At 62.0% G+C, this 56455-nt stretch carries 50 protein-coding genes, 2 tRNA genes and 1 pseudogene (1 of these 53 cut by a window edge); 37 read left to right on the top strand and 16 right to left on the bottom strand.

The genetic code is table 11. The annotated features are described in order from the left end of the window. The 4 genes in view from BGI27_RS06895 to BGI27_RS06880 are tightly spaced (at most 40 nt apart) and all read left to right on the top strand, a layout consistent with a single transcriptional unit that may run on beyond the window. Positions 1-395, top strand: partial view of an adenine nucleotide alpha hydrolase family protein gene (locus BGI27_RS06895; RefSeq protein WP_095524152.1) — the 3' portion only. 352 nt of this gene lie to the left of the window's left edge; 395 of the gene's 747 nt are visible here — the last part of the coding sequence; the start codon falls outside the window, past its left edge; it ends in the stop codon at positions 393-395. Continuing rightward, positions 392-1330 carry an electron transfer flavoprotein subunit alpha/FixB family protein gene (locus BGI27_RS06890; protein ID WP_095524151.1) on the top strand — a complete coding sequence of 313 codons (939 nt, stop codon included), beginning with the start codon at positions 392-394 and terminating at the stop codon, positions 1328-1330. The genes BGI27_RS06895 and BGI27_RS06890 overlap by 4 nt, the downstream gene beginning before the upstream one ends. Then, on the top strand, positions 1327-1611 hold the full coding sequence (locus BGI27_RS06885; RefSeq protein WP_095524150.1) for a hypothetical protein: 285 nt from the start codon (positions 1327-1329) through the stop codon (positions 1609-1611). Before BGI27_RS06890 ends, BGI27_RS06885 begins: the two co-directional genes overlap by 4 nt. Before the next feature lie 40 nt (positions 1612-1651). Further along, positions 1652-2500, top strand: coding sequence for an HD-GYP domain-containing protein (locus BGI27_RS06880; RefSeq protein ID WP_095524149.1), 849 nt, complete (start codon positions 1652-1654; stop codon positions 2498-2500). 182 nt (positions 2501-2682) lie between these two features. Here BGI27_RS06880 and BGI27_RS06875 read toward each other — a convergent pair whose 3' ends face one another. The 3 genes from BGI27_RS06875 to mfd all read right to left on the bottom strand — a co-directional run bounded on the left by BGI27_RS06875 (position 2683) and on the right by mfd (position 8879). Then, positions 2683-4758 carry a DEAD/DEAH box helicase gene (locus BGI27_RS06875; protein ID WP_095524148.1) on the bottom strand — a complete coding sequence of 692 codons (2076 nt, stop codon included), beginning with the start codon at positions 4756-4758 and terminating at the stop codon, positions 2683-2685. 108 nt (positions 4759-4866) lie between these two features. Then, on the bottom strand, positions 4867-5394 hold the full coding sequence (locus tag BGI27_RS06870; protein ID WP_095524147.1) for a hypothetical protein: 528 nt from the start codon (positions 5392-5394) through the stop codon (positions 4867-4869). A gap of 11 nt (positions 5395-5405) precedes the next feature. Continuing rightward, positions 5406-8879 carry a transcription-repair coupling factor gene (mfd, locus tag BGI27_RS06865; RefSeq protein WP_095524161.1) on the bottom strand — a complete coding sequence of 1158 codons (3474 nt, stop codon included), beginning with the start codon at positions 8877-8879 and terminating at the stop codon, positions 5406-5408. Positions 8880-9024: 145 nt separating this feature from the next. On the opposite strand from mfd, the gene mltG reads away from it, so the two are divergent. The 13 genes from mltG to BGI27_RS06800 all read left to right on the top strand — a co-directional run bounded on the left by mltG (position 9025) and on the right by BGI27_RS06800 (position 21948). Further along, positions 9025-10026, top strand: a complete 1002-nt coding sequence (gene mltG / locus BGI27_RS06860) for an endolytic transglycosylase MltG (RefSeq protein ID WP_095524160.1) — start codon at positions 9025-9027, stop codon at positions 10024-10026. Between the two features lie 2 nt (positions 10027-10028). Further along, positions 10029-10643, top strand: a complete 615-nt coding sequence (tmk, locus tag BGI27_RS06855; RefSeq protein ID WP_095524146.1) for a dTMP kinase — start codon at positions 10029-10031, stop codon at positions 10641-10643. Then, on the top strand, positions 10640-11689 hold the full coding sequence (holB, locus tag BGI27_RS06850) for a DNA polymerase III subunit delta' (RefSeq protein WP_223871648.1): 1050 nt from the start codon (positions 10640-10642) through the stop codon (positions 11687-11689). Before tmk ends, holB begins: the two co-directional genes overlap by 4 nt. Positions 11690-11850: 161 nt before the next feature. Further along, positions 11851-12123 (top strand): HU family DNA-binding protein, encoded by a 273-nt coding sequence (locus BGI27_RS06845; RefSeq protein ID WP_095524158.1) that lies wholly within the window; start codon positions 11851-11853, stop codon positions 12121-12123. A gap of 25 nt (positions 12124-12148) precedes the next feature. After that, positions 12149-12224, top strand: a tRNA-Val gene (locus tag BGI27_RS06840). Positions 12225-12244: 20 nt separating this feature from the next. Further along, positions 12245-12321 (top strand) — tRNA-Asp (locus BGI27_RS06835). An 86-nt stretch (positions 12322-12407) separates the two neighbouring features. Continuing rightward, entirely contained in the window at positions 12408-14300 is a 1893-nt protein-coding gene (locus BGI27_RS06830) for a SurA N-terminal domain-containing protein (protein WP_170942978.1), read from the top strand. Positions 14301-14457: 157 nt separating this feature from the next. Then, positions 14458-15615, top strand: coding sequence for a flagellar biosynthesis protein FlhB (flhB, locus tag BGI27_RS06825; RefSeq protein WP_095524144.1), 1158 nt, complete (start codon positions 14458-14460; stop codon positions 15613-15615). Between the two features lie 6 nt (positions 15616-15621). Beyond that, positions 15622-17721 (top strand): flagellar biosynthesis protein FlhA, encoded by a 2100-nt coding sequence (flhA, locus tag BGI27_RS06820; protein ID WP_095524143.1) that lies wholly within the window; start codon positions 15622-15624, stop codon positions 17719-17721. Positions 17722-17950: 229 nt separating this feature from the next. Beyond that, positions 17951-19459 (top strand): flagellar biosynthesis GTPase FlhF, encoded by a 1509-nt coding sequence (gene flhF, locus BGI27_RS06815; protein ID WP_095524142.1) that lies wholly within the window; start codon positions 17951-17953, stop codon positions 19457-19459. Next, positions 19459-20226, top strand: coding sequence for a MinD/ParA family ATP-binding protein (locus BGI27_RS06810; protein ID WP_095524141.1), 768 nt, complete (start codon positions 19459-19461; stop codon positions 20224-20226). The genes flhF and BGI27_RS06810 overlap by 1 nt, the downstream gene beginning before the upstream one ends. Before the next feature lie 208 nt (positions 20227-20434). Then, the gene (locus BGI27_RS06805) at positions 20435-21190 is read left to right on the top strand and encodes an RNA polymerase sigma factor FliA (protein WP_095524140.1); all 756 of its coding nucleotides are present in this window, start codon (positions 20435-20437) and stop codon (positions 21188-21190) included. Positions 21191-21207: 17 nt separating this feature from the next. Further along, a complete protein-coding gene (locus BGI27_RS06800; RefSeq protein WP_095524139.1) occupies positions 21208-21948 on the top strand; it encodes a flagellar motor protein in 741 nt (246 codons plus the stop codon). Between the two features lie 16 nt (positions 21949-21964). Here BGI27_RS06800 and BGI27_RS06795 read toward each other — a convergent pair whose 3' ends face one another. After that, positions 21965-24430 carry an ATP-binding protein gene (locus tag BGI27_RS06795; protein WP_095524138.1) on the bottom strand — a complete coding sequence of 822 codons (2466 nt, stop codon included), beginning with the start codon at positions 24428-24430 and terminating at the stop codon, positions 21965-21967. Between the two features lie 170 nt (positions 24431-24600). On the opposite strand from BGI27_RS06795, the gene BGI27_RS06790 reads away from it, so the two are divergent. From BGI27_RS06790 to ilvN, 8 genes are all read left to right on the top strand, one after another. Then, complete coding sequence (locus BGI27_RS06790) at positions 24601-26235, top strand: CTP synthase (RefSeq protein WP_095524137.1); 1635 nt, start codon at positions 24601-24603, stop codon at positions 26233-26235. Continuing rightward, positions 26232-27071: a 3-deoxy-8-phosphooctulonate synthase gene (gene kdsA / locus BGI27_RS06785; protein WP_095524136.1), complete on the top strand. Its 840-nt coding sequence runs from the start codon at positions 26232-26234 to the stop codon at positions 27069-27071. The genes BGI27_RS06790 and kdsA overlap by 4 nt, the downstream gene beginning before the upstream one ends. Before the next feature lie 259 nt (positions 27072-27330). Further along, entirely contained in the window at positions 27331-28620 is a 1290-nt protein-coding gene (gene eno, locus BGI27_RS06780) for a phosphopyruvate hydratase (protein WP_095524135.1), read from the top strand. Positions 28621-28691: 71 nt separating this feature from the next. After that, on the top strand, positions 28692-28976 hold the full coding sequence (ftsB, locus tag BGI27_RS06775) for a cell division protein FtsB (protein WP_095524134.1): 285 nt from the start codon (positions 28692-28694) through the stop codon (positions 28974-28976). 71 nt (positions 28977-29047) lie between these two features. Then, positions 29048-30865, top strand: coding sequence for a phosphogluconate dehydratase (edd, locus tag BGI27_RS06770; protein ID WP_095524133.1), 1818 nt, complete (start codon positions 29048-29050; stop codon positions 30863-30865). After that, positions 30858-34112 carry a UvrD-helicase domain-containing protein gene (locus BGI27_RS06765; protein WP_170942979.1) on the top strand — a complete coding sequence of 1085 codons (3255 nt, stop codon included), beginning with the start codon at positions 30858-30860 and terminating at the stop codon, positions 34110-34112. Before edd ends, BGI27_RS06765 begins: the two co-directional genes overlap by 8 nt. A gap of 426 nt (positions 34113-34538) precedes the next feature. Continuing rightward, positions 34539-36203 (top strand): acetolactate synthase large subunit, encoded by a 1665-nt coding sequence (gene ilvB, locus BGI27_RS06760; protein ID WP_095524131.1) that lies wholly within the window; start codon positions 34539-34541, stop codon positions 36201-36203. A gap of 7 nt (positions 36204-36210) precedes the next feature. Continuing rightward, positions 36211-36507 carry an acetolactate synthase small subunit gene (gene ilvN, locus BGI27_RS06755; RefSeq protein WP_095524157.1) on the top strand — a complete coding sequence of 99 codons (297 nt, stop codon included), beginning with the start codon at positions 36211-36213 and terminating at the stop codon, positions 36505-36507. A 362-nt stretch (positions 36508-36869) separates the two neighbouring features. Here ilvN and BGI27_RS06750 read toward each other — a convergent pair whose 3' ends face one another. Both BGI27_RS06750 and trxB read right to left on the bottom strand, forming a co-directional pair. Further along, complete coding sequence (locus tag BGI27_RS06750) at positions 36870-37700, bottom strand: Smr/MutS family protein (protein WP_095524130.1); 831 nt, start codon at positions 37698-37700, stop codon at positions 36870-36872. Positions 37701-37725: 25 nt separating this feature from the next. Further along, positions 37726-38679, bottom strand: coding sequence for a thioredoxin-disulfide reductase (gene trxB / locus BGI27_RS06745; RefSeq protein ID WP_095524129.1), 954 nt, complete (start codon positions 38677-38679; stop codon positions 37726-37728). 220 nt (positions 38680-38899) lie between these two features. Between trxB and BGI27_RS06740 the strand changes: the two genes are divergently transcribed. The 3 genes from BGI27_RS06740 (at position 38900) to lolA (ending at position 42612) form a co-directional block, all read left to right on the top strand. Beyond that, positions 38900-39580 (top strand): Crp/Fnr family transcriptional regulator, encoded by a 681-nt coding sequence (locus BGI27_RS06740; protein ID WP_095524128.1) that lies wholly within the window; start codon positions 38900-38902, stop codon positions 39578-39580. A 145-nt stretch (positions 39581-39725) separates the two neighbouring features. Next, on the top strand, positions 39726-41981 hold the full coding sequence (locus BGI27_RS06735; RefSeq protein ID WP_223871647.1) for a DNA translocase FtsK: 2256 nt from the start codon (positions 39726-39728) through the stop codon (positions 41979-41981). Positions 41982-42000: 19 nt separating this feature from the next. Next, complete coding sequence (gene lolA, locus BGI27_RS06730) at positions 42001-42612, top strand: outer membrane lipoprotein chaperone LolA (RefSeq protein ID WP_095524156.1); 612 nt, start codon at positions 42001-42003, stop codon at positions 42610-42612. Here the strand turns inward: lolA and bioD are convergent. From bioD to gloB, 5 genes and pseudogenes are all read right to left on the bottom strand, one after another. Beyond that, positions 42564-43283: a dethiobiotin synthase gene (bioD, locus tag BGI27_RS06725; protein WP_095524126.1), complete on the bottom strand. Its 720-nt coding sequence runs from the start codon at positions 43281-43283 to the stop codon at positions 42564-42566. The two genes, lolA and bioD, sit on opposite strands and share 49 nt — an antisense overlap. Positions 43284-43296: 13 nt before the next feature. Then, on the bottom strand, positions 43297-44043 hold the full coding sequence (locus tag BGI27_RS06720) for a methyltransferase domain-containing protein (RefSeq protein ID WP_095524125.1): 747 nt from the start codon (positions 44041-44043) through the stop codon (positions 43297-43299). Continuing rightward, entirely contained in the window at positions 44036-44725 is a 690-nt protein-coding gene (locus BGI27_RS06715) for an alpha/beta fold hydrolase (RefSeq protein ID WP_095524124.1), read from the bottom strand. Before BGI27_RS06715 ends, BGI27_RS06720 begins: the two co-directional genes overlap by 8 nt. Continuing rightward, positions 44722-45906 (bottom strand): annotated as a pseudogene (gene bioF / locus BGI27_RS06710) (8-amino-7-oxononanoate synthase). Before bioF ends, BGI27_RS06715 begins: the two are co-directional and overlap by 4 nt. A 12-nt stretch (positions 45907-45918) precedes the next feature. Continuing rightward, complete coding sequence (gloB, locus tag BGI27_RS06705; RefSeq protein ID WP_095524123.1) at positions 45919-46686, bottom strand: hydroxyacylglutathione hydrolase; 768 nt, start codon at positions 46684-46686, stop codon at positions 45919-45921. Positions 46687-46710: 24 nt separating this feature from the next. On the opposite strand from gloB, the gene BGI27_RS06700 reads away from it, so the two are divergent. Together BGI27_RS06700 and rnhA are read left to right on the top strand one after the other, a co-directional pair. Continuing rightward, a complete protein-coding gene (locus BGI27_RS06700) occupies positions 46711-47442 on the top strand; it encodes a class I SAM-dependent methyltransferase (RefSeq protein WP_095524122.1) in 732 nt (243 codons plus the stop codon). Between the two features lie 35 nt (positions 47443-47477). Continuing rightward, the gene (rnhA, locus tag BGI27_RS06695) at positions 47478-47939 is read left to right on the top strand and encodes a ribonuclease HI (protein ID WP_095524121.1); all 462 of its coding nucleotides are present in this window, start codon (positions 47478-47480) and stop codon (positions 47937-47939) included. 10 nt (positions 47940-47949) lie between these two features. Here the strand turns inward: rnhA and BGI27_RS06690 are convergent, their stop codons facing one another. Both BGI27_RS06690 and fur read right to left on the bottom strand, forming a co-directional pair. After that, entirely contained in the window at positions 47950-48819 is an 870-nt protein-coding gene (locus tag BGI27_RS06690; RefSeq protein WP_095524120.1) for an SDR family oxidoreductase, read from the bottom strand. Positions 48820-48867: 48 nt separating this feature from the next. Beyond that, positions 48868-49314, bottom strand: a complete 447-nt coding sequence (gene fur, locus BGI27_RS06685) for a ferric iron uptake transcriptional regulator (RefSeq protein ID WP_095524119.1) — start codon at positions 49312-49314, stop codon at positions 48868-48870. Between the two features lie 148 nt (positions 49315-49462). On the opposite strand from fur, the gene BGI27_RS06680 reads away from it, so the two are divergent. The 3 genes from BGI27_RS06680 (at position 49463) to motD (ending at position 51707) form a co-directional block, all read left to right on the top strand. Continuing rightward, positions 49463-49849, top strand: a complete 387-nt coding sequence (locus BGI27_RS06680; protein WP_095524155.1) for an outer membrane protein assembly factor BamE — start codon at positions 49463-49465, stop codon at positions 49847-49849. Positions 49850-49870: 21 nt separating this feature from the next. Further along, the gene (gene dapB, locus BGI27_RS06675; protein WP_095524118.1) at positions 49871-50674 is read left to right on the top strand and encodes a 4-hydroxy-tetrahydrodipicolinate reductase; all 804 of its coding nucleotides are present in this window, start codon (positions 49871-49873) and stop codon (positions 50672-50674) included. 142 nt (positions 50675-50816) lie between these two features. Further along, entirely contained in the window at positions 50817-51707 is an 891-nt protein-coding gene (gene motD / locus BGI27_RS06670; protein WP_095524117.1) for a flagellar motor protein MotD, read from the top strand. Here the strand turns inward: motD and BGI27_RS06665 are convergent. The 3 genes from BGI27_RS06665 to flgA all read right to left on the bottom strand — a co-directional run bounded on the left by BGI27_RS06665 (position 51701) and on the right by flgA (position 53335). Next, positions 51701-52171: a flagella synthesis protein FlgN gene (locus tag BGI27_RS06665; protein WP_095524116.1), complete on the bottom strand. Its 471-nt coding sequence runs from the start codon at positions 52169-52171 to the stop codon at positions 51701-51703. The two genes, motD and BGI27_RS06665, sit on opposite strands and share 7 nt — an antisense overlap. 2 nt (positions 52172-52173) lie before the next feature. Further along, entirely contained in the window at positions 52174-52476 is a 303-nt protein-coding gene (gene flgM, locus BGI27_RS06660) for a flagellar biosynthesis anti-sigma factor FlgM (protein WP_095524115.1), read from the bottom strand. 181 nt (positions 52477-52657) lie between these two features. Next, entirely contained in the window at positions 52658-53335 is a 678-nt protein-coding gene (flgA, locus tag BGI27_RS06655) for a flagellar basal body P-ring formation chaperone FlgA (RefSeq protein ID WP_095524114.1), read from the bottom strand. A 292-nt stretch (positions 53336-53627) separates the two neighbouring features. Here flgA and flgB point away from each other — a divergent pair, with 292 nt between their 5' ends. The 4 genes from flgB to flgE are packed head-to-tail and all read left to right on the top strand — an operon-like array spanning position 53628 to position 56384. Further along, positions 53628-54032, top strand: coding sequence for a flagellar basal body rod protein FlgB (flgB, locus tag BGI27_RS06650; protein WP_095524154.1), 405 nt, complete (start codon positions 53628-53630; stop codon positions 54030-54032). Between the two features lie 13 nt (positions 54033-54045). Further along, the gene (gene flgC / locus BGI27_RS06645; RefSeq protein WP_095524113.1) at positions 54046-54450 is read left to right on the top strand and encodes a flagellar basal body rod protein FlgC; all 405 of its coding nucleotides are present in this window, start codon (positions 54046-54048) and stop codon (positions 54448-54450) included. Between the two features lie 25 nt (positions 54451-54475). Next, a complete protein-coding gene (locus BGI27_RS06640) occupies positions 54476-55144 on the top strand; it encodes a flagellar hook assembly protein FlgD (protein ID WP_095524112.1) in 669 nt (222 codons plus the stop codon). 13 nt (positions 55145-55157) lie between these two features. Beyond that, entirely contained in the window at positions 55158-56384 is a 1227-nt protein-coding gene (gene flgE, locus BGI27_RS06635; RefSeq protein ID WP_095524111.1) for a flagellar hook protein FlgE, read from the top strand. The last annotated feature ends 71 nt before the right edge of the window (positions 56385-56455 follow it).

Genomic DNA, 56455 nt, shown 5'->3' with positions numbered 1-56455 from the left:
GTGATGGCGAGGCTCGGCAGATTCCGCAGATGCTGGCCGCCATGCTGGGCTGGCCGCAGGCCACAGATGCTTCCGGTTTGCGGCTGGAGGCGCCTGGCGTCTGTGTCCGCCGTGAACTGGACCACAGCCATGAGTGGCTTGGATTGACGCTGCCAGCCGTGGTCGGTGTCGATCCGATGTTGGTTCGGCCACGCTCAGCAGACCTGTGTAGCGGAAAGCCCATCATCTTCGAAAGCGCGGAAGCGCTGGCTGCGGATCTGTCGCCACGCTTGTTGCGGTTGGCACTGGCGAAGGCCCCGCAACGAAAGCCAGGAGCGCGTGTGGATTCGGCACGGACGCTGGTGGACAGGTTGCAGGCGGAAGGCTTGCTGTCTGTGCAGGAAGACACACGATGAGCGTGCTGTTCCTTGTGGATGTGCAACATGCCGCTGGCCGGATGACTTTGGCGGCGCTGGCCGTCGCTCGGGAGCTGGCGCCGGCGATTGATGTGATGGTCTGCGGAACCGATGCTCAGGACGCGGCCCGAGCGCTGGCGGGGCATACCGGTGTGGCGCGCGTGCGCGTGCTCGATGCGCCGCATTACGCGCACGGCGAGGAAGAGAACCTGTCGATGGTGATCGCCCAGTTCGCCGGCGCCTATCGGCATGTGGTGTTCGCGGCCGATCCATTCGGACGAAGCCTGGCGCCGCGCGTGGCTGCGATGCTGGATGTCGCGCCGGTGACGGATGTGCTGGAGATCCTGGATGCCGAAACCTTTCGTCGTCCCCTTTGTGCGGGAGCACTGATCGAGACCGTGCGTTGCCAGGAACGCGTGAAGGTGCTGACTGCGCATCCTTCAAGCCATGCGGAAGCCGTGGTTCGCGCGGGTTCTGCCGCGCCGGTGGAAAAGTTGGCTCCCGGCCCCGATCTTGGTGTACGCACCCTGATTTCGCGGAGCGTGGAAGCGCCATCCGGCCCGGCAACGCTGGGGGCGGCCCAGATCGTGGTGGCTGGCGGGCTTGGCCTGGGCTCCGCCGAAGCCTTTCGTGCCTTGCTGGCGCCGCTGGCTGCGCGTCTGGGGGCTGCGCTGGCCGCCACGCGCGCCGCCGTGGATGCCGGGTTCGCGCCGGGCGCCTGGCAGATTGGCCAGAGTGGACGCGTCGTGGCGCCGCGGCTTTATATCGCCGTCGGGCTTTCGGGCTCGCGACAGCATCTGGCCGGCATGCGCAGCGCTGGTTGCGTCGTGGCAATCAACCGGGATCCCGACGCCCCCATCGTGAAGCTTGCGGATTACGCGTTGATCGGCGACCTGCACGAGCAGGTGCCGTTGTTCCTGAAGGCGTTGGGATGAGTGCGGTATACCTGTTCCTTGCCGACAGCGGTTTGTTGCGTGTCTGCACGGATGTGCAACAGGCGCTTGCCGCCTGGCAACCGGACGCATTGTATTTCGACGCCGAGGGTGAGCCCTTGCGGCGGGAGTCCAGTGGGAAAACCTTCCTGCGTCTCTGGGCGTCATGTTCGTCGTGCAGACTCGAGCAGGTACTGGGGATGGTGGATATGATCGAAGGCGAGTTGCCACCGGCATTGATGCAAGCCTGGCAGGCTCTGCGGGAGGGGCGTGCCGGAGTATGATCTGTTGCGCTGATAAAGAAACTGGCAGGAGAGAGACACGATGATGCGCGCGCGCATGGAGCAGGAACTGGTCGGATTGTTCACGATGGCCTGGATGGTGGAAGCCCGTGATCCGTTCACCGTGGGGCATGCTTGGCGCGTCTCGCGCTATGCACGCCTGATTGCCGAGGGCAGCGTGCAGACCGAACAGGTGATCGCCCAGGTGGCTGTGGCGGGTTATCTGCATGATCTGGGCAAGGTCGGCATCTCGGACGCGGTGCTGACCCGCCCTGAGCGGCTCATCGAGTCCGAGTACGAAATGGTCAAGGAGCATTCGGCCGTGGGCGCCCGTCTGCTGGAAGGGCATCCCTTGGCGGGGCTGCTGCGCGATGCGATCCTGCACCATCACGAGCGTGCCGATGGCACCGGCTATCCGGCCGGACTGAAAGGGCTGGAGATTCCGCTGCCAGCACGCATCATCGCGGTCTGCGATGCCTTTGATGCCATGACCAGCCAGCGTCCTTATCGCAGGGCCTTGAGCCTGAACGAGGCGCTGAACCACATCGAACGTGGGCTGGGCAGTCAGTTTGATGCCGAATTCGGGGCGCGTTTCGTGTCGCTTGGCCGTGCCGGGGGCTTCGACCATATTCTGGGCCATTCCGACATCGGCATCCGCGTGCAATCCTGCCCGAACTGCGGGCCGGTGGTGAACGTGTTCCGCACTCATGAGGATGGCGACAGCGTTTATTGCCGTCTGTGCGCCAATGAATTCAAGGTGCGCCGGAGCAGCCAGGGCGTGGACATCGAACCGACCGGCAACAAGGGGCGCCCTTCGGTGGCCGTGGCCTTGCCGGATACCGAGTTGATCTCGCGACTGATCCTGGATGCCGTGGGGCATCTGGAGTCCTGAGCGGGGCTTAGGCGAAAGCCTGTCCGTCAGTCTTGAGCCGTCATCCCGGCTTTCGTCGGGATGACGCTCATTGAGAATGGGGCCGGGCTTGGCTGAGCGACGTTGCGTCCGCGGTTCCCGTTCATGCTGCGATACCTCGACAGAGCAATGCGCTCTGCCGAAGCCGGTATCTCGAGCAGCGCTCAGCGTTTCTTGTCGTAAGGTTTCGGTTTCGCGCCCGAGAACGCAGTCTTCGGGCGCGTGCCACGGGTATCCGGCGCGAATGCCGGGCGCTCGCTGCCGAAAGGTTTGCGCGGGCGATCACTGACGCCACGTGGGCGGCGATCGTCTCCGAACGCCTCGGTGCGTTGCCGCTTCGGCGGAACGTCGCCTTCCTCGCTGCGTGTTCTGCCTTCGCCGCCAGTACCGAAACTGCGTGAGTCACGATAGGTGCTGCCACCTTCCCAACGCTTGCGTGGTGCCCGCTCTTCACGTGCGGGGCGGCGATCTTCGTAGGCATCGCGAGGTGCTGATCTGCGCTTCTCGTAGCGCTCGCCTTCCTCCAGCGGACGGATCTGGATGGCCTGACCGCGCACGCGGGTGCGCTTGAGCACGCCCAGCAGTGGCGCGGGCAACTCGGGCAGGTCGACCGTGGAAAAATCGTCGAAGAGATCGATCTGGCCGATCAGCTTGCCGTCGATGCCGCCTTCGTTGGCCAGCGCGCCGACGATCTCCTTGGGCATCACGCCATGCGCACGCCCCACCTCGATACGGTAACGCTGGGTCTTGATGCCGGGGCCGAATTCCTGACGGGGCGCGCGTTCGCGTGGCGGGCGAGCTTCGTCGTGGCGCGGCGAGCGCTCCTCACGGCCTTCGAAGCGGGGCGCACGGGGGGCGCGTTCGTCGAAACGCTTGCCGCTTTCGGCGGGTGCGGTAGCGACGTCCCAGCCGTATCCCTGTTCTTCGACCTGCAGCGGGCGCTCCTTCTGGGCGAGATAGAGCAGGGCAGGGGCAATCTCTTCGGGGGAGAGATCGTTTTCCGCGGCCAGCTGTTGCAGCACTTCGCTGAAGTACTGCATGTCCTCGGCTTCGATGGCGTCTACCACCTGCTGACGCAACTGGGCGATGCGGTGGCTTTCCACATCCTCGCGCGTGGGCAGCGAGATCTGTTCGATGGGCTGGCGTGTGGCACGCTCGATGGCGCGCAGCATGCCGCGCTCGCGCGGGGCGACGAATAGGATCGCCGTGCCCTGGCGTCCGGCCCGGCCGGTGCGGCCGATGCGGTGCACGTAGGCTTCGGTGTCGTAAGGGATGTCGTAGTTGATGACGTGCGAGACGCGCGGCACGTCGATGCCGCGCGCGGCCACGTCGGTGGCGACCAGCATGTCCAGCGTGCCGGCCTTGAGCTGCTCGATCACACGTTCGCGCATGCCCTGGTTCATGTCGCCATTGATCGCGGCGGCCGCGTAGCCGCGCGCCTCCAGTTTGTCGGCCAGTTCTTCGGTGGCGATCTTGGTGCGCACGAAGATGATGGCGGCGTCGAAACTCTCTTCGACTTCCAGGATGCGGGTGAGCGCATCGAGCTTGTTGACGCCGCGCACCTGCCAGTAGCGCTGGGTGATGGTCTGCACCGTGCTGGTGGCAGTCTTGATCTTCACCTCGCGCGGCTCCTTCAGATGCTGGTGCGCGATGCGGCGGATGGCATCCGGCATGGTGGCCGAGAACAGTGCGGTCTGCCGCGATGCCGGTGCGTGGTCGAGGATCCATTCGACATCGTCCACGAAGCCCATGCGCAGCATTTCGTCGGCTTCGTCGAGCACGATGGCACGCAGTGCGGAAAGATCCAGGCTTTCGCGTTCAAGGTGATCCATCACCCGGCCCGGCGTGCCGACGATCACCTGGGCGCCGCGCGAGAGCTGGCGTAATTGCACCACCATGCTCTGGCCGCCGTAGATCGGCAGCACGTGGAAATCGCGCAGGTAGCGCGCGTATTTCTGGAAGGCCTCGGCCACCTGGATCGCCAGCTCGCGCGTTGGCGTGAGCACCAGTACCTGCGGGCGGCGTTCGGCCGGGTCCAGCCGTTCCAGCAGCGGTAGCGCGAAGGCGGCCGTCTTGCCGGTGCCGGTCTGCGCTTCGCCGAGGATGTCGGCGCCTTCCAGCAGATGCGGGATGCAGGCGGCCTGGATCGGCGAGGGCGTCTCATAGCCGACCTCGGCGAGCGCCTGGAGAATGGGAGTGGATAGCTTCAGCTCGGCGAAGCTGCTGACTGGATCTGACATGGAGGAAATACCTGAATGGGGAGGGGGCGGCGCTTGCTTGTGGCGCACGGCGGGAAGGCGCACATTGTCCTCTGGAAACGCTTCGGGCGATAGAGGGCTGACGGGTTGTCAGCCGTGCAGGGCAGTTGCCCGGCCGGGCTGCTTCAGGCCTATACCAAGCGCAGCGAATGCCGTGAGGAGTCTGTCCGGATCGATGGCCGGGGCACCGGCTTCGGCTGTCAGCACGGTCTGTTCGAAATAGTTTCCGTGCGTATCGAAGCCGCGCAGCAGCAAATCCAGCCGGGCATCAAGCGGATCGCCCTGGCTTCGGCCTGTTCGTGCTGCATCGAAGATGAGCAGCAGCAGCGTCATGACCTGCGTACGGAGTGTGCACTGGTCTGGCCCGTCGTCCAGACAGCAGAGGATCTCGGGTCCGGTGTCGTGATCCCCTAGCCATACTGTCGAGGAAAGCAGGCCGCGCGAGCCCGCATCGATGCCGGCCTGGGTGTGTGGCGTATTGGCACGGCTGAACCAGCCCGTTTGCGGCCGGATTTTCAGCGAGCAGGGTTGCCCCTTGCCGAATACGGCCGTAGCGCGGAAATCCTCCAGGCGGTAGCGCAGCTTGGCGAGCCAGGCGGTGTTTTCGGCGGCGATCATAGTCCGGGGCTTCAGGCCGTCAGCTGTTTCAACGCGCTGCGGACCTTGCTGGCGCGTTCGCCGAAGGTGTCTGCGGTGATGTTGATGGTGAGCTTGTCCTGCCCGGCGAGTTTCCAGTTCCGGTTGTTCTGGATGAGCTTGATGATCCGGATCGGCTCAATCGGTGGATTTGGCTCGAAGTGCAAGTGGATGCGGCTGTCCGAGGCATCGATCTTGAGGATGCCCAGCGGTTTGGCGGCGATGCGCAGACGGTGTGTTTCCAGCAGCGCGCGGGCCTGGTCCGGCAGTTCGCCGAAGCGGTCGATGAGTTCTTCCTGGATCAGGCCCAGTTCGTCGAGATCCTCGCAGTTGGACATGCGCTTGTAGAGCGTGAGACGCTCCTGCAGGTCCGGACAGTAGGCGTTGGGCAGCAGCGCCGGGGAGTGCAGGTTGATTTCGGAGGTCACGTCCAGCGGCTGCGCCAGATCGACTTCCTTGCCGGATTGCAGCGCGCGCACCGCGCGGTTGAGCATCTGCGAGTACATCGCGAAGCCGACTTGCTGGATTTCGCCAGACTGGTTGTCGCCCAGCACCTCGCCGGCGCCGCGGATCTCCAGATCATGCATGGCGAGGAAGAAGCCGGAGCCGAGGTCCTCCATCATGCTGATGGCTTCTAGGCGCTTCTGCGCATTGGCCGAGGGCTTGGCATTGGCGTCGGTGAGCAGGTAGGCGTAGGCCTGGTGGTGCGAGCGCCCCACACGTCCGCGCAGCTGGTGCAGCTGCGCCAGCCCGAAGCGGTCCGCACGATTGATGACGATGGTGTTGGCCGTGGGGATGTTGATGCCGGTCTCGATGATGGTGGTACACAGCAGCAGGTTGGCGCGTTGCGTGGTGAAGTCGCGCATCACGCGTTCCAGCTCGCGTTCGTTCATCTGGCCGTGGCCGACGACGATGCGCGCCTCGGGCAGCAGTTCGGCGAGCGATTCGCGCATGTTGTCGATGGTGTCCACCTCGTTGTGCAGGAAGTACACCTGGCCGCCGCGCTTGAATTCCCGCAGCACGGCTTCACGCACGATGCCCTTCGACCAGCTCTGCACGAAGGTCTTGATGGCCAGGCGTTTCTGTGGCGCGGTGGCGATCACCGAGAATTCGCGCAGTCCTTCCATGGCCATGCCCAGCGTGCGCGGGATCGGTGTGGCGGTGAGGGTGAGGATGTCGACCTCGGCACGCAGGTTTTTCAGCGCTTCCTTCTGGCGCACGCCGAAACGGTGTTCCTCGTCGATGATCACCAGCCCCAGGCGCTTGAACTCCACATCCTTCTGCAGCAGGCGGTGGGTGCCGATGAGGATGTCCACCTTGCCCTGGGCCAGCTGCTCCAGTGCCTCGGCCTGTTCCTTGGCGGTCTTGAAGCGCGAAATCTCGGCCACCTTGATCGGCCAGTCGGCAAAGCGGTCGGCGAAGGTCTGGTAGTGCTGCTCGGCAAGCAGCGTGGTCGGGCAGAGTACGGCGACCTGCTTGCCGTCGGCTACCGCGATGAAAGCGGCTCTCAATGCCACCTCGGTCTTGCCGAAGCCCACGTCGCCGCAGACGAGGCGGTCCATCGGCCGGCCCGAGCGCATGTCTTCGACCACCGCATTGATCGCGGCGAGCTGGTCCGGCGTTTCTTCGAAACCGAAACCTTCGGCGAAGGCTTCCAGATCGTGCTGCTTGAAGTCGAACTTGTGTCCCGGGCGGGCGGCGCGCTTGGCGTAGAGCACCAGCAGCTCGGCGGCGGTGTCGCGCACCTGTTGCGCGGCCTTGCGTTTAGCCTTTTCCCATTGCCCGGAGCCCAGCTTGTGCAGGGCGATGTTCTCGGGGTCGGCACCGGCATAGCGCGTGATTACGTGCAGTTGCGATACCGGCACGTAGAGCTTGGTGTCTTCGGCATATTCCAGATGCAGGAATTCGGTGTCGCCTTCGCCCATATCCATGTAGACGAGGCCCAGATAGCGACCAATGCCGTGGCTCTGGTGCACCACCGGGTCGCCGATCTTGAGTTCGGAGAGGTCCTTGAGCCAGCCTTCCACGGTGCTCTTGCGGCCTTCACGGCCGCGCCCACGCGGCCTGGCCTGGCTGGCATAGAGCTCGTTCTCGGTGAGGATGGCGATGTTGGCTGAAGGCTGCACGAAGCCGGCCGACAACGGGCCGGTGGCCAGCGCGAGGCGCGCGTCCGAAGCGAGAAAACCCGCCAGATCGGCGCTACCTGCAGGCTTCAGATTATATTCGGCGAAGTACTCTGTGATGGTCTGCGCACGGCCGGCGGATTCGGCCAGCAGCAACACGCGCCAGGGAAAGTTGGCGAGGAAGTGTTTGAGCTTGTGCAGCGGATCCGTTGCCTTGCGTTCGACGGAAAGGTCGGGCAGCGGTGAAGTAGGGCTGCTGGCCGTTCCTTCTCCCTCAGAGGGGAGGGGGGCTTTTTTTGTTGCATCACCGGAAGCTGAAATGGCAATTCGCGGTAGCGCCTTGGCCGAACTCCAGAAGGCATCTGCGCCGAGAAACAGACGATCAGGCGGCAGCAGCGGGCGGGCGCGGTCGCCGGCCATCAGCCGGTAGCGGCTGTTGGCCTCCACCCAGAAGGCTTCGATGGCACCCGGGACGTCCTGGTGGGTGACCAGGACGGCGTTCTTCGGCAGATAGTCGAAGAGCGTGGCTGTTTCGTCGAAGAACAGCGGCAGGTAATACTCGATGCCGGCCGAGGCGACGCCATTGGAAATGTCCTTGTAGATCGGACTCTTGGTCGGATCGCCCTCGAAAGCTTCGCGGAAGGCGGCGCGGAAATGGGCGCGAGCCTTGTCGTCGAGCGGGAATTCGCGCGCCGGCAGCAGGCGGATCTCGGGTACCGGGTACACGGTGCGCTGGGTGTCCGGATCGAAAGTGCGGATGGTGTCGATCTCGTCATCGAAGAGGTCGATGCGATAGGGCAGTTTGACGCCCATCGGAAACAGATCGACCAGCCCGCCACGTACCGAGAATTCGCCGGGGCGTACCACCTGGGTGACGTGCTCGTAGCCCGCCAGTGCCATCTGCAGCTTGAAGGCTTCGACGTCCAGCCGCTCCTTGGCCTTCATGAAGAAGGTGTGCCCGGCGAGATAGCTGGGGGGCGCCATGCGGTAGAGCGCTGTGGAAGCCGGCAGCAAGGTGATGTCCGACTCGCCTTTCTGGATCGCGTAGAGCGTGGCCAGCCGTTCGGAGATCAGATCCTGGTGGGGCGAGAAATTGTCGTAGGGCAGAGTTTCCCAGTCCGGCAGCAGGTGCACGCGCAGCCCTTGGGCGAACCAGGCGATCTCCTCCACGAGGCGTTGCGCATCGAGCGGATTGGCGGTGATTACGACCAGCTTGTGGCCCGTGGCGGCAAGCTGGGCGAGTGCGGCGGCATCGCTGGCGCCATGCAGGCGGGGCAGGTCGAGGCGTTGGCCGGGTTTGGGAAGGTTGATCCGGGATAGGGGCTGAAGCGGGGCGGTAGTCATGGTCTGGCGGCAGAAAAGCACAACGCCGCATGACGGCGGGCGGCATGCGGCAGAGGCCGGATTATAGCGCCGGGCTGCGAGCTTGCCGGAGGGGTAGGGGCATGTATCATTGGCGGCCCTTCAGCCGCTCTGCGCCCTGCTGTCCATGTTCCGCAAGATTCTGACGCGCCTTTTCTTCCTGTTCGTATTGTTGCCTGCCGTGGTGACCGGCGCGCTGGCTTGGCAGGCAACGCGCCCCCTGGCGATGAAGCAGGTGGTGGTGGAATTCGACGTGGCACGCGGGGATTCCATGCGCACAGTGGCACGCACAGTGGCGCATGCCGGACTGGATGTCTGGCCGCCGGCACTGACGTGGCTTGCACGCGTCAGCGGGCATGCTTCGCAGGTGAAGGCCGGCAGTTATCGTGTCGACAAGCCGGTGTCTGCCTGGGAACTGGTGCTGCTGCTTTCCAGCGGAGCCAACGCCTATTCGGATGTGACGCTGGTGGAGGGCTGGACTTTCGCCCGCGTGCGTGAGGTGCTGTATGCGCAGCCCGATCTGCTGCATGACACGCGCAGGCTGAGCGACGGGCAGATCATGGAACGCCTGGGCATGACGGGGGTTCCGCCGGAAGGCATGTTCGCCCCGGATACTTACAGCTTTTCGCGTGGCAGCAGTGAGCTCGAAATATTGCACCGAGCCTCTCAGCGCATGCAGCGATGGCTGGACGAGGAGTGGGCCGCACGCCAGCTGGATCTGCCCCTGGCAAGCCCTTACGAAGCGCTGATCCTGGCTTCGGTGGTGGAGAAGGAGACGGGCCAGGCCGGGGACCGCAGCCTGGTGTCGTCCGTATTCCACAATCGCCTGCGGATCGGAATGCGCCTGCAGAGTGATCCCACGGTGATCTATGGTCTGGGGCAGACCTTCAAGGGCAGTCTGAGCCGATCGCACCTGCAGGCCGATACCCCTTACAACAGCTACACGCGTGCTGGCCTGCCCCCGACGCCGATTGCGCTGGTCGGCCGTGCAGCGTTACGCGCAACCTTGCAGCCCGAGAAGACCTCCTACATGTACTTCGTGGCGCGAGGCGACGGCAGCAGCCAGTTTTCGCGCACGCTGGACGAACACAATCGCGCGGTATCGCGTTATCTGAGGAATGGGCGGTGAGCATGCGCGGACGTTTCATCACTTTCGAAGGGATCGATGGCGCCGGCAAAAGTACGCAGATTGCGGCCTGTGCGGACTGGATACGCTGTCGCGGGCATGTTTTGCAGCAAACTCGCGAGCCCGGTGGTACGCCACTGGGCGAACGACTGCGCGAGATCCTGCTGCATCAGTCCATGCACCTGGAAACCGAAGCCTTGTTGATGTTCGCTGCGCGTCGCGAGCATTTGGCCTTGCTCATCGAGCCGGCGCTGGCACGCGGAGAGTGGGTGATCAGCGACCGTTTCACGGATGCTACCTATGCCTACCAGTGCGGTGGCCGCGGTCTGGATGAAACCAAGTTCCGCACATTGGAGGCCTGGGTGCACGCCGATCTGCAGCCTGATCTGACCTTCGTTTTCGATGTGCCGCCCGCCGTGGCTGCGGAGCGTCTAGCGCAGGGGCGCGAGGCGACGGATCGCTTCGAGCGAGAACAGCGGGATTTCTTCGAGCGCGTGCGCGCTGCCTATCTGCGCCGCGCGGCTGGAAGTGACGGGCGTATTGTCGTACTGGATGCCACGCGTTCCCCTGCCGAAGTCAGTGCCGCACTGCTGGCTTGCCTGGAGGCCCGATTCCAATGACGGAAATGCTGCCTCCCTGGTTATTGCCTGCTTGGCAGGCAGTGCGTGCCCGGGGTGCACGCCTGCCGCATGCGTTGTTGCTCACAGGGCCGGCAGGCAGTGGCAAGCGCCTGTTCGGCGAGCGTCTGGCGCAAGCGCTGTTGTGCACACAGCCGGATGCACAAGGATTCGCCTGCGGCCAGTGCAAGGATTGCAACTGGATCGCGGGTGGCAACCATCCCGATCATTTCCTGCTTGTGCCTGCTGCGGATGAAGCTGCCGAAGAGGAAGCAGAAGAAGGAGGCAAGAAGGAAAAAACGCGCTCCACGCAGATCGTGATCGATCAGGTCCGCCAGCTTCAGTCTGCGCTGGAGGTCGGTGCGGGCGGACATGCCGGTGGGCGCCGTGTGGTGCTCATCGACCCGGCCGAAGCGATGAACGTGGCCGCGGCCAATGCCTTGCTCAAGTCGCTGGAGGAGCCGGGGGAGAACACCGTGTTCATCCTTGCCAGCGATGCGCCGCGCAAGCTGCTTGCCACCATCCGTAGCCGTTGCCAGGTAATCGAATTTATGCCGCCTCCGGAAGCACAGGCACAGGCCTGGCTGCAGGCGCAGGACGTTGCGGACGATGCCTTGCTGGGGTTTGCCGGCGGGCTACCACTGGCGGCGAAGACGCTGGCCACACCGGTCTGGTTGGGGCTGCGCCGCAAGCTGGCGGAGGATCTGGCGCAGTTGGGGCAGCGCGATCCATTGCGCCTGGCTGCGGAATGGGAGGCGCGCCTGAAGGCAAAGGATGCGCTGGAGGCCGGATTCGCTATGCCGACGCTGATCGACTGGGTTCAGCGTTGGCTGGCCGATGGTGCACGTGTTGCCTCGGGCGCTACGCCGCGTTTCTATGCCGATTTTGCTGCGGCATTGCAGGCGCAGACCCGGATTCCGCTGCTGGCCTGGCTGGAGAGCCTGCGCGAGCTGGATACGCATCGGCGTTCGGCAAGCCATCCACTGAACCCGCGCCTGTTTCTTGAAGACCTGTTCCTGTCGATGTTCCGGCGCCTGCGCGCGCATTGAACGATCCTGCCACAGGCGGCGAAAGGGCGGCTTGCCTTTGGTTATCCCACTTGCTATAAGCCCAACTCGGGCTGCTGCAGCGAAGTTGTGGCGCCCGTTTGTTTTTGCTGCACATGCAGGAATTTCATGGTGCTGAACCTGACTATCAAGAGGGGGTTGTCGTGAACAAGTCCGAGCTGATTGAAGTCGTAGCGAAGCAGTCCGATGTGTCCAAGGCAGCAGCAGGGCGTGTGCTGGATGCGGCAATGGCCGCGATCACGCAGGCGTTGAAGAAGGGAAACGATGTGACCCTGGTGGGATTTGGTACCTTCACGGTAAGCAAGCGTGCCGCCCGTACAGGCCGGAATCCGCAGACCGGTGCTGCGATCAAGATCAAGGCAACGAAATTGCCCAAATTCCGGCCTGGCAAAGCGCTCAAAGATGCAGTAAAATAACCGGCTTTGCAGCACGGCTATAACCGGGTGCTTAGCTCAGTTGGTAGAGCGCCTCCCTTACAAGGAGGATGTCGGGGGTTCGAGTCCCTCAGCACCCACCACACATGGCCGGTTCCAGTCGGGAGTGGTAGTTCAGTCGGTTAGAATACCGGCCTGTCACGCCGGGGGTCGCGGGTTCGAGTCCCGTCCACTCCGCCAGCTTCACGGGAAAAGGCGAACATCACTTGTTCGCCTTTTTTCACATGGCGGTTCCGTTTTCTCCGTTTCATTACTGGTTGATCATCATGTTTGACGCTGTCCGGAATAGTCGCAAGTTTGTCCAGATCATTCTCGTGCTCATCGCGTTGACCTTCGCCTTGTTCGGCATGGATGCCTATCAGCGCATGGGGGCGGGCGAACCGGCCGCTGCGGTGGTCGGAAAGGTCGAGATATCGAACAGCAGGTTCGACCAGGCGCTACGTGAACAGGAATACGCCATGCGCGATCAGATGGGCGAAGCCTTTGATCGCAGCATGATTGAAAACCCAGAGTTTCGTGCGGGCGTGCTGGATCGCCTGATCAACGAGACGGCGATCCGCTCGGCGATCATTGAAGGGCGCATCGTCGTGCCGGACAGCGTGGTGCAGGAATACATCAGCAAACAGGCCGAATTCCAGGAAAACGGCCATTTCTCCCTCACGGCCTATGACGTCATGCTGCGTAGCATGGGGATGACGCGTGATGCCTATCAGCAGCGTATCCGTGAGACGCTGGCGCAGCAGCAATTGTTGATGCCGGTACTGGCTTCCGCGTTGGCCCCCAAGGGCTCGCTGGCGCAGTGGCGCAAACTGGAGTCCGAGCAGCGTACCGTTGCCGAATGGCGCTTCGACAACGAGCGTTTCAAGGCCGAAGTGAAGCTCGATGACGCCTCTGTGCGCAAGTTCTATGACGATCATCCCAAGCGTTTCGAAGCGCCGGAACAGGTCAAGGTGGAATACGTGGTGTTGCGTACCGGCGATCTTCAGGGGCAGGTCGAAGTCACCGAAGCAGATGCGCGCCAGTGGTACGACAGCAATCGCGACAGTTTCGGTTCGCCGGAAAAGCTGCGTGCCAGCCATATCCTTGTCCAGTCGGCCGAAGGTGACAAATCCGAGGATCGCGCAGCCGCCCGCAAGAAGGCTGAGGATCTGCTGACCCAGGTGAAGGCGCAGCCCGGGAAATTTGCAGAGCTGGCGCAGAAGAGTTCGGACGATCCGGGCTCCGCATCCAAAGGGGGCGACCTGGGTTTCTTTGGCCGCAATGTCATGGCCAAACCTTTCGAGGACGCCGTATTTGCGCTCAAGCCGCAGGAAATTTCCGGCATCGTCGAGACGCAGTTCGGTTTTCACATCATCCAGCTCACCGACAAGCGTGGTGGTGTGAAGCCCTTCGAGCAGGTGAAGGCCGAAGCCTTGGCGCAGGCCCGCAAGCAAGCGGCCAGCCGCAGGTTTGCAGAGCAGGCCGATGCCTTCAGTGATGAAGTACTCAAGGCCCAGGATGCATTGCAGCCCGTGGCCGAGAAGTTCGGCCTGAAGCTGGAGCAGAGCGACTGGTTCGCCCGCAACCATGCCCCGGAGGGTGTGCTTGCCAATCCCAAGCTGCTGGCCGCCGTGTTCTCCGGAGAGTCCGTGCGCAACCGGCTGAACATCGAAGCGATCGATCTGGGTGACGGCACCATGGTTACGGCTCGCGTGCTGGAGTACAAGCCGCTGCACGTGCAGGCCTTCGAAGAGGTCAAGGGTGTCGCCCGCATGATCGCCGAAGGTGAAGCCGCTGCTGCGTTGGCTCAGGTGAATGGCGAAGAGGCGCTTGAAGCGCTGCGCAAGGGCGAAGCGCCGGCTCAGAAGGCCGCCTGGTCGGCGTCGCGTGTCATGACGCGTGGCACGGCAGGTGTGTCCGCGGCTGCGGGCAAGCAGATCTTTGGCGTCAAATCCGATGTACTGCCAGCCTATGTGGGCGTGAAGGATGACAACGGCTTTGCACTGTATCGCGTCGAAAAGATCGAGGTGCCGCAACTGGAAGAAAACGAAGCCGAGCAGAAGGCGCTTGCCTCGCAGTACGCTTCCATGCTCGGGCAGGAAGATCTTCGGGCCTTCATCGCAGGTCTGCGTGACCGTGCCGGCGTGAAGATCAATCAGCAGACGCCTGTCGCGGACTGATTCCACGTTTCAGTCGTGATTTTGGGGCCTCCGGCATCTTCGGTGCCGGAGGCCCCGTTCATTTGGGTGCCGGTAATAAGGCGGTGTTTTGCCGCCTGTTCCGGGCGGCAAGGATTGCCGGTTCGGCTGAAAATGCCATCAAGGAGAGGTGGCAGGCATGGCCGAGGAAAGCGATCTCGAGAAAACCGAACCAGCGTCACCGCGACGCTTAGAGCAGGCACGAGAGGAAGGTAACGTTCCGCAGTCACGGGAACTGTCGACCTTCATCGTGCTGATGGTAGGTGCCTGCACGTTATGGATCACGTCAGGCTGGCTTTACGGACATGTCGGCAATGTGGTGCGCGAGGGGCTGGCTTTCGGGCGCAAGGAAGCCTTCGATGCCACCAGTCTGCTCGTGGGCTTGCAGGCGCTGTCGATCGAGGCCCTGCTCGCGCTCGCGCCTTTCTTCGGCGTGATGATGATCGCTGCCGTGGGGGCACCGGCCTTGATGGGAGGGCTGGTCATTTCAAACAAGGCCCTGGAACCGAAGTTTGACCGGCTCAATCCGCTCAGCGGAATCAAGCGCATTTTTTCATGGCACGGGTTGCTCGAGTTGGTGAAGGGTGTGCTGAAGGCCACGCTCATCGGGGGGGCTGGGGCTTTGGTGCTGTGGAAGCATCAGGGCGAGCTCTTCGCGTTGACTAATATGGCGTTGGAGCCCGGTGCGGCACTGTTCGGACAACTGCTGCAGTTTTCCGGCGTGTTGCTGGCCGCAACGTTGTTCATCGTGGCCGGTATCGACGTGCCCTTCCAGCTCTGGCAGTACTACGACAAGCTCAAGATGAGCAAGCAGGATCAGAAGCAGGAGTACAAGGAGCAGGAAGGGGATCCGCAGATCAAGAGTCAGATCCGTGCCCGCCAGCGTGAGATGTCGAGACGGCGCATGATGGAAGCCGTGCCGAAGGCCGACGTGGTGGTGACCAACCCGACCCATTATGCCGTGGCACTCAAATACGAGGCCGGCAGCATGGGCGCTCCCACGGTTGTGGCAAAAGGTGCGGATCTGATAGCAAGAAACATCCGCGAACTGGCAGCCGAACACCAGGTACCGTTGCTTGAAGCGCCGCCACTGGCGCGTGCGCTGTACCACCATGCCGAGATCGGCGATCAGATTCCACCAGCGCTCTATACCGCGGTGGCCGAGGTGATGGCCTATGTCTATCAGCTCAACCAGTTCATCGCCGAAGGAGGTCTGCCTCCCGAGGTGCCCGAGAACATCCCGGTTCCCGCCGGGCTGGATCCAGCCAGCCGTGCCTTGACGGCAACCACGGAGTAAGCACGCATGGCCACGAATGTTCTCGATCTGAAGCAGCTTTTCTCACCATCCAATATCCGCCAGCTGGCGGCCCCCATCCTGCTGCTGCTGGTGCTAGCGATGATGGTGTTGCCGCTGCCGGCCTTTCTGCTGGATGTGTTCTTCACCTTCAACATTGCGGTTTCCATGATGGTGTTGCTGGTGGCGATGTACACCCGCAAGCCGCTGGATTTCTCGGTGTTTCCTTCCGTGCTGCTGGTCACCACGCTGTTGCGCCTGTCGCTCAACGTAGCGTCCACCCGTGTGGTGCTGCTTGAAGGCCATACGGGTGCAGACGCCGCTGGCAAGGTGATCGAGGCTTTCGGTCACTTCCTGGTCGGTGGCAACATGGCGGTGGGGATCGTGGTGTTCATCATTCTCACCGTGATCAACTTCGTGGTGATCACGAAGGGTGCGGGCCGGATCGCTGAAGTCGGCGCCCGCTTCACACTGGATGCGATGCCTGGCAAACAGATGGCCATCGATGCCGATCTCAATGCCGGGCTCATCGATGAGAAGGAAGCCAAGCGGCGTCGTGCGGAAGTGGCCCAGGAGGCGGATTTCTACGGTGCAATGGATGGTGCCTCGAAATTCGTGCGTGGCGATGCGATTGCCGGCATTCTGATTCTGGTGATCAACATCGTTGGCGGGCTGATCGTCGGGGTCGGCCAGCACGATATGGATTTCGCCCATGCTGCCGAGCAATACACGCTGCTGACCATCGGTGATGGCCTGGTGGCCCAGTTGCCCTCCCTGATCATTTCCGTGGCGGCCGGTCTGGTGGTTTCCCGCGTGGGCGGCGAAGAAAGCGGCGACATCGGTGGTCAGTTCGTTTCGCAGCTGTTCAGCAATCCTACTGTGATGGTACTGACAGCCTCCATCCTGGCCGTGCTGGGGATGATTCCTGGCATGCCCAATCTGGTTTTCCTGCTGCTTGCAGGGCTTTTCGGTTGGGCCGCCTGGTATATCGGCCAGCAGGCCCGTGAAGTGGAGGCGGCTGCTGCGGAGCCTGCAACGACCGTACAGGAGGCGCAACCACAGGAGAACCTGGAGGCGAGCTGGGCGGATGTGGCGCCAGTCGATGTATTGGGACTGGAGGTGGGCTATCGTCTGATCCCGATGGTAGACAAGAGTCAGGATGGTGAATTGCTCAAGCGCATTCGCGGCCTGCGCAAGAAGTTTGCACAGGATATTGGTTTCCTGGCGTCTCCCGTGCATATCCGCGACAACCTGGAATTGCGTCCGAATGCCTATCGCATCACTTTGAAAGGCGTGGAGATTGGTCAGGGAGAGGCCTATCCGGGCCAGTTTCTGGCCATCAATCCCGGGAGGGTCTCGGGGCAACTGTCGGGCAATGTAACAAAGGATCCCGCTTTCGGCCTGCCTGCCGTCTGGGTGGATGCCGGGCGGCGCGAGCAAGCGCACGGCCTGGGTTATACCGTCGTGGATGCCAGTACTGTGGTGGCGACTCATCTGAATCATCTGATCCTCAGCCATGCGGCCGATCTGCTCGGGCGTCAGGAAACCCAGGCCCTGCTTGATCACATTGCCAAGGATTCGCCCAAGCTGGTCGACGATCTGGTGCCCAAGACTTTGCCGCTGCACGTGTTGCAACGCGTGCTGCAATACCTGCTCGAAGAAGGCATCAACATTCGCGACATGCGTACCATCGTTGAAACCTTGGCTGAACATGCTCCGCGTACGCAGGATCCGGTCGAGCTTGCTTCGCGCGTACGCGTGGCGCTTGGCCGGGCCATCGTGCAGCAGCTTTTCCCTGGAGGCGCAGAGATCGACGTACTCGCGTTGGATCCTGGGCTGGAGCGTCTGCTGGGGCAGGCGATGGCCAGCGGTGGAGCCGAAAGCGGTGCTCTGGAGCCGGGGCTTGCCGATACCCTGCTGCGCGAAACAGCTGCCGCTGCGCAGCGGCAGGAAGATCTTGGTCTGCCTGCCGTGATGCTGGTACCGAACAATCTGCGCTGGTTGATGGCGCGCTTCCTGCGGCGTGCGGTGCCTAGCCTCAAGGTTATAGCGCATGCCGAAGTCCCTGAGTCGCGCACCATCCGTGTGGTGGGCGTGATCGGCAATTGAGTACTGGTTCGCCAGAAAGATTCCGTCGCCCGAAGCAATCCTGTTGATTGAAATCGAGGACTTGAGGCGGCGAATTTTTCCGCTATTTGCCGTTGGGGCGGCAAATCCTGCCGAATAAGCGTAGTTTTTCCGCGCTGTTCCGGCGCTGCCTGTATTGAAACCATGCCGATAATGAGGGCAGGTCAGGCATAGAGCCTGTGCATGTTGCAGGCAGCGGGCAGGAGGAATCATGGTTCAGGTCAGACGCTATGTGGGGAAAACCGCGCGCGAAGCGCTTGCCGCCTTGAAGGCAGAGCTTGGGCCGGACGCCGTGGTCCTCTCCAATCGGGCGGTGGCCGCCGGGGTGGAGATCGTTGCCATGCCGGCCGACCAGATGAGCGATCTGAATGCCACTGTGCGTGAGGCCAGCGCACCGCGCGCCGCACCTGCTGCGCAGCGGGCGCCGGCACCTGCACCTGCGTCCGTTCCCGCTCCCTCTGATGACGAGCACGATTTCACCGTCACCCTTGGGCAGCACATTGCCCGTCTTGCTCGGGAGCAGGAAAGCACCCCCGCGCTGACCTCCCGTCGTTCGCGGCATGTCTTCGAATCCACGCTGAGCGCCCGCCCGCTGCACGAAGGCGAAGGGTCCCAGATGAATGTCCGTGCTTTCAACCCGCCCCGTGTGTTGCCTAACGGTGAGCCTGAGCCTCCCCGCCGTCAGTCGCTGGCAAAGTCTGTGGAAGCTCCGGTCGAGGCGACACCACGTGTGGGAGAGGATGAAGTTCGCGTCAGGACGCTGGAGGCGACGAATGCCCGCCTGATGGATGAGCTGGGTTCCATCCGAGGCATGCTCGAGCGTCAGTTGGCAGGTTTTGCCTGGAACGAGATTGCACGGACTGCACCGACCCGGACCCAGATGATGGGCGAGTTGCTGGAGGCAGGCTTCTCGGCACAATTGGCCCGTGATCTGAGTGAGAGTGTGCCGGTGGAATGCTCCGTGCCGCAGGCACGCGGCGAAGTGCGCGGCAAGCTCAATCGCGTGCTCAATCTGATCGATAGCGATGCCGACATCGTCGATCGCGGCGGTGTTTATGCACTGGTGGGGCCTACCGGCGTGGGCAAGACCACTACCGCAGCCAAACTGGCTGCGCGCTGTGTGGTACGCCATGGCGCCGATAAGCTGGCGCTGGTCACTACCGATGGCTACAGAATCGGTGCGCATGAGCAATTGCGCATCTACGGCCGGATTCTCGGCGTCGCCGTTCATGTGGTGCGCGATGCGTCGGACCTACGTCAGACCCTGCAGGATCTTCGCCGCAAGCATATGGTGCTGACCGACACCATGGGGATGAGCCAGCGCGACAAGATGGTGGCTGACCAGGCCAGCATGCTTGCTGCTGCGGGAGCTGTGAGGCGTCTGCTGGTGCTCAATGCCACTTCGCGTGGCGATACGCTGGAAAGCGTGGTCCAGGCCTATGAAGGCGGGGATCTGGCCGGCTGCATTCTCAGTAAGATCGATGAAGCCGCTTCGCTGGGCCCGGCGCTTGATATCGCCATCCGGCGCGAGCTTCAGGTGTTCTACGTGACCAACGGGCAACGCGTGCCTGAAGACCTGCATCTGCCCAATCGCAATTATCTGATTCATCGGGCGTTGCGCGAGCAGTCGACCGACTCTGCCTTCAAGCTCGATGCAAGTGAGGCCAGCCTGCTGATGGCCTCACAGGCGGCTGGCGAGAACATGCGGAAAGGTGCGTGATGGATGCGCTGAGCCCGGACCAGGCCACCGGCCTACGCCGCTTGCTGCAGGGAGGGATCCCCGAGGTGACGGCGGTATTGCCTTGTGGGAGGGCGACGACAGTCTGGTTGGCGTATCAACTGGAGCTTCGGGCTTCCGTAGGAGTTCGGATCCTGGTTGTCGATGAATGCCTGCGCGGTGGCGGTCTCAGTGACCGGCTGGGCGGCATGCCGCGTGCGGATCTGGCTGACTGGCTGGAGGGGCTTTCTCCTGCGGATCTGTGTACCGTGTCGTCGCGTGCCGGGCTGGAGATCGTGCGGGCGGCAAGGCTTGCGGAAAGCCTGATCAAACATCGTTCTGGCATCCAGCGGGCGCTCGCCATGCTGCGCAGCCTGCAGGCCGGGTACGACGAATGGTTGCTGTGTGCCCGTCTGGATACCCACAATGGTGTTTCTTCGCTGGCGCTCGCTGCACCACGCATGCTGTTGTTGTTGGATGCGGACCCACGTTCGGCCACGCGCGCCTATATTGCACTGAGGAACATGCTCAGGGCCGGATGCCGGGCGAGATTAGCTGTCTGCGTGGTTGGCGCAGTGAATGCTGCTGCGAATGCGCTGCTTGAGGGATTTGCCAGCGAGGTCCGGGAACGTCTCGGCGTGGATCTTGCGTGTGTTGGAAGTCTGGGAGAAGCGGCCATGCTGGATTCTCGGGCGGGGAGCACCCGTACGGATTCCTACCTTACGAACTTGATTCAGGCCATTGGCCGGCGTCCGGAGCTTATGGCCTGAGTCCATCCTGAGTGATGGCATGGGATGTCCGTGCCGCCAAAAGGGATGCTTCGCGGTAAGATCGCGCAGAAGCTTCGTGAAGGCGATAATGAGGGAAGGGGTTTGTTCCGGGCTCGCGGAATGGTTCTGGCGGTGCAAAATGCATACGGGTTTCCTGCATGCATGTCTGCCGGAAGCTGTTTCGGGCAACTAAGAGAGAGAAAACAAGATGTATAACGCGGCTGGAACACTGGACAAGGACCAGCTCATCGCGCGCTATGCGCCGCTGGTGAAACGCATTGCCTATCATCTGATGGCCAAGTTGCCGGCCAGCGTGCAGGTGGAAGACATCATCCAGAACGGCATGATGGGGCTGCTGGATGCCATCACGCGTTACGAAGAGGGCCTGGGAGCCCAATTCGAGACCTATGCGGTGCAACGCATCCGGGGGGCGATGCTCGACGGGCTGCGTGAGAACGACTGGCTGCCGCGCAGCCTGCGGCGTGAAATGCGCCGTATCGAAAGCGCCGTGCATACGCTGGAACAGCAGAAGGGGCGCCAGCCGACCGAACGCGAACTGGCAGAGTTGCTGGGCATGGAGCTGGGGGAGTATCAGCGCATGCTGCAGGAGGCTCGCGGCTATCAACTGGTCTATTTCGAAGATTTCGGCAGCGACGAGGAAGACGATTTCCTTGAGCGCCACGTGGTGGGGGCAGCCGATGATCCACTGACGCTGCTGGAAGATCAGAATATGCGCCGGGTCTTGATCCAGGCCATTGAAGATCTGCCGGAGCGCGAGAAGATGGTCATGGGCCTGTATTACGAAGAAGACATGAATCTGCGCGAGATTGGCGAAGTGCTGGGCGTGTCCGAATCCCGTGTGTGCCAATTGCATAGCCAGGCGATTGCTCGGTTGCGCTCGCGCATTTCCGGCGGGCAGGCCACTCGCGGCCGTTCGCGACGCGCCAGCAGCAGCGCGGCTTGAGTTGACGAGGGCAGGGGATGGATATCATCAGCGTTGTCGGTCTTGCTCTCGGGCTTGCCGCCATACTGGTCGGCCAGGTGCTCGAAGGCGGGCACATCAGTTCACTGGTGCAACCGACGGCTTTCCTGATCGTGATCGGGGGTACTGTTGGTGCTGTGATGCTGCAGAGCCCGTGGCGTGCGTTTCGCCGCGGAGTGACGATGGTCGGGTGGGTCTTCTCGCCGCCGGTACTCAACAAGCCGGCCCTGATCGCACAGATGGTGACCTGGAGCACCACCGCACGCAAAGAAGGTCTGCTGGCGCTGGAGTCCCGGATCGACATGCTGGATGATCCGTTCCTGCGCAAAGGCTTGCAGTTGCTTGTCGACGGCGTCGATCCGGAACATATCCGCGAGGTTCTTGAGGTTGAGATCGCAATCTGGGAGGCCGATCTGAAACAGGCGACCAGGATCTGGGAGGCTGCCGGTGGCTATGCGCCCACTATCGGCATTCTGGGGGCGGTGATGGGGTTGATCCACGTGATGGAGAACCTCAGCGACCCCTCCAAGCTGGGGGCGGGCATCGCCGTAGCATTCGTGGCCACGATCTATGGTGTGGGCTCGGCAAACCTTGTCTTCCTGCCCGTGGCCAAGAAGCTGCAGGCACATGTTGCCCAGTTGGTGGCCATGCGCGAGATGATGGTCGATGGCTTGATCAGCATTTCGCACGGAGACAATCCGCGCCTGATCGAGAACCGCTTGCAAGGCTACGTGTTGTAACCGTGCCCCGGGGTACCTATGCGTCGTCTTCTTCCTCAACTTCGGGGGCGATGCGTGGCAGGCGCAGCACGAAGCAAGTGCCCATGCCGGGGCTGCTGAGCAACTGGATGCTGCCGCCCAGCAAGCTGATCACGATGTTGTAAACGATGTACAACCCCAGGCCGCTGCCTCCCTGTCCCATACGTGTGGTGAAGAATGGGTCGAACACGCGCGCGTGTTTGTCCACCGGGATACCTACACCGTTGTCGGAGATCATCAACAGGATTTCGTCGACGCCAACCATGGAGGCGGAAATCAGGATGTGGCCGGCATCTCCCGGTGCGAAAGCGTGGACCGTGGCGTTGGTCACCAAGTTGGTGATCACCTGATCCAGTGGCCCGGGATAACTGTCCAACTCGATACCCGGCGGGATGTCGATGCTGATCGTGTGTTGCTGTTTGCGCAGGCTGGGGGATAGCGTGGCGACGACCTCGCTCACCGTCTGTGCCAGATCGAACCCTCGTCGTTGGGCGCTGGTTTGATCTACGGCGACCTGTTTGAAGTTGGCCACCAGGTCGACGGCCCGGTGCGCGTTGCGTTCGATCAACTCACAGCCTTCCCGGCTGAGTTGGATGAACTCAGTGAGGTCGGATTTGCGCAGGTTGCCGGAGTCGATGCGCTGTTCGATCTCGCGGACCTGATCGTGGAGCGAAGTCGCGGCTACCAGTGCATTGCCCAGTGGCGTATTCAGTTCATGCGCCACACCGGCCACCAGATTGCCCAGGGAAGCAAGCTTCTCCCTCTGCACCAGCTGTTCCATCGCCTGAGATAGCTGTTGATTGGAGTGCTCCAGCGCCTGTGTGCGTTCGATCACGCGCTGTTCCAACGTGAGATTGAACTCGCGAATCTTCGCTTCCGAGGCCTTCTGGGCGGAGACGTCCTTGGCCGTGCCGCGATACCCGCGGAAATCTCCATTCTCCGACCAGACTGGATCGCCGCTGGCCAGCAGGTAGAGATAAGTGCCGGACTCCAACTGCAGCGCAAACTCGAAATCACGGAAAGCTTCGTGGGATTCGACCTGCTGCCTGTGAAGGGCCCATTCATCTTCATATTCGACCACGCGGGGGTTTTCCCAGGGCCGCACACCCAGTTTTAGTACGTTGCTGGTCAACAACTCTCCCGCGCGCTGACCCGAGAAAGCGGTGTACTGCAGCATCGAGTTTTGTTCCCAGAAAAAGTCGCTGGACATGTCGGACAGCGCCCGGAAACGCCCTTCGCTGTCGCGCAACGCACGTTCGGCAAGATTGCGCTGCAATGCGCTGAGCCGGAACTCGCGCAGGCTGCCGGCAAGCTGTCCCAGTTCGTTGTTGCCGACATCCGGGACCGGATGCTGGAAATCACCTGCCGAATAGGCTTCCACTGTGTGCAGCAATTGCGTCAGCGGTGTACTGATGGAGCGGAAGATGAGTGTGCCAAGGCCGAACGCGACGGCAATTACCAGCAGGCTGAGTGTTACCGCGACACCGTTTACCAGTCCTTGATGCAGGGCGTAGCGTGCGCGCAGCGCCTGCTCGCCAGCGGTATAGCGCCCATCGAGCAGACTGGCACCTTGAGCGATATGCTGAAGGGCCGCCTGAATGCGGTCCTGCATGATCTGATCGCGTGTGGCGTAGGCCCGCTGCAGATTGCCAAGGCCGCTGATCATCGTTTGGATCTGCCGCTGCAGATCCCGTAGCTGGCGTCTTTCCGTTTCGTTGAGCGCTTTTCCTTCCAGTGCCGTGATCGTCTGGGTGAGGTGTTCCAGTGCGGAACGCGTCGCATGGCTCACCGTCATTTCGTGCTTGGTGTAATACGTGTTCATCTTCAGCAGGGTTTCGATGAACGCGGCGTGGATCCTGGCAGAAGCCTCGGCGTGTGCCGGCTCCGCCGCCGAGGTTTCTCGCAGCAGTTTTTCGAGCAAGGCGGCAGCGGTCTGCGAGGGCAGGATGAGTTCCTGGTGGTAGTGTTCGTCAATGCGCTGGTTGATCTGCCTGAGGGCCAGATAGCCCTGGCTGAAATCGTCCAGCGATTTGCGTAGCAGATCGAGTGCTTCCTTATTGCCCCGTGCGGCGCGATTGAGAGCCTGGAATTCGCTGAGCAGCTTTTCCGTTGAACCGTCTATGCGTTCGTCCAGCGAGTCATCCGGCGCATGCAGATTGTCCTGGATGGTGAGCTGAAGGCGTGCCGTTTCCGTATTGAAATGCTGTAGCTGGCGCTGTTGGGCGTTGAGTGCATCAGGCGCCTCGAAATATCCGTCCTTGATCGAGCCAGCGAGCAGACTCAGCGCCAGCAGCATGCACAGACCCGCAGCGCTGAGCAGGGCCAGCAGCCGCAGACGCTGCTGGATGGAGGTGGCATCCAGCCAGTGCTGCAATCGTGTGAATGATTCCATCAGGCGCATGATGTTGGTGTTATCGGCGCACAAGGGCTGGTGGCAACCCATGGATGACCTCGTGGTCTCCATGCTCTGACCTTCCTGTCAGGGTGGAAGTATAGGCATGCATGCTCGGTGAATGTAAGACACGTCTTCGGCGTCTGTCCGTCACACGCGAATGTTCCCTTGTGTCCTCGCGGCGGGTTTGAGCCGCCCCCACAGGCTGCGGTATCATTCGTTTTTCCCGCACAAGTATTTCCATGACCAAGTACGTATTCGTCACGGGCGGTGTCGTGTCCTCGCTGGGCAAAGGCATCGCGGCGGCCTCACTCGGGGCGATCCTGGAGTCGCGCGGCATCCGCGTCACCCACCTCAAGCTTGATCCCTACATCAACGTCGATCCGGGCACCATGAGCCCTTTCCAGCACGGCGAGGTCTTCGTGACTGAAGACGGTGCGGAGACCGATCTGGATCTTGGTCACTATGAGCGCTTCACCAGCGCCAAGATGACCAAGCGCAACAATTTCACCACAGGGCAGATCTACGACACGGTGATCCGCAAGGAGCGCCGTGGTGAGTATCTGGGCAAGACCGTGCAGGTCATCCCTCACATCACCGACGAGATCAAGGCTTCGGTCAAACGTGGCGCCGAAGGCGCTGATGTAGCCATCGTCGAGGTCGGCGGTACGGTGGGTGACATCGAATCACTGCCCTTCCTGGAGGCCATCCGCCAGATGGGCATCGAGGAGGGCCGCAACAACACCTGCTTCATGCACCTGACGCTATTGCCCTGGGTGGCCACTGCAGGCGAATTGAAGACCAAGCCCACGCAGCACTCGGTGAAGGAGCTGCGCGAGATCGGCATCCAGCCTGATGTACTGCTGTGCCGCTGTGATCGCGAGATTCCCACCGAGGAGCGTCGCAAGATCGCGTTGTTCTGTAACGTGATGCCGGAAGCCGTCATCGAAGTGCAGGATGCCGATTCCATCTACAAGATTCCCGGCATGCTGCACGGTCAGATGCTGGATGAGATCGTCTGCCACAAGCTTTCGATCCTGGCGAAAGCTGCCGATCTGTCCATCTGGGAAAAGCTGGTCCATTCGCTGGAGCATCCCAAGCGGGAAGTGGATATCGCCTTCGTCGGCAAATACGTGGATCTCACCGAATCCTACAAATCGCTGATCGAGGCGCTCAAGCATGCGGGGCTGCATACGGAAAGCAAAGTGAATCTGCACTACCTGGACTCCGAGGAGATCGAGAAGAATGGTATTTCCGTGCTCAAGGGCATGGACGCGATTCTGGTGCCTGGGGGCTTCGGCAAACGTGGTACCGAAGGCAAGATCGCAGCGATCCGCTATGCGCGTGAAAGCAAGGTGCCCTATCTGGGGATCTGCCTGGGCATGCAGCTGGCGACCATCGAGTTCGCCCGCCATGTGGCTGGCCTGGATGGCGCCAACAGCACCGAGTTCGAGCCCGAGGGCCCGCACCCCGTGGTGGCGCTGATCACCGAATGGCTGGACCGCGAGGGCCGTATCGAGAAACGCTCGGAAAGTTCCGATCTCGGGGGCACCATGCGTCTGGGAGCGCAGACCTGTCCGATCAAGGAAGGAACGTTGGCTGCCAGCGTCTATGGCGCCAAGGTGACCGAGCGCCATCGCCATCGCTATGAGGTCAACAACATTTACGTCCCGAAGCTCGAAGCCGCTGGGCTGATCATTTCCGCGCGTACGCCGACCGAGAATCTGCCTGAAATCATGGAACTGCCCAAGGAAACCCATCCGTGGTTCATGGGCGTGCAGTTCCACCCCGAATTCACTTCCAATCCGCGCACGGGGCATCCATTGTTCACTGCGTATGTGAGAGCCGCTATCGCACAGCGTGAGGGCAAGCAATGAAACTCTGTGGTTTCGAAACCGGGCTGGACAAACCATTTTTCCTGATCGCTGGCCCCTGTGCGATCGAGTCGCGCGAGTTGGTGCTGGAGACGGCTGCCGAGCTCAAGGCGATCACCGGTGAGTTGGGGATCCCTTTCATCTACAAGTCGAGCTTCGACAAGGCCAATCGTTCCTCTGGCAAGAGTTTTCGTGGCCCAGGCATGGAAGAGGGATTGAAGATCCTTGCCGAGGTGCGCGAGAAGATCGGCGTCCCCGTGCTTACCGACATACATGATGAAAGCCAGATCGAAGCCGTCGCGGCCGTTGTCGATGTACTGCAGACTCCCGCTTTCCTGTGCCGTCAGACCGATTTCATCGAGGCTGTGGCGCGTTGTGGCAAACCGGTGAACATCAAGAAGGGGCAGTTCCTGGCGCCAGGCGACATGAAGAACGTCGTCGACAAGGCGAAGGCGGCCAGTGGCGGCGCGGACAATATCCTCGTCTGCGAGCGTGGCGCTTCCTTCGGCTACAACAATCTCGTCTCCGACATGCGCTCACTGGCGATCATGCGCAATACCGGTTGCCCGGTGGTATTCGATGCCACTCATTCGGTACAGCTTCCAGGCGGGCAGGGTGACAGAAGCGGTGGCCAGCGCGAGCATGTGCCTGTGCTGGCGCGTGCTGCCGTGGCTGTGGGGATCGCCGGGCTGTTCATGGAGACGCATCCGAATCCTCCCTGTGCGCTTTCGGATGGTCCCAATGCCTGGCCGTTGCCGCGCATGCGTGAGCTGCTGGTCACCTTGAAGACCATCGATGCGGCCGTGAAACAGGCTGGTTTCATCGAGACCACGCTTTGAAATGTCTGGCGGAGCCGGCATGCATTCCGCCGTGATCCGGGATGCGTGATCGGCAACGTGGCGGCCTTCGCCTGTCTTTTGCTTGTAGTTTGTCGCTCGCTGCGTCAAAGTCCGTCGCCTTTCTGTGTCCGGTCAACCCGCCGCAATATTGATTGCGTAGAATTGCGCGGTTTTGGCGGCTGCCGTACTCCCCCGTGCGGGGCAGCAAGCCTGGTGCAGGCCGGAACTCACTGAATAAATTGTTCAAAAGGGAATACACATGAGTGCAATCGTCGACGTTATCGCCCGTGAAATTCTCGACTCCCGTGGCAACCCCACCGTGGAAGTCGATGTGCTGCTGGAATCGGGTGTTATGGGCCGTGCTGCCGTGCCGTCGGGCGCGTCCACCGGTTCGCGTGAAGCCATCGAACTGCGCGATGGCGACAAGTCCCGCTATCTCGGCAAGGGCGTGCTGAAGGCCGTCGAAAACGTCAATACCGAGATCTGTGAAGCCCTGATCGGTCTGGATGCCGAAGAGCAGGCTTACATCGACAAGGTCATGCTGGACCTGGATGGCACCGACAACAAGAGCCGTCTGGGTGCCAATGCCCTGCTGGCTGTGTCCATGGCCGTGGCCAAGGCTGCTGCGGAAGAAGCCGGCCTGCCGCTGTACCGTTATTTCGGTGGTTCGGCCCAAATGATCCTGCCGGTGCCGATGATGAACATCATCAACGGTGGTGCGCACGCCAACAACAGCCTGGACTTCCAGGAATGCATGATCCTGCCGGTGGGTTCCAAGACCTTCCGTGAGGCACTGCGTTGTGGCGCCGAGATCTTCCACAACCTGAAGAAGATCCTCGACAAGAAGGGCTATCCCACCACCGTCGGCGACGAAGGTGGCTTTGCTCCGAACGTTGCCGGCGCTGAAGAAGCGCTGACCCTGATCGTCGAAGCCATCGGTGCTGCCGGTTACAAGGCTGGTGAAGATGTGCTGATCGGTCTGGACTGCGCTGCTTCCGAATATTTCAAGGATGGCAAGTATGTGATGGAAGGCGAGGGCAAGACCCTGACCGCCGCGGAAAACGTCAAGTTCCTGGCCGATCTGGTCGAGAAGTTCCCGATCATCACCATCGAAGACGGCATGGCCGAGCAAGACTGGGATGGCTGGAAGCTGCTGACCGATGCACTGGGCAAGAAGGTGCAATTGGTGGGCGACGATCTGTTCGTGACCAACACCAAGATCTTGGCCGAAGGTATCGAGAAGGGCATCTGCAACTCCATCCTGATCAAGGTGAACCAGATCGGTACCCTGACCGAAACCTTCGCCGCTGTCGAAATGGCCAAGCGCGCCGGTTACACCGCCGTGATTTCGCACCGTTCCGGCGAAACTGAAGACAGCACCATTGCCGACATCGCAGTGGGCCTGTCCGCTGGTCAGATCAAGACCGGTTCGCTGTCGCGCTCCGACCGCGTCACCAAGTACAACCAGATCCTGCGTATCGAGGAAGATCTGGGCGACGTCGCTGTTTACCCGGGCCGCTCTGCCTTCTACAACCTGCGTCTGAAGTAATCCGCAGGGCGTTTCACGGCTACAATCAAGGGCGCACCACGGTGCGCCCTTTTTTCGTCTGTTGCTGCCCCATGCGCTGGCCTGCCCTGATCTTCCTTGCCATGTTGATCGCTTTGCAATATCCGCTGTGGATCGGCAAGGGAAGCGTGCGCGAGGTGCAGGAGGCCGAAGCCCGGCTCGAAGCTATCCGCGAAGCCAATCAGACCCAGGAACGGCGGAACGCCGACCTCGCTGCCGAGGTCAAGGATCTGAAGTCCGGTTACGAGGCGATGGAAGAGCGCGCCCGTTACGAACTCAATCTCGTCAAACCCGGCGAGGTCTTCGTGCAGTTGCCCGAGGAACACGGCTCCCGTTGAAATCCGGCGGGAGCGATGACGATGGTGGAGCGATGGAATAATCCTCGCTCTGCCGAACGAGGAGGGATGCCATGTCCACCAAAGCCAGCGTCGCGGCCCTGACCCGCAGGATAGAGGCCCGTAGCGAGCAAACCCGTGCCGGTTATCTGGCCTCCATCGAAGCCGCCATTCCGGGTTCGCCCTACCGCGGTCAGCTTGGTTGTACCAATCTCGCCCATGGCTTCGCTGCAAGCCCTGCCGAGGACAAGTTGAGCATCATGGCTGTCCGTGCCCCCAATCTGGGCATTGTCACCGCCTACAACGACATGCTCTCCGCCCATCAACCCTACGGCGCCTATCCTGATCTCATCAAGGCGGCTGCGCGTCAACATGGCGCCACGGCCCAGGTGGCTGGCGGTGTGCCGGCGATGTGCGACGGCATCACTCAGGGCCAGCCGGGCATGGATCTGTCCCTGTTCTCGCGTGACGTGATCGCCATGAGCACGGCTGTCGCGTTGTCGCACAACATGTTCGATGCCGGGCTTTGTCTGGGCATTTGCGACAAGATCGTGCCTGGCCTGCTGATGGGCGCGCTGCGTTTCGGTCATCTGCCCTTCGTCTTCGTGCCGGCCGGGCCGATGCCCACGGGTATCTCCAATGATCAGAAGGCCAAGGTGCGCCAGCGTTTTGCCGCCGGAGAGGTCGGTCAGGATGCCTTGCTGGAGAGCGAGGCCCGCTCCTACCACGCCCCCGGCACCTGTACCTTCTATGGCACGGCCAACAGCAACCAGATGCTGATGGAGATGATGGGGCTGCATTTGCCAGGCGCCTCTTTCGTGCCGCCGGGTACTGCACTGCGGGAGGCGCTGACGCAGGAGGCCGTGCGCCGCGGACTGGATCTGATTGCCGGCCGGCCAGGTTTCATGCCCCTGGGCCGCATGCTGGACGCACGCAGTTTCGTGAACGCCATCGTTGGCTTGCTGGCCACGGGAGGCTCCACGAACCATACCCTGCATCTGGTCGCAATGGCACGCATGGCGGGCTTCATCATCGACTGGAGCGATTTCGAGGCCTTGTCGCACGAAGTGCCGCTGCTGGCACGGGTGTATCCGAATGGCGCCGCCGACGTTAACCAGTTCCACGCCGCGGGGGGTATGGCTTGGGTCATACGTGAGCTGCTGGGGGCGGGGCTGCTGCATGACGATGTTCACACCATCATCGGTCAAGGGCTGGATGCCTACACACGTGCGCCCGAGCTGCAGGATGGCGGGCTGATATGGCGGGAAATATCCACCGTCAGTGGCGACACCAGCGTGTTGTCCAGCGCCGCCCAGCCATTCAGTCCGGATGGCGGCCTGCGTCTGCTGACCGGAAATCTCGGCCGAGCCGTGATCAAAGTGTCGGCCGTGAAGCCGGAGCACCGTCTGGTCCGTGCACCCGCCGTGGTCTTCGACAGCCAGGATGCGTTTCTGGCCGAGGTCAAGGCGGGCCGGTTGGAGCGGGATTTCATTGCCGTATTGCGTTTCCAGGGGCCGCAGGCGATCGGCATGCCGGAGCTGCACAAGCTCACCCCGGCTTTGGCCAATCTTCAGGACAAAGGTTTCAAGGTCGCGCTGGTGACCGATGGTCGCATGTCGGGCGCCTCGGGTAAGGTGCCCGCAGCCATTCACGTGACACCCGAAGCCTTGAGTGGAGGACCGCTCGCCCGCGTGCAGGAGGGCGACATCCTGCTGCTGGATGCGGATCGTGGCGTGCTGCAACTGGAGGTGGAGAAAGCCGTGTTCGCTGCCCGTGTGCCCGCGCTTTTTGCTGGTGGCCATCAGCAGGGACTGGGCCGCGAATTGTTCGGCATGATGCGGCGTAATGCCAGCGGTGCCGAGCTGGGGGCGACGGTTTTCACGGATGTCTGATGCAGAGCGCCGCAAAGCGGCCCGCCTGCTGGCACTCGACCCCGCCAACAGCGTGGCGGTCGAGGCTTGCGCCGGCAGTGGCAAAACCTGGCTGCTGACTGCCCGTCTGCTGCGTCTACTGCTGGCCGGTGTGCGGCCGGGTGAAATCCTCGCCATCACCTACACGCGCAAGGCTGCGCGCGAGATCGAGGCTCGCCTGCGCTCGCTGCTGGCGGAGCTTGCCGGGGTGCCCCGCGAGCAGGCCTTGAGCATGCTCGTGGAGCGTGGGCTGACGCCGCTTGAGGCCGAACAGCAACTGCCTCGCGCGCGCAGTCTTTTCGAGACTGTGCTGCGTGCCGAACCGGCAGCCACCATTACCACCTTCCACGGCTGGTTCGCCCGTCTGTTGAGCGGAGCACCGCTTGAAAGCGGGCTCGCCGGCCGTAATCTGGAGGAGGCGGGTCGTCGTTTGTTCGACGAAGCCTGGGATGCGCTTGCCGAGGATTGCGCGCGCGATCCGCAAGGCGCTTTGGCGAGCGCTCTGCTGGATCTTTATCAGCAGGCCGGAGCCAGCAATACCCGTGCCCTGCTGCGCGCTTTTTGCGAGCGGCGTGCGGAATGGGAACTCTGGTGCAAGCAATTTGCCGATCTCGATGCCGCCGTCGGGGCTTTGTCCGAAGCGCTGGGGGCTGGTTGTGATCCCTTGCAGCCCCTCCACGGGGCGGAAAGGCTGGCTGAACTGGAGGAGTTTGCCCGTCTGCTCGGGCAGAACACTGTGAGTGACCAGGCTCAGGGCAACGAACTGGCACAGGCCGTACTGGATGCGCGCCAGCAGGGAATAGGTGAGGACTGGCTGCGGCGGATCGCATCGGTCTTTCTGACCGCGCAGCAGGCACCGCGCGCGCGCAAACCTTCCGCCGCCCAGGCCAAGCGCCTGGGGGACGGCGGCGAGAATCGTCTGCTAGCGCTGCATTCTGCGTGGAGTACACGTCTGATCGATTGCCTGGGGGCGCTGCAGGATTGCCGCAATGCGCGTTTCAATGCCCAGGCATTGCGTCTGGGGGATGTTCTGCTGGCACGTCTGGATGCGCTAAAGCGTGCCCAGCGAGTGATGGACTTTGCCGATCTGGAGGCAGAGATCGACCAGTTGCTGGCCCAGGAAGGTTCGGCCGCCTGGTTACAGGCAAGACTGGACGCACGCTACCGCCACATCCTGCTCGACGAATTTCAGGATACCAACCCCTTGCAATGGCGCATCCTGCGAGGCTGGCTGGATGCTTACCAGGATGCCGGCATGAGTCCGCCCGGTATTTTCCTGGTGGGGGATCCGAAGCAATCTATCTACCGTTTCCGGCGTGCGGAACCCCGTCTGTTCACCGCGGCAGCCGGGCATTTCGAGCAGACTTTCGGTGCGGTACGAATCAGCAATGCGCACACTTTCCGTAATGCGCAGGGCATTGTCGATCTGATGAATGCTGTGTTCGAGGGTGTCCCTGGATTCGAGCGGCAGACTGCGGAGCGCGTGGACTGGCCTTCGCGTGTGGAGCTGCTGCCCCTGGTGGCTGCGCAGGAGGACGCGGCGGAGGTTGCGATTGAAGGCATGCGCCAACCCCTGACCGAGCCGCGTCATGATCCGGAGGATCTGCGGCGTGCCGAAGAGGCCGCACAGCTCGCCAGCCGTATCCGGCAGATGGTCGGATGCTGGCGGATACGTGACGCAAAGGGGGATCGCCCCGCACGCTTCAGCGACATCCTCATCCTCACCCGACGCAAGACGCAACTGAGCATCTACGAGGGGGCATTGCGGGCGGCCGGCATTCCCTTCGTCAGCCCGGGGCAGGGCGGGCTGCTCGATACGCTGGAGGCCCAGGATCTGCTTGCCGTGCTGCGTTTCCTGGCCGATCCGGGCAACGCGCTTGCCTTGGCACATGCCCTGCGTTCACCAGCTTTTGCCGTGACGGATGAGGATCTGCTGGCGCTCTCCGCCGCCGGGCGCGATTGGTGGCCCGCCTTGCGCAGCCTGGCCGCCGCAGGTACGAATCCGAGGCTGGTGCGGGCCGGGGCACTGCTCGAAGCCTGGCTGGAGGTTTCGGCGCATCTGCCGGCGCACGATCTCATCGATCGGATCTTTCACGAGTCAGACTGGTTCGCGCGGACCCGCGCGGTATTGCCCGCCGTGCTCTGGCCGGGCGTGCAGGCCAACCTGGAGGCGCTGCTGGCCTTGGCGCTGGACGTCGACGGCGGTCGTTACCCCAGCCTGACACGTCTGGTCGATAAGCTTTCGCGTCTGTCGCAGGCAGAGGATGAAGCACCGGATGAGGGGCTGATCGCAGCCGGCACGGAAGCAGCGGGCGGGCGGGTGCGCGTCATGACCATCCACGCCGCCAAGGGGCTGGAGGCGCCCATCGTCTGGCTGATCGATGCCCATGCGCCTGCGCGCCGGGCCGATGGCTACACGGTCCTGCTCGACTGGCCCGCCGGGCAGGGCTTGCCCGGGCATTTCTCGGTGCTCGGGCGCAGCTCGGAGATCGGGCCGCTACGGGGACCGTTGCTGGAGGCGGAAGCGAAAGCCGCCGAGCGCGAGGAGCTGAATCTCCTTTATGTGGCGATCAGCCGTGCCGAACAGGTTTTCATTGCCAGCGGCATCGCACCTGCGCGTGCAACGGGTGCGACGACACACTGGTCACGCCTGGCGGCCGGTTTGGAGCGGCTCGATGTGGCTGCCGGTATTCAGGGTGGTTTGCCTGAACAGGAACGCGCGGCAGCGGATGCCGTGCCCGTTCCGTCAATCCTGGAGAAGCGATCGAGTGTGCCGCGTATCGGCAGCCTGCGTGGGGGATCACCGGTCTCTGCCGAATCGAACGCCGGGATAGACTTCGGCGCTGCTATGCATGCCTGGCTGGAAGCACACCATGCCGGCTGGCCCTTGCCCGAAGTGGCAGCGGAAGTCCGCCAGACTGCCGAAAAACTGCTTGCCCGGCCCACGTTGCAGCGCTTCTTCGATCCTGGTAGCCATCTGCGTGCCGGAAATGAGACGGCATTGCTGGATGCCAAGGGACAGCTCCGGCGCATCGATCGCTGGGTCGAGTTCGATGATGCCGTCTGGGTGCTGGACTACAAGAGCGGGCAGATGGGAGATGCTTCCCTGATGCAGGCCTATCGTGAGCAGCTTGCCGATTATGTGGCGGCGATGCGTGCAGTTTTTCCGCACAAGCCACTCAAGGCCATGCTGATCTTCACGGACGGTGGTGAATGTCCGGTGGAATGAGTCTGTGTTTCTGAAGGGGCGTGTTTGTGAGTTTTTGTGGCGCATATGAGCCCCTTTTACCTAATGGTTTTTAAAAACAGCCTTGCATTCATGGGTTTGCCCTCGAATCCTGGCGGCATGCGGGTTTTTCCTGCAGGGGTTTGTATCTTTTCAAGGGCTTGAGCAGGCCACTGCCATGTGCTTGAATGCCAATGCGTTTCTCACTTCTGTTTGGCAAGACCTCGTGAACTCCGTCTCCTGCTTCGTGCTCCGTTCTGCTGTTGCCGCTTCTGTGGCAGCCGTAGTCGTACGCGTAGTAGTAGGCGTAGGCGGCAACGCGCCGTAACGGGGACGATCCAGGCTCAAGGATTCAACCCCCGCCGGCGCGAGCTGGCGGGGGCTTTTTTTGCTCCCTCTGGCCTGCTGGCACCCACCAGGAGATCGATCATGCAATTGACCGGGGCGGAGTTGCTCGTGCAACTTCTGGAGCAACAGGGCATCACCACGGTCGCCGGGATTCCCGGCGGCCCGATTCTGCCTTTCTATCATGCGCTGGCAGCCAGCAAGCGCATCCGCCACGTGCTGGCGCGTCACGAACAGGGGGGCGGATTCATCGCCCAGGGGATGGCTCGCGTCAGTGGCCGCGCGGCAGTCTGTCTGGCATCCAGCGGGCCGGGTGCGACCAACCTGCTCACCGCCGTGGCTGATGCCAAGCTCGATTCGATTCCGCTGGTATGCATCACGGCCCAGGTGCCCAGCGCCATGATCGGCACCGATGCGTTCCAGGAAGTCGATACCTACGGGATCTCGATCCCCGTCACCAAGCACAACTGGCTGGTGCGCGACGTGCGAGATCTGCTGGAAATCATCCCGGCAGCTTTCCGCATCGCTGAGTCTGGTCGCCCGGGGCCCGTGTGGGTAGACATTCCGAAGGATGTGCTGACCGCCGGCATCGAGATTGCCCAGTTGCCTCTGCCCAGTATGCGGACGCCTGCTCCGCAGGTCGACGACGAGCAACTGGCGCGGGCTGCGGCATTGATCAACGCCGCGCGTACGCCGGTGCTCTATCTGGGCGGTGGCGTGATCGCCGGCGATGCGGCCGGGGCCGCCACCGCCTTTGCCGAGCAGGCCGGTTTGCCGACGACGATGACCCTGATGGGGCTGGGGGCCATGCCGGTGGATCATCCGTTATCGCTGGGCATGTTGGGCATGCATGGCGCCCGTTATACCAATTACGCGCTGGCAGAAGCCGATCTGCTGATCGTGCTGGGAGCGCGTTTCGATGATCGGGCAATTGGCAAGGCGGCGGAATTCTGTCCGGACGCAGCCGTGATTCATATCGATATCGACGCAGCCGAGCTGGGGAAGATCCGCCGTCCAGACGTCGCCATCCAGGGAGATGTGGCTACCGTGCTGGCCTGTCTGGCGCCCCGGGTGCAAGCCAATCCACGCGCACGCTGGCTGGAGCGGATCCGTGAGCTCAAGCAGCAGCATCCGCTGGCCTTGCCGGGGAGCGAGGATGTGCGCAGCCACTATGGCCTGATCCGGGCCGTGGCCGGCCTGCTCGACGAGGGGGCGATCATCGCCACCGATGTCGGCCAGCACCAGATGTGGGTGGCACAGGCCTACCCATTCCGCCGCGCACGCCAGTTGCTGACCTCCGGAGGGCTCGGCACCATGGGTTTTGGTCTGCCAGCGGCCATCGGTGCCGCGCTGGCCGAGCCCGGGCGGACCGTGGTCTGCTTCTCGGGGGATGGCAGTCTGAAAATGAACATCCAGGAACTGGATACCGCCGTGGAAGAAGGTGTGAACATCAAGGTGGTGCTGATGAACAACCAATCCCTGGGCCTGGTGCATCAGCAGCAGGATCTGTTCTACGGCCAGCGCATTTTTGCGGCCGACTATCGCCGGCCGACGGATTTCGTGCGCATTGCCGAGGGGTTCGGCATGCAGGTCTTCGATCTTGATGCCGCCGCTGATCCGCGTGCATGCCTGGCACAGGCCATGGCCACGCGCGGCCCTTGTCTGATCCATTGCTCGATAGACGTCAACCAGAAGGTGTTTCCCATGGTGCCCCCGGGCGCTGCGAACACCGAGATGATCGGAGGCTGAGATGCGGATGGAAAACGACGACCTGAAACCCGGGAAAGTGGTGCTTGAGCTGACGGTGGCCAACCATCCTGGAGTGATGTCTCATGTCTGCGGCCTTTTCGCGCGGCGCGCCTTCAACGTGGAAGGCATCCTGTGCATGCCCACCGGTGATGGCGACGAGAGCCGCATCTGGCTGCTGGTGCTGGACGATTCACGTCTGCCCCAGATGGTTGCGCAACTCGAGAAGCTGGAGGATGTGCGCAGCGTGGGGCGCCACGGTGCGGATCGCCCGGTGTTCGAGCGTTTGCAGGCGTTCTTCGAGTAAAGCGCAGTGGTGGGAACCGGAGCGCTACGTTTGATGGCGCTCTATTTCCTGCTGTCGTCCGACTTTGCTGCCCGAGCACTTTGCAGTTTTGCCTGCCGTGTGCGTGCGTTGCCCTTGTCTTCGTCGCCGTAGACTCGCGCATCGCAGATTTTTTTGAACGGCTGAGCCGCCCATCGTTGCAACGGAACTGCATGCCCTCACAGTGTGAGATTCCTCCGGCGCCACGATCACAGGGGCGACGGCCGTTGGCCCCAGCAGAGCCGGTCATGAGCAGGATGGTGAGTGCCAATACGGCGCCTGCAGCCAATGGCATGGGGCTGTTTTTGAAGATGGAAAAACGCCGGATGCGCATGCGCTGCAGGCTAAAGCAGAGGAGATGGGCCGTTGCCCGCACGCAGCAGCACGATCAGGGCACCGGCACCGCCATCCACCAGTCTGGCCTGGCAATAGGCCATCACGTCGGCGTAGTTCATCAGCCAGCCTGCCACCAGGCGCTTCAATATCGGTTCGCGGCCCGGCGAGCCACGCCCCTTGCCGTGGATTACGCGCACGCAACGGATGCCTTTCTTGCGCCACTGGCCCATGCAGGCAGCCAACAGCTCACGGGCTTCGTCACGGTTGCAGCCGTGCAGATCCACGGCATCCTGCACCACCCAGCGCCCTCGGCGCAGATCGCGCAGCGTATTGCGCGCCACGCCATTGGCGAGATAGCGAAGTTCGTCGCCACCTTCCAGGTGCAGGTCCAGCGATGTGGGAGCGTAGATCGATTCGGCCAGTGCTGCCTGTTCGTCACGCTGATGCTGTAGCGGAACCGGGCGCGGCTTTGGAGTCTTCATCGCTACCCGGGTCTGGCGAATGGGTTGTACGCCCTGCAGGGCCTGGCCGAGCAATCGGGCTTCTTCCGGGATCTGCGTGTGCGCCGATTCGGTCAGCCAACTCGCCGGGACCCAGTCCTCTTCGCGTGTTCTTGCAGGGGCTTCCGGTTCTGCAATCCGTGGTCGGGTCACGGGTTGCGGACGTGGCTGTTCGATCCGTGCGCGATCACTGGCGGGCAACGCCTGAGCGCCTGCTACCGCGGCACGAAAGAGTTCACTGCCATCTTCCGGCAAGGCTGCATCAGCAGCCGGCCGGGGGGCAGGCTGCTGATGCAGCTTTTGCCGGAGTTCGGCAAGTGGCAGGCGATGCTTGCGCATGATGGATCGTGCGCGACGGGAAGCTTCAGAGCGCGGTCAGGTAGCGTTCGGCATCCAGCGCAGCCATGCAGCCCGTGGCAGCCGATGTGATGGCCTGGCGATAGGCATGGTCAGCCACGTCGCCTGCCGCGAACACGCCGGGAATGTTGGTCTGCGTGGCGTTGCCGTCCTGCCCGCTCTTCACCTTCAGATAGCCGGCCTCGTTCATGTCCAGCTGGCCCTTGAAGATACCGGTATTCGGCACGTGACCGATGGCCACGAAAACGCCTTGCAGGGCGAGTTCGCGCGTGGCGCCGGACTTCACGTTCTTGACGCGGACGCCGGTTACGCCTGAATTGTCGCCAAGGACCTCGTCCAGCGTGGAGTCCAGCTCGAGGGCGATCCGGCCTTCCTTCACGCGCTCCATGAGCTTGTCGATCATGATCGCTTCGGCGCGGAACTTGTCACGACGATGGACCAGGGTCACCTTGCTGGCTATGTTTGCAAGGTAGAGCGCTTCTTCCACCGCGGTATTGCCGCCACCGATCACGGCGACTTCCTGCTCCCGGTAGAAGAAGCCATCGCAGGTCGCGCAGGCTGATACACCTCTGCCCTGGAAGCTTTCTTCGGAAGGCAGACCGAGGTACTTGGCGGTGGCGCCAGTGGCAATGATCAGAGCGTCGCAGGTGTAGCTGCCGCTGTCGCCTTCAAGCAGGAAGAAGCGCTGGGTGAGCCTGGTGGTGTGGATCTGGTCGAAAATGATCTCGGTGTTGAAGCGGCGGGCGTGCTGCTCGAAACGAGCCATCAGATCCGGCCCTTGCACCCCGTCTGCGTCGGCGGGCCAGTTATCGACTTCGGTGGTGGTCATGAGTTGTCCGCCCTGGGCCAGACCGGTGATGAGCACTGGCTTGAGGTTGGCCCGCGCGGCATACACGGCTGCGGTATAGCCGGCAGGACCGGAACCGAGGATGATCAAGGCGTGATGTTGGGGCGTGCTCATGACGATGCTCCTGATGAGGTGAATCTGAAAGCTTGAAAGTATAACCGGGTAGTCAGATGCTGCCGCCTATGCCATCGATAGCCTGATGGTCTTGCGTCGGGAAGGTTTCTCCTGCGGCACCGCTCCCATATACTGTCAGCGCAGATCCGGCAGCATGCTGCTGAATGACAGTGGCGTCCTGCGGACATGGCGATCAAGAAATCGGCCAGGGGGAGATGTTATGGCAATCAGACAGACGGTTTCAGCAACGGCTTTACGTACCCTGCCGCTGTTTCAGGGGCTGGAATTGGATCGCCTTGAAGCAGTGGCGCAACTGGCCACGATGCGACGTGTTTCGCGGGGCACGGTGGTCATGCGCGCCGGCGAGGCGCCCGACAATGTCTATTTCGTGCTCAATGGCAGCCTCAAGGTGATGGTCAGTAATGTCGAGGGGCGCGAGGTGATCCTCACCATCATCGGGCAGGGCGATCTGTTCGGCGAGATGAGCGGGCTGGATGCCGAACCGCGCTCGGCCACCGTGGCTGCGATTGCAGCTTCCGATCTGGTGGTTTTCTCGCAACAGGATTTTCGTCAGTTGCTGGCCAACAATTTCGACATCTGCCTGCGCGTGATGAGCAATCTCGCGGGTCGTCTGCGCGAGGCCGACCGCAAGATCGAGAGTCTGGCGCTGATGGACGTGTATGGCCGGGTAGCAAGGCTGCTGCTGGAGCTAGCCGAGGATGTCGGCGGCGAGCGGGTGGTGCGCAAGCGCATCACCAAGCAGGACATTGCCAAGATGATCGGCGCCTCGCGCGAGATGGTTTCGCGTGTGATGAAGGATCTGCAGCTGCGCGGTCTGGTGCGCGAGCGCCATTATGGACTGGTGCTGCAGGATGGCCGACAAGAGGAATCCGCGGCCTGACGCCATGCCGGGACGGGGTTGCTGGCGCGCTATAATCGAGAGCATTTTTTTCCTGCCCTTACGCGTGCTGCTCAAACCCTTCTCTCTCTTGTTCAGATCCTCTGCCCGTTCCGTTTCTCAGCCTTTGCCGGAGAAGATCTCTGCCTTGTTGCGCGAGGTCATCTGGTTGTTGCTGGGCGCGGCTGGGGCCTATCTGGCCATGGTCCTGTATGGCTACGACAAGGCTGATCCGGGGTGGTCGCATGCTGTCGAAACGGGGCAGGTTCTCAATCCCGGTGGCCGTTTCGGGGCATGGGTGGCTGATGTTCTGCTGCAGCTTTTCGGCATTTCCGCCTGGTGGCTGGTACTGCTGATGCTGTGGGGGCTGTTCGTCGGCGGACGCCGTTTTCGCGATGATCTTGATTCCGATCAGCGCTCGCTGCTGATCGTCCTGCTGGGCTTCGGCATTGTGCTGATGACCAGTTGTGGCCTGGAGGCGATCCGCTTCCATTCGAGCCAGGTCATGCTGCCTGGCGTTCCTGGCGGGTTGGTGGGTTTCGAGTTCGGCAGTTTCGCTGTGCGCTATTTGGGCTTTACCGGCGGCACCCTACTGTTGATCGCGGCCTGGGCTGGCGGCCTTTCCCTGTTCGGTGGTTTTTCCTGGCTCAATGTGATCGAACGCATCGGTCATGGCCTTGAGCGCTTATGGGCTTTGGTGTTGCGTGCGCGGCAAGCCTGGCAGGATCGGCAGGCGGGCAAGGAAGTGGCCGTCAAGCGTGAAGAGAAGGTCAAGCGCGAGCGCAAGAAGCGTGAGGATGCGCCCCCAGTGGCCATTCACATCGAGCCGGTGCTCAAGCCTGAGCCGCTGCGCATCGTCGAATCGCGTTCCGACAAGGAGCGCCAGCAACCACTCTTCGCCGAGTTGGCTGCTGGTGGCGGATTGCCTGCACTGGGGTTGCTGGATCCGCCCAGTACCGATGTCGAGCCGCCTTCGGTCGAATCCCTCGAATACACCTCTCGCCTGATCGAACGTAAGCTGGCCGATTTCGGTGTCGAGGTGAAGGTGCTGGCCGCCTATCCCGGCCCCGTGATCACGCGCTACGAGATCGAGCCCGCAGTCGGCGTGAAGGGCGCGCAGATCATGAATCTGGTCAAGGATCTGGCGCGTGCGTTGTCGGTGATCAGCATCCGTGTGGTGGAGACTATTCCTGGCAAGACCTGCATGGGGCTCGAAATACCGAATCCGAAGCGGCAGACCGTGCGGCTCTCCGAGATCATCGGCTCCAAAACCTATCACGACACCACGTCGCCGCTCACCGTGGCGTTGGGTAAGGATATCGGTGGCAACCCCGTGGTGGCCGATCTGGCGAAGATGCCGCATTTGCTGGTGGCAGGTACGACCGGCTCGGGCAAATCGGTGGGCATCAATGCGATGATCCTGTCGCTGCTCTACAAGGCAGGGGCTGACAAAGTCCGTCTAATTCTGATCGACCCGAAGATGCTGGAGCTTTCCGTATATGAAGGCATCCCGCACCTGCTCGCTCCCGTGGTGACCGACATGAAGCATGCAGCCCACGCGCTCAACTGGTGCGTGGGGGAGATGGAGCGCCGCTACAAGCTGATGTCGGCGCTGGGCGTGCGCAATCTGGCCGGTTACAACAAGCAGATCGCCGATGGGCTGAAGTCCGGCTCGCCGATCAAGAATCCTTTCTCCCTCACCCCCGAGAACCCGGAGCCGCTGGATCCGCTGCCAATGATCGTGGTAGTGATCGATGAGCTGGCCGACCTGATGATGGTGGTCGGCAAGAAGATCGAGGAGCTGATCGCTCGCCTGGCGCAGAAGGCGCGTGCAGCAGGGGTTCATCTGGTGCTGGCCACCCAGCGCCCCTCGGTCGACGTGATCACGGGGCTGATCAAGGCCAACATTCCGACGCGCATGGCTTTCCAGGTGTCGAGCAAGATCGATTCGCGCACCATCCTCGACCAGATGGGGGCAGAGTCTTTGCTGGGCATGGGAGACATGCTCTATCTCGCGCCCGGCACGGGCATGCCTAACCGTGTCCACGGCGCCTTCGTCGATGACAAGGAAGTACACAAGGTCGTCGAATTCCTCAAGATCACCGGCCAGCCCGATTACGTGGAAGGCATCCTCACCGGTGCCAGCGAAGAGGGCGGTGGTGAATTCGGCGGCGACCTCTTCGGCGAGGGCGGCAGCGGGGGCGAGAGTGACGAACTTTACGACAAGGCCGTTGCCGTAGTGCTGCAGACGCGCCGCCCCTCCATTTCGCTGGTGCAGCGGCATCTGCGGATCGGCTACAACCGTGCGGCCCGCCTCATCGAGCAGATGGAGCAGGCCGGGCTGGTCTCAGCCGCCAATGCCACGGGGGCCCGCGAAGTGCTGGCGCCGGCGCGCGAATCCTGATTCTTACTATCCTGCATTCATGAAAAAAATTCTTCCCGCGCTGTTGTGCCTGCTCGCACCGGCCCTTGCTTCCGCTGCCGCCCTCGACCAGCTCAAGCACTTCCTCGAACAGACCAAGACCGCGCGCGCGAGTTTTTCGCAGCAGGTGATCACCAAGACCGGCCGTCCGGGCCAGCAGGCCAGCGGCAGCATGAGTTTCCTGCGTCCCGGTAAATTCCGCTGGGAATACACCAAGCCCTACAACCAGCTGATCGTTGGGGACGGCAGCAAGCTGTGGAGTTACGACAAGGATCTCGAGCAGGTGGTGATCAAGCCAATGGGCGACACACTGGGCGCCACGCCGGCCGCGCTGCTCGCGGGCAGCAACGATCTGCAGAAGAACTTCACGCTGCGGGAAGATGGGACCGCGAACGGGCTGGAATGGCTGGAGGCCACGCCGCGCACCAGTGAGGCCGGTTTCGAGCGGGTACGCATCGGCCTCAAGGACAACCTGCCGCAGGCCATGGAAGTGCGTGACAACTTCGGCCAGACCACGATGCTGAGTTTCACCGGCTTCGAGCGCAATCCGCCGTTGCCGGCTGATCAGTTCCGTTTTACCCCGCCACCGGGTGTCGACGTGGTCGGTGAGTGAAGCTTCTCTAGGCGCAGATGTGATGCGGCCAGGGCCGCATCGCCTGTCTCCACGAAGGGCAGTATTCCCAGGCAGGGCGCTGGCAACAGTGTCTGCAAGGTCGCCAGGTTTTCCTCTAGGCGCATCATGCGCGGGCTCAGCGTGTTGCCTATCCAGCCTGCCAGCGGCAGCCCCCGCGCGGTGATGGCTTCCGCTGTCAGCAGCGCATGATTGATGCACCCCAGACGCAAACCGACCACCAGGATTATCGGTAGCCTGAGGCTCTGCGCCAGGTCGGCGCTGTCAAAGTTTTCCCCAAGCGGCACCCGGAACCCGCCGACGCCCTCTACCACGATACGTTCGGCGTGTGGCTGCAAGGCGGAAAACCCCGTGAGGATTTCCGCCTGCTCAATGCTGCGTCCTTCTTCCCGTGCGGCGATGTGCGGTGCGACGGCTGCCTGAAGACAGATCGGGTTGATTTCGGCCAGCGTGAAGCCGGGGCTGCCGGCCTGCTGAAGCCGACGGGCGTCTTCGTTGCTCCAGCGCTCCTCCAGCCATTCGGCGCCTGCTGCCACCGGTTTGTAGCCCACTGCGCGATATCCCTGGCTACGCCAGGCGTGGAGCAGGGCGCAGCTGGCGAAAGTCTTGCCGATCTCGGTATCCGTGCCTGTGAGGAAAAAGGCTTGCTGCATGTTGTGTGTCCGTTCAGGGGCGGCGCGCGAGCAGATAGATCACGTCATAGCTGGCGCGCAGACCGGCGCTTTCCCGATGGGGTTCGTAGGCGGCCTGGAATGCAAGCCAGGCTGAGCGGGACAGCAGGCCGCGTCGCCGCGGCGCGTCCAGACTATGGGCGCCGATGGCGCGCAGCTCGCGCAGCAGGCCTGCAAGGTCAGGCGTGTGGGTACATTCCGTTTCGCATTTCACCTGGATGTCGATGAAGCCAGCAGCGGTGGCTGCCTGTTGCAATTCATCGGCGAGGGTGAAGTTGCGAACATGGGTGTGTCCGTCGATACCGCGGAAGGCCTGCCGCAGCTCCCAGAGCGTGTCCGGCCCCAGCGTGGCGACCTGCAGCAACCCTCCTGGTGCCAGCACGCGGGCGGCTTCCTGCAGTGCGCGTGATGCGTCGGTCCACTGCCAGGCCAGACTTGACCAGTAGAGGGCTACGCTGCCATCGCTCAGGGGTAGCGCTTCGATGTCGCCGCATATACCACCCGTGCGGTGGCACATGCCGATGGCCGCGTCGAGCGGCAGTAGTCTGGCCTCGGGATGGTGGCTCCGCAGTACGGAGGCTGCCTGGCCGGTGCCGCTGCCCGCATCGAGCAACAAGCCCCGACAGCTGTGGGGTGTCAGCCCGGCAAGCTGCGCGATGATGCGTCGCTGTACTCTGGCCGCCTGGTCATAGCTTTCCGCGGCTGCGGAGAATGCCGCGCGGATGAGCGCCAGCTCAGTCATCGACGAGCGCCTGCAAGCGTGCGGCCAGTTGTTCCGGGCTGGAGAAGAGCGGGGCATGGCCCGCATCGGCAAGCACTTCGAGCGGAGCATCGTACCGCTCGGCGAGCCATCGGGCAGCCGCCAACGGCATCAGCTTGTCCTGCGCGCCATGCAGGAGGTGAATGGGGCAGAGGGGGCGCGCAATCGGGCGCAAATCGGTGGTGAGCAGATCTTCCAGTCCGGTAGGCAGGCTTGGGTCGTCAGCGTCTACCTGGCCGGACTCCAGCAGTGGCGCGAGCTGCGCACGCTGCACGTCCCCAAGCACCTGCAGGGCCAGGAAGCGCTGCTTCACGCGCTCAGGCATGCGGGAAAACTGTTGCCGGAATGCCATCACGGTTTCTTCCGCCAGGCCATGAGGCCAGTCCGTACCTGCCACGAAACGAGGGCTGGCTGCGATCAGATAGAGCCCGCTCACGACTTGTGGATGACGCTGTGCCAGTCGTAGCGCCAACTGAGCGCCCAGTGACCAGCCCAGCACCCAGGTGGGGGCCTTGAGCTGGCGTGCCAGATCATCCGCCAGACGGAGTGTTCCCAGGCGCCAGTCAAGATCGGGTGTCGAGATCTGCCAGTCCGGCAGGGCTTGTACGAGTGCTTGCCACAGCCTTCCGCCGTAGCCCCAGCCATGCAGACAGAGCAGATTCACGTCTGCCCTCCGGCAATTTCATGCAATGCATCGCACAGGCGACCGATGTCTTCGAGGCTGTGCGCGGCCGATACGGAAATGCGCAGTCGCGCGCTGCCGGCTGGCACGGTGGGCGGGCGGATGGCGGGTACGCGCAATCCGCGTGCGAGCAGCGCCTCGCTGAGCGTTACTGCCGCTTCGTTACTGCCAACAATGAGTGGCTGTATCGGTGTGCGCGAGGGTAGCAGCGGCCAGGGCAGGCCGGTCAGCCCGGTTTGCAGCGCCTCGATCAGATGTGCCAGATGCGCGCGGCGCGTGTCGCCCTGTTCGATCAGACGCAGCGCTTGCTGTGTGGCTTCGGCCAGCAGCGGTGGTGCAGCGGTGGTGAAGATGTAGGGGCGTGCCTTCTGCCGCAACCATTCGACAAGCAGTGCGCTGCCGGCCACGAAGGCTCCTGCAACGCCAGCGGCCTTGCCCAGCGTACCCATCAGGATCAGGCGTAGCGCACTCAGCCCGGCCTCGGCAAGGCTGCCGCGCCCCTGCGGACCGAGTACGCCGAAACCATGGGCGTCGTCGATCAGCAGCTAGGCATCGTGGCGGTCAGCCAGCATCAGTAGATCGGCCAAGGGAGCGATATCACCATCCATGCTGAATACTGCATCGCTGACGATGAGCTTGCGCCGGGCCTGACTGCCTTCCAGCTGGCGGGCAAGCATGCTCAGATCGCAATGCGCATAGCGTAGAAGGTCCGCGCGTGCGAGCCGGGCGCCGTCAATCAGGGAGGCGTGATTCAGGCGGTCCGCAAAGATCGCATCACCACGGCCGAGCAGGGCAGGCATCACTGCCAGATTGGCGAGATAGCCGGTGGAAAAGCCCAGTGCAGCTTCGAAGCCCGTGAAGGTGGCCAAGGCCTGTTCAAGTGCTTCGTGTGCCACAGTATGGCCGCTGACCAGATGCGAAGCGCCCGCGCCGACCCCCCAGCGCCGGGCCGCGCCGGTTGCTGCAGCAATCAGTTCGGGGGCATTGGCCAGACCGAGGTAGTCATTGCTTGCGAAGGCCAGAAACTCGTTGCCATCGGCATCGTGCTCGCGTGGGCCGCAGGCCGCTTGCTGGATGCGGCAGGCACGCCGCAGGCCTGCGGCTTCGTGTTCGGCCAGGGCAGCCGCCAGCGCGTCGTCCAGCGAGGAGACAGAAGTATTCATGCGTGGGGAAACTCAGAAACGGTCTTTCCAGGCGCGCAAGGCGGTAAAGACGTCCAGCGGCGTCGCCAGCGCGTGGCCGGCGACGTGCTTGGCGGCGCTGCGTACGGAAGCTTGATCGCAGCGCAGGAAAGGATTGGTGGCAAGCTCTTCGGCAATGTTGCCGGGAAGTGTCGGCTGGCCTGTTTCGCGCAAGGCGACACAATGGGCCTGACGTTGCGCGATCAAGGGGTTGTTGGGCTCGACAGCGGCGGCGAATTGCAGGTTGGACAAGGTGTACTCATGAGCGCAACAGACCTGGGTGTCGCCAGGCAGACGGGCCAGCAGGTTCAACGAGGCATGCAGTTGCGACGCCGTGCCACCGAGCAATCGGCCGCAGCCAGCGCCGAACAGAGTATCGCCGCAGAACAGCGCACCAGCGCCCAGATAGGCCAGATGCTCTGGCGTATGTCCTGGGACCGCGAGCACTTCAATGCTTTGGTCGAGTCCTGGGAGATCGAAAGTCTCTCCACCCTTGAGTGGATGATCAACTTCGGGAAGCCCTGTGGGACCGAAGACCGGTACTGGCCAGCGCTGCCGCAAGACGGTTACGCCGCCGGTATGGTCGGCGTGATGGTGCGTCAGCAGGATTGCGCTGAGTTTGAGCCCTTGCGATTGCAGCCAGGTTTGCGCGGGCGTGGCTTCGCCGGGATCGACCAGGACGCAATCCCTGCCATCGGACAGTGACCAGATGTAGTTGTCGCGCAGGGCGGAAAAAGGAACAATCCGAAGCTCGCTCTTCATGTCCCGGATTCTAGGCCAAGTCGTATGCACGAGGCGCATTCACCATTCTGTCTGCCCTGGGTGGATTCACCGCGAGGGCGTTATCTGTTGGGCTGGGAACAGCAACAGGTCGATCTGCTGGTAGCTGACATGTTCGGCTTCAACGCGTTGCAGGTGGGCCTGTGTGACGTCGACTATCTGCGCGCGAACCGCATGCGTTACCGGTTGCGTGCCGGCTTCGGCGATCAATGTCGGGGCGTTGCGGTGCTGGCGGCGGTCGAGGAATTGCCGTTTGCCACACAGAGTCTGGATCTGGTGGTGCTGCCGCATGTGCTGGAGTTCTCCTCGCATCCGCATCAGGTGTTGCGCGAAGTAGAGCGTATCCTGTTGCCGGAAGGGCAGGTCGTGATCACAGGATTCAACCCTTTCAGTCTTTGGGGCGTGCGGCGAGCCTTGGCCGGCAATTTGGGCGAGGCGCCCTGGAGTGGGCAATACCTGTCCACCGTGCGCTTGCGGGACTGGTTCAGCCTGCTGGGCTTCGAGCTGCGCAGCAGCCGTGTAGGCTGTTACGCACCGCCGGTGAGGACGGAGCACTGGCTGCGCCGCTGGGCGTTCATGGAGGCTGTCGGTACCTGGGCCTGGCCCTTTGCAGGAGGCGCTTACGTGATGCATGCCGTCAAGCGCGTGCAGGGAATGCGCTTGATCACGCCAGCCTGGCGTAACGGTAAGCGACGCAAGGCCATGGTGCCGGTAGCACACAAGGTCCGGCGCAACTGAGTGCGTCGACCTCAATCATTCCATGTTGGAATCAGATGGATCAGATCGAGATATTTACCGATGGAGCCTGCTCGGGAAACCCCGGACCGGGCGGTTGGGGCGCCATTCTGCGGGCTGGAGGCCACGAACGAGAGTTGTGGGGCGGCGAGCCTGCCACCACCAATAACCGCATGGAAATGTTGGCAGTAATTCGTGCCCTGGCAGCACTCAAACGTCCGGTGCAGGTTCGCCTGCACACTGATTCGCAGTATGTGCAGAAAGGCATGACCGAGTGGATTCACGGCTGGAAGAAGCGTGGCTGGAAGACAGCGGACAAATCGCCGGTGAAGAACGAAGATCTGTGGCGAACGCTGGATGCCGAGGCTGCACGCCATCAGATCGAGTGGATCTGGGTGCGCGGTCATGCAGGCCATGCAGAGAACGAGCGCGCTGATGAACTGGCGCGTAGGGGGGTGGAAGCCGTGCGCATATCAGGCACGGCTGTGAGCGAAGGGTAAGCAGAAGGAGTCAGACGCCGGAATAGGCCGAGAAGCCACCGTCCACGGCGATGATGGAACCGGTGACGAAGCCCGACGCTCGGGACTCGGCCAGCCATAGCAGGGCGCCGATGAGTTCGTCGGCCTCGCCAAAGCGGCGCATCGGTGTCTGTGTGATGACTTTTTGCGCGCGTGGTGTGTAGTTACCATCCTTTTCCAGCATCAGTTCGCGATTCTGCTCAGTGATGAAAAAGCCGGGGGCGATGGCATTTACGCGGATGCCGGACTGCCCCAGGTGTACCGCCAGCCACTGCGTGAAATTGCTGACGGCCGCCTTGGCTCCGCTGTAAGCAGCCACTTTGGTCAACGGGCGGAATGCCGACATCGACGAGATGTTGATGATGCTGCAGCCGCTGCGGCCGAGCATTTGCCGTGCGAAGACCTGACTGGGGAGTACGGTGCCCATCAGGTTGAGGTCGAACACGAATTCAAAGCCCTCCATACCCAGATCAAAGAAGCTGGATTGCTCGGGGCTATTGCCGGCCGTGGCTGCATCGAAATATTCCTGACCGGTGACTCCCTTGGGGTGATTGCCGCCGGCGCCGTTGATGAGGATGTCGCACGGGCCCAGATCAGCCGCAATGGCGGCCGCTGTCTGCTCGAGTGCCACACGATCAAGCACGTTGCATGAATAGCCTTTGGCTTTGCCGCCCTTGCCTTCGATTTCATCAGCCAGACGCTGGGCTTTGGCCTGATCGCGGCCGATGATTGCGATGCTGGCACCGCTGGCCGCCAGAGCGCGGCACATGGCGGCGCCGAGGATGCCGGCTCCGCCGGTGACCACAGCTACCTTGCCGGTGAGGTCGACGGAAAAGGGAAAAGCAGGACTTGCTTGGCTCATGCGGGGCTTTCGACAAAAGAAAGGCGGCCTGGGCCGCCGGGGAGGGAGTCAGCCGCCAGCTTTCTTGCTGGCCGCGGAGCGGTTAGGACAGTCTGGCGTAGTGCACTCGGCGTACAGATACATCGCGTGTTCGCGCAGCTTGAAGCCATTGGCTTCGGCTACGGCGTTCTGTCGGGCTTCGATCTGAGGATCATAGAACTCCACCGCTCGGCCGCAGTTGATGCAGATGATGTGGTCGTGATGATCGCCCTGATCCAGTTCGAACACGGCTTTGCCGGTTTCGAAATGATGGCGCTTGAGAATCCCCGCCTGCTCGAATTGCGTGAGCACGCGGTAGATGGTGGCCAGGCCGACGTCCATCTCTTCGGACAGCAACTGACGATAGACATCTTCGGCCGAGAGATGGCGCTCCCTTGTACGCTGGAACAGGTCCAGGATCTTCAGGCGCGGCATCGTAGTCTTGAGGCCGGACTTTTTGAGGCTGGTGGTAGGCATTGTGTCTCCGGACTTGGGGCGTGGGCCGTATGATATAGTCTGGGGCCGGCTTGTGGAACGCGGGCCGGCACATGGATGGCTGTCGTCAAGCCTTGTTTCGATTGTCTCCGAACATCATCCGATGACCTTCTTCAAGAATTCCAGTCGTATGCGGCTTGCCACTCTGGCACTTGCCCTTGGGGGCATTGCCGGTTGCTCCTCCCAGGCCGTGACCAGCGTGATCCGCCCCTTCCGTATCGATGTCCGTCAGGGTAACTACGTCAGCCAGCATTCGATAGACCAGCTGCAGCCAGGGATGACCCAGGATCAGGTGCGTTTTGTCATGGGTTCTCCCATGCTTGTCGATATCTTCCATGCTGACCGTTGGGACTATGTCTACCAGTTCTCTCCGGGGCGAGGTCAGGAAGAACATCGCAGAACCAGCGTGTTCTTCGTTGCCGGCAAGCTTGATCGCGTGGAAGCCGGTGCTCTGCCCAAGGAGCCTGATCCTGCCTCGCTGCCGCGTGTGATCGACATCGACAGCCCTCAGGGCTGAAGCATTTCCAGGAGTGAGTTCGTGACAGTGAAGCTTGCAATTGCAGGAGCATCCGGCCGTATGGGCCGTATGCTGATTGAAGCCACGGCCGCAACGCCGGATGCAGAATTCGTCGCGGCACTTGACCGTGCGGACAGCCCTTTCATCGGCCGTGATGCCGGCGAACTGGTTGGTACTGCCTGTGGTGTGATTGTAGGCAGTGATTTGAACGCCGCTTTTCAGAAAGCCGATTGCCTGATCGATTTCACGCGTCCGGAAGCAACCCTGGCGCATCTGCAAGTGGCACGGCATCTGAAGCGTGCGATGGTTATCGGCACCACGGGCTTCACCGCCGAACAGAAAGCGGAGATCGCCGAAGCTGCACGCGAGATCCCGGTCGTATTCGCACCGAACATGTCGGTCGGAGTCAATACGGTATTCAAGTTGCTGGACGTGGCTGCGCGCATTCTGGCTTCAGGGTATGACGTCGAAGTCTTCGAAGCACACCATCGCTACAAGGTTGATGCACCTTCCGGAACGGCCCTGCGTATGGGTGAAGTGGTGGCGCAGGCTTTGGGGCGCGATCTTCAGGAGTGTGCCGTGTATGGTCGTGAAGGCGTGACCGGTGAGCGCACGCCTGAAACCATTGGTTTCGCTACCGTGCGCGGTGGTGATGTGGTGGGCGATCACACCGTGATGTTCTGCGGGTTGGGAGAGCGCGTGGAGATCTCGCATAAAGCCGGCAGCCGCATGCCGTATGCCACCGGAGCCTTGCGTGCAGCAGTGTTCCTGCAGGGGCGTAACGCCGGCCTGTTCGACATGCAGGATGTTCTGGGCCTGCGTTGAGGTCAAGTTCTGCTGACGATGGATTCGGCCGGCGAGTAGCCGGCCGTTTCGTTGGCTCAAGCCAGGCGGCATGTGTCCGTTGACTCTTCATGCGGCCCAGCAGGGCGGTACAGGATGCCGATAGACAGGGAGAGGCAGTGCCATGGGCAGACGTCGCCATGAGGAAGAGCACGACAACCACGAACGCTGGCTGGTCTCTTATGCAGACTTCATTACCCTGTTGTTTGCCTTCTTTGTCGTCATGTATGCGATCAGCTCGGTCAACGAGGGTAAATATCGTGTCTTGTCCGACTCTCTGGTTCAGGCCTTCCGTGCGGTCGATAATGAAACCGCATTGCCGATCTCTCCGCCTCCACGGCCAGGGGCTACGCCGATTGCCGCGATAGCACCACAAGTGCAGGTTCGCCCGGATCCCCGGCTGGAGGCACGCAAGGCTGAGATGCTTCAGCGCATGCGCAATATGGCTGATGAGGTCCGACGTGTGCTTGAGCCATTGGTTCGCGGTGGGCAGGTACGCGTGACAGAGGGCGTCAACGGTATTTCCATCGAGATCAACGCCAGTGCGCTATTCGCGCCCGCAGAAGCGCAGCTTGGTGCTGATGCTTCGCGTGCGCTGTATGCCGTGGCGGGAGTGCTGGCGCAGGGAGGATTTCCGATCAAGGTGGAGGGGCATACCGACAGTCTGCCCATCAACACGGCGCTTTTCCCTTCCAACTGGGAGCTTTCGGCTGTGCGTGCGTCCAGCGTGGTCAGGCTGTTTGTGGCTGCTGGCGTCAACCCCGGGCGATTGACCGCGGCGGGCTATGCAGACCAGCGCCCGGTGGCGGATAACGCATTGGCAGAAGGACGGGCACGCAACAAGCGCGTGACCATCCTAGTGGAGTCCATGCTGCCTGAAATGGAATTGGCGGCAACACCTTCGGCGCAATCAGCAACGATCCCCGAAACTCCGTTACGGGTGCGAGATGCTGATGGTGCGTTGGGCACGCCATCCAATATCAGATTGGTGCCGGCTGGAAGTCAGCCTCAATAACTGCCGAGGGAGCGCGATCCGGGGCGGGTGCGGGAAGCGCCATCCGGGCCATAGACAGTCGGCTGGTCTGAGTGGGCCATGAGAATGGCTAGCGCCTGATGGTTGTGGGCCAAGCGTTGCGTGAGGATCAGACCGTTGGTTTCGTTCAGGTTGCGAGCACGAATGGCCAACTCAAGATAAGTCTGCCATGCGGGCAGGTCTGCCTCATCCAGCAAGCTTTCCACGCCTTCGCGGCTTGCCTCGACCCCGGCCTGGGTCAATACAGCCGTGCGGCTGTCCGCGAACTGCTGGAACTGGCGCGCAAATCGATTCTTTTCTTCGGAAATTGCGAACAACGGCTCCACATCGCGCTGCCCAAGTATTTGTTGCTCGCGCTCAAGCAACTGCGCAAATTCGCCCAGCTGCCGAGTTTCGGCAACCAGCAAGCTGAGTAAGCGGGTGCGCAGGGCGTTGCGGTCAGCCAAAGTTACGTGCTCGGAACTTGGGCCGAGAGCATCTGACGGACGCTGTCGAGCAAGCCATCTGCCACTTTTTCCGGATTGACACGGAACTGGCCTTGCGTGATGGCTTCCTTGATCTCCTGCACCTTGCCACTGTCCACTACCGGCGTGTCGGCGATGGTCTGTTCAAGTTTCTGCAGATGGCTGGCGAACGAGGACAGCTGGACCTGGGAGCCATTGCTGGCAGTAGGCGCGGCATCACGTGTCGGGCGGGCCCTTGGCTCGCTCGTCACCGATCCGGGCGACTTCACATTGGTTTCGATTTTCACGGCGTTTTCCTTCGGCTCGGATGGTCAATAAACCGGCAAAGCTTTTTGTTTTATAAGGAATTTATGTTCCTTCAGCTGCCTTATCGGAGCCGTATGGGAAAACTTTAGGGGTTTTTCCGCATGCACTCAAGCAACTATGGCTCAATTTACGGCGATTGAGTTTTGTACTTGAATGCCATCGTCAATGCGGAACCTCTGCAACGCCCGGCTCACTTGCGATGGCCGTGATGATGCGTCCGCTGGAGAGACGCACGCGTACCGTTTGTCCGGGCCCTGCGGCATTCAGGGCACGCCCCTCGTTGCTCACGCTGAAACCCTGGCCGGAGGTACGCAGGAAGACGGTGTCGCCTGCGCGAATCAGCGTCAGGGGGCGCAGATGATTGCCTTGCAGTGCCCTGCCTGCTGGCAAGGCCAGTGCAGTATGGCGGCCGATGGCTTCCTGCATGGAGAAGATTGCATTGCCTGGCAGTTCCGTCAGCTCTCCGTGCGCGGTGGTGAGGTCTTCATTGCCGAGAACCTGACCATTGCTGACTGGGCGGGCCGTGACCAGATAGTCGCCCGCTACGCGAACTTCAACAGCGAGATAGAGGGAACGCGTGGCGCCTGTCGTACAGCGCATGGACAGCGAGAAGCGCCCCCAGGCACGCACGCCTGGCGGCAGGCTGGCCTGCCACCGGCGACAGGGGGTTCCGCGCGCGAGCTCCGGAGTCGGGCTCAATTGGATGGTGACTGTGCCTGGGTATTCGTTTGTCTGGCGTTCGAGAAAGGCGCGTGCTACCTCGGCGAACGCGTCGTCTGCGCTGGCCATGGCAGTGTGAAGCAGGAGGGGCAGACAGCAGAGGATAAGGCGCGACTTCATGGGATGACGTCCAAACAAGAACAGGAAGGATAGCTGGCTCCATGCCCACTTGGGGATGTGCGGCTTGCGGCAATGGACGAATGGGGCGGCAAGGCTTGCCGGCGAATCTTTTTCCTTTGGGCGTGCTTTGCCGGATTGGCGGGCGTTTTGCCGCTTTATCGCTCTCTCGTGCCTGGTTTTGCGGTCTTAGCATGCATGGCACGGAAGCTGCAAAGAGAGCGCCAGGGAATCTGGAGATGGCGCGATGGGTGCGGCGGTCCTGTTTGAGGAAATTTTGAGTGGAGTGGAGAAGATGAACGTCCAGCTCGACAACGCATTGCGCTTTCACCAGACGGCACTGAATCTGCGTGCCCAGCGCCAGGAAGTCCTGGCTGCGAACATCGCAAATGCTGATACGCCCAACTACAAGGCCAGGGACATCGATTTCCGCTCTTCCCTGAATCAGGTCATGGCGGGGCGTACCGGCCCACTGCAACTGGCAAATACTTCTGAACGCCATATTTCCGGGCGGGGAGCCGAAGATGGTTCTAGCGCTCCGCTATATCGCGGAGAACTGCAGTCCAGCGTGGACGGCAATACGGTCAATATGGATACAGAGCGTGCGGCCTTTGCTGAAAACGCGTTGCAGTACGAAGCCAGCCTGACGTTTATCAACGGTTTGCTGCGCACCATGCAGCAGGCCATCAGCGGACAGTAAGCGGAGACTGATCATGAGCATGCTCAATGTCTTCCAGATTGCCGGTTCCGCACTCAACGCCCAGTCCGTGCGTTTGAACACCACCGCCAGCAATCTGGCCAACGTGGAGAGCGCGCTAGGGCCGGACGGGCAGCCATACAGAGCCAAGCAGGTCGTTTTCCAGGCGGTGCCGATGGGAGACAGCGGGCAGGGCGTGCGGGTGAAGCAGATCGTCGAGAGCGCTGCACCCGGCAGGCTGGTCTATGACCCGAAGAGCCCCGTGGCGAATGCAGAGGGTTACGTGACGCTCTCTAACGTTGATGCCGTCGAAGAGATGGTCAACATGATTTCGGCGTCGCGTGCTTACCAGAACAACGCAGAAGTGATGACGACTGCGCGGACTTTGATGCAGAAGACTCTGACCATCGGGCAGAGCTGATAGCAAATGATCGGGAGTATCTGACATGGCCGTTACTACCAATACCTCGACGGATATCTATTCCTCGATTAACAGCAGCCGCACCACCACCAAGGCAAGTGCCGCGGATGAGGTGCAGACCCGTTTCCTGACGCTGCTGACTGCTCAGCTCAAGAACCAGGATCCTCTGAGCCCGATGGAAAGCGCGGAAATGACTTCGCAGCTTGCACAGATCAGTACTGTGGAAGGGGTGACCAACCTGAACACCACGCTGACAAGCCTGGTGGACAGGCTGCAATCGAATGATTCGTTGCAGGCATCTGCACTGATCGGGCATGCCGTGCTGGTGCCCGGGGATCAGGTGCAGGTCTATGAAGGGATGGGTGTCGGCGGCTTTGAACTGGCATCTGGGGCCGACCAGGTCACCATCACCATCACCGACTCGAACGGTCTGGAGGTCCAGCGCATGGATTACGAAGCGCTGGATGCCGGAACACACGAGTTCGTATGGGATGGCAAGAACGCTGCAGGCACGACTGTTGCTGATGGTACCTACAAGATGACGATTACCGCGTATTCCAACGGTGACAAGGTGAAGGCCTCCACGCTCGAGTTGGCGACGGTTGGCAGTGTGGTGACCGGGGGCAGTGAAGTCCTGGTCGATGTGGGGCGTCTGGGACGCGTTTCGCTCAACGATATCAAGCTGATTCTGTAATCAGGAGCTCATCATGGCATTTCAACAAGGTCTCAGCGGGCTCAATGCCGCCTCCAAGTCGCTCGACGTGATCAGCAACAACGTGGCCAACGCATCCAACGTCGGCTTCAAGCTGTCCGGCACGATCTTTGGCGATGTGTATGCTTCCGCGCTCAACGGTGCCAGTGCCGGGTTGCAGGTCGGTATCGGTACATCGGTCAATAAGGTCGCGCAGACCTTCAACCAGGGCAACATCACGCCGACCAACAATCCGCTGGACGTGGCCATCAATGGTGGCGGCTTCTTCCGCATGAATCTGGATGGTGCCATCGCCTATACGCGCAATGGTCAATTCCAGATCGATAAGAACGGCTACGTCATCAACTCGCAAGGGTATCGCCTAACAGGTTATCCGGCCGATTCCACCGGTACGATCTTGCCGGCGAATCCGCAGGACATCTACGTGGATACGGCCGACCTGATGCCGGTACAGACCTCCTCCATCGAGATGGGGCTGAGCCTCGACTCCCGCAAGACGGCTCCAGCCAACCCGTGGGTTGTCGGTGCCACGACGCCGGATGCCAGCACTTACAACTCATCGACTTCCGTCACGGTCTATGACAGCCTGGGCAACTCCCATCTGATGACCCTGTACTTCGTGACGCAAGGTTCCGGCAGCTGGAACATGTATACCCAGCTCGACGGTGGCGCCACATCCGCCACGCCTACGGCCCTGACTTTTGACACTGCTGGCCAGCTCACCACCACGATGCCGCTGACCATTGCCGGGCTTGCCGTGACGACTGGCGCGGCCACGCCTTTCGATGTCTCTCTGGATCTGACGGGCAGTACGCAATATGGCAGTGCCTTCGGTGTGAACCGGCAAACTCAGGATGGTTACGCTTCCGGCCGTCTGTCCGGCGTGACGATCGACAGCGATGGCATTATCCAAGGACGCTACAGCAACGGGCAGACACGCAATCTGGGTCAGATCGTGCTGGCCAACTTCCCCAATGCCCAAGGGTTGATCTCGCTGGGGAGCAACCTGTGGGCCGAATCGCCCTCGTCCGGGCAGCCGCTGGTGGGCACACCGAACTCCGGCAACCTCGGGGAACTGACCGCCGGGGCCGTCGAGGAATCGAACGTCGATCTCACAGCTGAACTGGTGAACATGATCACTGCTCAGCGCAATTACCAGGCCAACGCGCAATCGATCAAGACCCAGGATCAGATCATGCAGACCCTGGTGAACCTGCGCTGATAGGCATTGATGGCGTCTGAGCAACCGTCTTGGCCGTCAAGCGCTATGCATAGTCGAATCCCACATCGAGC

Source organism: Candidatus Dactylopiibacterium carminicum, from assembly GCF_014736495.1.
Taxonomy (GTDB): Bacteria; Pseudomonadota; Gammaproteobacteria; order Burkholderiales; family Rhodocyclaceae; genus Uliginosibacterium; species Uliginosibacterium carminicum.
Note: the sequence above shows the minus strand (reverse complement) of the source record. Positions and strands in the feature narration are given on the sequence as shown.

Excerpts from the sequence above, each read along its gene's own strand:
- BGI27_RS06890 (WP_095524151.1), top strand. The coding sequence starts at position 392 with ATGAGCGTGCTGTTCCTTGTGGATGTGCAACATGCCGCTGGCCGGATG.
- BGI27_RS06885 (WP_095524150.1), top strand. The coding sequence starts at position 1,327 with ATGAGTGCGGTATACCTGTTCCTTGCCGACAGCGGTTTGTTGCGTGTC.
- BGI27_RS06880 (WP_095524149.1), top strand. The coding sequence starts at position 1,652 with ATGATGCGCGCGCGCATGGAGCAGGAACTGGTCGGATTGTTCACGATG.
- BGI27_RS06875 (WP_095524148.1), bottom strand. The coding sequence starts at position 4,758 with ATGTCAGATCCAGTCAGCAGCTTCGCCGAGCTGAAGCTATCCACTCCC.
- BGI27_RS06870 (WP_095524147.1), bottom strand. The coding sequence starts at position 5,394 with ATGATCGCCGCCGAAAACACCGCCTGGCTCGCCAAGCTGCGCTACCGC.
- mfd (WP_095524161.1), bottom strand. The coding sequence starts at position 8,879 with ATGACTACCGCCCCGCTTCAGCCCCTATCCCGGATCAACCTTCCCAAA.
- mltG (WP_095524160.1), top strand. The coding sequence starts at position 9,025 with ATGTTCCGCAAGATTCTGACGCGCCTTTTCTTCCTGTTCGTATTGTTG.
- tmk (WP_095524146.1), top strand. The coding sequence starts at position 10,029 with ATGCGCGGACGTTTCATCACTTTCGAAGGGATCGATGGCGCCGGCAAA.
- holB (WP_223871648.1), top strand. The coding sequence starts at position 10,640 with ATGACGGAAATGCTGCCTCCCTGGTTATTGCCTGCTTGGCAGGCAGTG.
- BGI27_RS06830 (WP_170942978.1), top strand. The coding sequence starts at position 12,408 with ATGTTTGACGCTGTCCGGAATAGTCGCAAGTTTGTCCAGATCATTCTC.
- flhB (WP_095524144.1), top strand. The coding sequence starts at position 14,458 with ATGGCCGAGGAAAGCGATCTCGAGAAAACCGAACCAGCGTCACCGCGA.
- flhA (WP_095524143.1), top strand. The coding sequence starts at position 15,622 with ATGGCCACGAATGTTCTCGATCTGAAGCAGCTTTTCTCACCATCCAAT.
- flhF (WP_095524142.1), top strand. The coding sequence starts at position 17,951 with ATGGTTCAGGTCAGACGCTATGTGGGGAAAACCGCGCGCGAAGCGCTT.
- BGI27_RS06810 (WP_095524141.1), top strand. The coding sequence starts at position 19,459 with ATGGATGCGCTGAGCCCGGACCAGGCCACCGGCCTACGCCGCTTGCTG.
- BGI27_RS06805 (WP_095524140.1), top strand. The coding sequence starts at position 20,435 with ATGTATAACGCGGCTGGAACACTGGACAAGGACCAGCTCATCGCGCGC.
- BGI27_RS06800 (WP_095524139.1), top strand. The coding sequence starts at position 21,208 with ATGGATATCATCAGCGTTGTCGGTCTTGCTCTCGGGCTTGCCGCCATA.
- BGI27_RS06795 (WP_095524138.1), bottom strand. The coding sequence starts at position 24,430 with ATGGAGACCACGAGGTCATCCATGGGTTGCCACCAGCCCTTGTGCGCC.
- BGI27_RS06790 (WP_095524137.1), top strand. The coding sequence starts at position 24,601 with ATGACCAAGTACGTATTCGTCACGGGCGGTGTCGTGTCCTCGCTGGGC.
- kdsA (WP_095524136.1), top strand. The coding sequence starts at position 26,232 with ATGAAACTCTGTGGTTTCGAAACCGGGCTGGACAAACCATTTTTCCTG.
- eno (WP_095524135.1), top strand. The coding sequence starts at position 27,331 with ATGAGTGCAATCGTCGACGTTATCGCCCGTGAAATTCTCGACTCCCGT.
- ftsB (WP_095524134.1), top strand. The coding sequence starts at position 28,692 with ATGCGCTGGCCTGCCCTGATCTTCCTTGCCATGTTGATCGCTTTGCAA.
- edd (WP_095524133.1), top strand. The coding sequence starts at position 29,048 with ATGTCCACCAAAGCCAGCGTCGCGGCCCTGACCCGCAGGATAGAGGCC.
- BGI27_RS06765 (WP_170942979.1), top strand. The coding sequence starts at position 30,858 with ATGTCTGATGCAGAGCGCCGCAAAGCGGCCCGCCTGCTGGCACTCGAC.
- ilvB (WP_095524131.1), top strand. The coding sequence starts at position 34,539 with ATGCAATTGACCGGGGCGGAGTTGCTCGTGCAACTTCTGGAGCAACAG.
- ilvN (WP_095524157.1), top strand. The coding sequence starts at position 36,211 with ATGGAAAACGACGACCTGAAACCCGGGAAAGTGGTGCTTGAGCTGACG.
- BGI27_RS06750 (WP_095524130.1), bottom strand. The coding sequence starts at position 37,700 with ATGCGCAAGCATCGCCTGCCACTTGCCGAACTCCGGCAAAAGCTGCAT.
- trxB (WP_095524129.1), bottom strand. The coding sequence starts at position 38,679 with ATGAGCACGCCCCAACATCACGCCTTGATCATCCTCGGTTCCGGTCCT.
- BGI27_RS06740 (WP_095524128.1), top strand. The coding sequence starts at position 38,900 with ATGGCAATCAGACAGACGGTTTCAGCAACGGCTTTACGTACCCTGCCG.
- lolA (WP_095524156.1), top strand. The coding sequence starts at position 42,001 with ATGAAAAAAATTCTTCCCGCGCTGTTGTGCCTGCTCGCACCGGCCCTT.
- bioD (WP_095524126.1), bottom strand. The coding sequence starts at position 43,283 with ATGCAGCAAGCCTTTTTCCTCACAGGCACGGATACCGAGATCGGCAAG.
- BGI27_RS06720 (WP_095524125.1), bottom strand. The coding sequence starts at position 44,043 with ATGACTGAGCTGGCGCTCATCCGCGCGGCATTCTCCGCAGCCGCGGAA.
- gloB (WP_095524123.1), bottom strand. The coding sequence starts at position 46,686 with ATGAAGAGCGAGCTTCGGATTGTTCCTTTTTCCGCCCTGCGCGACAAC.
- BGI27_RS06700 (WP_095524122.1), top strand. The coding sequence starts at position 46,711 with ATGCACGAGGCGCATTCACCATTCTGTCTGCCCTGGGTGGATTCACCG.
- rnhA (WP_095524121.1), top strand. The coding sequence starts at position 47,478 with ATGGATCAGATCGAGATATTTACCGATGGAGCCTGCTCGGGAAACCCC.
- BGI27_RS06690 (WP_095524120.1), bottom strand. The coding sequence starts at position 48,819 with ATGAGCCAAGCAAGTCCTGCTTTTCCCTTTTCCGTCGACCTCACCGGC.
- fur (WP_095524119.1), bottom strand. The coding sequence starts at position 49,314 with ATGCCTACCACCAGCCTCAAAAAGTCCGGCCTCAAGACTACGATGCCG.
- BGI27_RS06680 (WP_095524155.1), top strand. The coding sequence starts at position 49,463 with ATGCGGCTTGCCACTCTGGCACTTGCCCTTGGGGGCATTGCCGGTTGC.
- motD (WP_095524117.1), top strand. The coding sequence starts at position 50,817 with ATGGGCAGACGTCGCCATGAGGAAGAGCACGACAACCACGAACGCTGG.
- flgA (WP_095524114.1), bottom strand. The coding sequence starts at position 53,335 with ATGAAGTCGCGCCTTATCCTCTGCTGTCTGCCCCTCCTGCTTCACACT.
- flgB (WP_095524154.1), top strand. The coding sequence starts at position 53,628 with ATGAACGTCCAGCTCGACAACGCATTGCGCTTTCACCAGACGGCACTG.
- flgC (WP_095524113.1), top strand. The coding sequence starts at position 54,046 with ATGAGCATGCTCAATGTCTTCCAGATTGCCGGTTCCGCACTCAACGCC.
- BGI27_RS06640 (WP_095524112.1), top strand. The coding sequence starts at position 54,476 with ATGGCCGTTACTACCAATACCTCGACGGATATCTATTCCTCGATTAAC.
- flgE (WP_095524111.1), top strand. The coding sequence starts at position 55,158 with ATGGCATTTCAACAAGGTCTCAGCGGGCTCAATGCCGCCTCCAAGTCG.